Genomic DNA, 45,507 nt, shown 5'->3' on the forward strand with positions numbered 1-45,507 from the left:
TGTAGGCTTCTACTTGTGATTTTAAGTCCCCTGATTCGTTAAAATTATCCCAACTTATGTGGTCTAAAAATACAACGTTTTAAATTTAACAATTATTTCTCCTCTTAACATTGCTTTACACATTTAGGTTTTGCCTCGCCCACCTACTTAATAGCTCTAGAAAATTGTTTAAAAACACCGGATCCGACTAATAGGGATACACATTGGAGTGCCAGAAACGGGGTCTGTAACAATTTGGGAATCTAGCCCAAAGACTTCTTGCACAGTAGTTTTACTCATTACTTCCTCCGGCGTACCATAACTATAAACCCGACCTTGCTTTACTGCCACCACACAATCTGCATAACGACAAGCTTGGTTTAAATCATGTAGCACCATCACTAAAGTTCTGCCATGATTTTGGTTTAATTCCCACAGCAAGTCTAAAACTTCAATTTGATGTGCCAAATCTAAAAAAGTTGTCGGTTCATCTAATAGTAATATATCCGTATTCTGCGCCAAGGCCATTGCAATCCAAGCCCGTTGTCGCTGTCCCCCAGAAAGGGTATCTAACTCACGTTCAGCAAATTCCTTCATTCTAGTGGTTTCTAAAGCTATTTCTACAAACCGTTCATCTTCTTTAGTCCACTGTTGCATCCAATTTTGATAAGGAAATCGTCCACAAGCTACTAAGTCCCTGACGGTTAAACCTTCTGGTGCAACTGGCCCTTGAGCCAAAATGCCTAATTGTTTAGCAACATCTTTTGTGGATAACTTAAATAAATCAGCCGCATCTAAATAAACTGTGCCTTCGTGGGGTTTCAATAACCTGGCTAACCCCCGCAAGAGTGTAGATTTACCGCAGCCATTAGCACCAACCAAGGCAGTAATTTTTCCTTGGGGTATAGTTAAATTTAAATTTTTTACTATAGTTACACCGTCATAACCTAAAGTTAAGTTATTGGCTGATAGTTGATGTTCAACCTGAGTATCTAATTTCATTTTTTTCGAGTCTTTACTAATAGATAAATAAAGTAAGGAGCGCCAATTACCGCAGTCACAATCCCACAAGGAAGCTCCACGGGTGCGAAAACAATTCTGCCCAACAAATCAGCCACGACTACAAGCATGGCTCCACATATCGCAGATACGGGAATTAACCCTTGATGATTGCTACCTACTAACTGACGGGCAATGTGAGGCGCAATTAATCCCACAAACCCAATGGTTCCAGCTGTGGCGACTGCTGCACCAGAAAGCGCAGCACTAATCAATATTAAAAAACTGCGTTGTGACTCAACGCGACTACCTAAACCTTTTGCTAATTCATCACCTAAAGCTAAAGCATTTAATGGTGGGGCGCTGGCTAAAGCTAAGGGGATAAATACTATCAACCAAGGTAATAAAGCTAGTAGCTGTTCCCAACTGCGACCATAAACACTCCCAGCTAGCCAAACTAAAGCTTGACTAACATTATGAATATTACCAAATGTCACTAAGAGATTAGTAAAAGCCCCAGTGACAGCAGAAATTCCCACACCAATTAAAATCAGGCGAATCGGATGAGTACCACTATCCCACGCTAGTAGGTAAATGACTATAGAAGCAGTTAAAGCACCACCAAAGGCGGCTATAGGCAAACTTCCCGCAGGTAAATCGGGAAATAGCACAATCAAAGCCACAGCCGCTAAACCAGCACCTGCATTAACTCCAATAATACCTGGGGCGGCTAAAGGATTTCTGGTGATGCCTTGCATAATCGTTCCCGAAGTTGCTAAGGCCATCCCCACCAGTGCAGCTGTTAAAGTTCTAGGTAATCTCAGGGTTTTAATTACAAAAGCATATTCAAGATTTCCCGTATCTATGCCCAAAACTGTTTGAATTACCGCTAGGGGTGGTGTGGGATATTCACCAATGGAAGTGCTAATTACCATTGTGACTACAGTAATGATGACTAGAATGAGTAAAACAATGGGAACACGTTTTTGCAGGCGGAAAGAAATCGGAAATTTTTTGGAACGAAAAACTAAGCTGTTATTCCTCATTTTTTGATTTTATATTTGGCTAAATAAATGAAGAATGGCGCACCCACTAAGGCGGTCATAATCCCCACGGGAATTTCTTGGGGTCGAATTACCAATCTGGCAAAGATATCTGAAATTAATAGCAGGATGGCACCGAAAAGAGCGCTGTAAGGCAAAATCAATCGGTAATCTATTCCAACGAAGAAGCGGACTATATGGGGAACAATTAAACCAATGAATCCAATCCCACCAGCCACCGCTACTGCACTACCTTGAAGCAGAAAAACACTAATGGCGGCGGCAATTTTTATCCATAGAGTTTGTTGCCCTAATCCTTGGGCGATATCTTCTCCTAAACTCAGAATGGTGATTTGTCTTCCTAGCAGAAATGCCAAGGTTAAGCCAATACAAATATAAGGCAATACTTGACCTATGAGACTGGCATCAGCACCGGCTAAGGAACCTGCTAACCAAAAGCGAATTTCTTCTAATGTGCGTTGACTGACGATTAAAATGGCGGTAATCAGTGAAGCCAGTAAGGCGCTAATCGCTGCGCCGGCGATAGTCAGATTTAGAGGTGTGATCCCACTGCGACCCAGGGAAGCTAGGAAATAAACGCTGATAGCAGTAATTCCCGCACCTGCAAAGGCATACCAAATATAAACACTGGGTGCAGATGTCCCAAAAATAAAGATGGCGATGACCACAGCCAAGGATGCACCAGCATTAATTCCCAAAATGCCTGGGTCGGCTAATGGGTTGCGGGTTATACCTTGCATCAGTGCGCCAGATACGGAAATTGCTGCACCGACTATGACAGCGAGGAGCGATCGCGGTAGTCTAACTGTACGAATAATTAAATGATCTTTAGAGCCATCAAAGTCAGTCAAGGCTGTATAAACAGTATCTACAGAAATATCTGCTGCGCCAAGAGTAACGCTGAAAATTAAGCATATTAGGAGAATTAGCAATCCTAAAACTAAACCCGCAACGGGTACAGTTAAAGACTGTAAAAATCCTCTGTTTAAAGAAAAAGTCGATTTACTCATATATTTGATACTTATTATCAGGAAAGTCTAAAATGGTTGATAATATTTGTCAAGTATATGTAAAATTAAATAATATAAATCTCAGTTACTGCTGACAGGACTCAATTGCAAAATGCAATAAGTCTGTTTTTCAAAGAAAAGTATGGCAAATATAATTTCCCGAACGGACTATAAACGAACTTGGGAACAGATTAACTAAAACACCCAATATCCAACGAAAATATCTCATTAGAATTAATTCCCAAAATGGAAGGTAATGCTATTTTTCTCATACTAGGAGGACACAAAGAATTAAATCTGCAACAATTCACTAATCATCCCTAAAGTGTAAAAATATACGCATAAACCTTTAAATAAAAATATCTGTCCAATCGAACACTCTCGTCACCGTAGTCCATTTAACTTTTTGGTTAACTTGATGGCTGGTTTAGCCGCTTACACCTATTTGCCCAAAAAACCTTCCATTGATATTTACCCAAAAGATTTGCCTGCTCTACCTCCTGCCATTTTTTAGTTCCGTCGAACTCACGTTCAGTTAATAATTTATTTGGGCTAATTCATTTCTCACATTCTCCAGCATCACTTGATACATAGGATCTTGTAAACTATTTCCAAAATCTCCATTTAAGTACTGCTGTAAAAGTTTTTCAGCCGCTTTGTAATCTGCCATTGCACTGGCTTTATTATCTAAATCACGGTACATATTACCTCTGAAAAAGTATTGATCAGCATTGGGGCTACTATCACCAATTAATTGATTTAAATCGGAAATTGCTTTCTGTTTTTCCCCTAACTTTTCATAAGCCCTAGCCCGGTTCCAATATGCACCATGACTAAAACCAAACCTACCTGTATTTTGCCTAATTACTTCGCTATAGTCCGCTAGTGTCGCCTCGAAGTCTATGCTATTTAATCGCAATGACTTTTCTTCTGCTGTGTAGGATTGCAAAACCCACAGCTTTTGATGATTGCGGCGAAAACATTCGACTCGCTGACGCTTAGTGTTAATTATGACGTACTCTTGTAGAGTTTCCAGTAGCTGATAATCGGCGAATTTATCCCCCCGGTCAAAGGCTTCCGTGGAATCGGATAAAACTTCTACAATTAAAGTAGGAAATCTTTTATACGCTGGGGTTTCTTGGTCTCTTTGGTCGCAAGTTACCATCACGTCGGGATAGTAGAAACGATTTAGGGATTCAATTCTGGCTTTCATGTCAGCAATGTAAACGCGACAACCTGAACCGCGTACATGATTACGGAGAAGTGCAAACAGGTTTCCCGCAATTGTAACGTGGGAATCCAGCGCCCCCGCCATTGCGTAGATATAGCCATCAATATATTCGTGTTTGATGTCATTTTGCTCCTCCATCTCTAAGTATTCTTCAGGAGTGATGTAAATTTCCGGGTTAGCAACCATATTTAGAACCTCAAGGTATAGACTTTATTACTGGGGTTTCATCCCCAAGCCAGAAGTAAAAGGTTTTCATCCTATCTAACATATATAGCAACCGCCAAGGAGGTAGGGAAAATCCTGAATCCTTCCCCCTTGCTCCCTGCACCCTTGCCTCTTTTGGTCATGCATGAACTATTTGAGACTGTATTAAACGGTGATAAAAAAATTAGTTTACGTCAGTTTATTTTGGAATTAAGCGCTACCGATAAACGTTACTTTTTAAGAAACGAGATTTTACATAATTTTTCCGACTTCTGTCATCAATACCAAAAGCCTACTTACTTTTATTATTCTTCTTCTATTGGTAGACTAATTCATAACACCCATGAAATAATTTTAGAAGAAAATGGCACTTGGTTTGTGGTTCGTCCCAGGATTGCTAGTCAAGAAGTATGGCGACTGAAACCCGATTTTTCTGGATTTGAGTGGATGACAACCCAAGCATGGTTAGATATCAGCGATCGCCTCATTAACCGCTATCAACCGCACATTCTGGAAATCGATTTCCAACCCTTTGCGGAAGAATCCACCAGAATCAGTGACCCCAGAAACATTGGTCAAGGTCTAGCCTTTCTCAACCGTTATCTGTGTGATCAACTATGTCACGACACCCATCATTGGCTAGAGTTGATATTTCAAGCATTATATCGACTAACTTATGATCAAAAACCTTTACTAATTAGCGATCGCATTCCCTCCGGTCTTCACCTAGTCAAACAAATTAAACAAGCCCTACAATTCCTGAATCAGCTACCCCCAGAAGAACCCTATGCTAACTTTCGTTCTCACCTCCAAGAACTCGGTTTGGAACCAGGGTGGGGTAACACAGCTAGACGCATATCCGAAACCCTAGAACTTTTAAAACAACTGATTGACAATCCCCAACCAGCCATTTTAGAAGCCTTTGTCGCCCGTGTCCCCGCCATTTTTCGCGTCGTTCTCGTCTCCATACACGGTTGGGTTGGTCAACAGGATGTTTTAGGTAGAGATGAAACACTCGGACAAGTGATTTATGTCCTAGAACAAGCCCGCACCCTAGAAAATAAACTCCAAGCAGAAATTAAACTTGCTGGACTGGACTTAATCGGGATTCAACCCCATGTAATTATTCTCACCAGACTCATTTCTAACTGCGAAGGTACAGAATGTGATTTGCGACTAGAAAAAGTCCACCACACTGAAAATGCTTGGATATTACGGGTTCCCTTTGGGGAATTTAATCCTGATATTACCAACAATTGGATTTCTAAATATGAGATTTGGCCTTATTTAGAAACCTTTGCCATTGATGCCAAAAAAGAACTATTAACTCAATTTCAAGGTTGTCCAAATCTAATTGTGGGCAATTATAGTGACGGTAACTTAGTCGCCTCCCTGCTTTCCCGTAGCCTGAAAGTTACCCAGTGTAATATTGCTCATTCTTTAGAAAAACCTAAACATTTATTTAGTAATTTATATTGGCAAGACTTAGAACATCATTACCACTTTTCAGCACAATTTACTGCCGATTTAATCAGCATGAACGCTGCTGATTTCATTATCACCTCATCTTATCAAGAAATAGTGGGTACACCAGAAACAATGGGTCAATATGAGTCCTACAAATGTTTTACCATGCCCCAGCTATATCATGTGATCGATGGCATTGATTTATTTAGTCCTAAATTCAACATGGTTCCGCCGGGAGTCAATGAGAAAATATTTTTTCCTTACCGCGAAAAAGACAGGCGATATCCTGAATTGACCACCAAAGTACACGATTTGCTGTTTACTCAGAAACATCCCCACATTTTAGGACATTTAGATCATCCTGATAAACGACCAATCCTCACCGTTGCGCCCATCACCTCAGTTAAAAATCTCACGGGTTTGGCAGAATGTTTTGGTAAAAGTCCGGCTTTACAAGAGCATTGTAACCTAATTTTTATCACCAGTAGACTCTATGCAAATCAAACGAATAACTTAGGAGAAACCGAGGAAATTCAAAGACTCCACGACATAATTAATCAGTATCATCTTCACGGCAAAATACGCTGTATAGGGATGCGCCTTCCTAGTGTTGAAGTGGGAGAAGCCTACCGAATAATTGCCGATTATCAGGGAATTTATGTTCACTTTGCCCGCTTTGAATCCTTTGGTCGCAGCATTCTGGAAGCGATGGTTTCCGGCTTACCAACCTTTGTCACTAAATTTGGAGGCGCATTAGAAATTATTGAAGAGCGAGAAGATATATTTCATATTAATCCTACAGAATTAGAAGAAACAGCGCAGAAAATTTTGGCTTTCATTGAGCAATGTGAGCATCAACCAGAAAGGTGGATAGAACTTTCCCAGGCGATGAGCCAGCGCATTCATAATAAATACAATTGGAATTTAAATACAAGTCAATTACTATTACTTGCGAAAATATTTAGTTTTTGGAATTTCGCTGCTCCCGAAAATAATACCGCCAAAAATAGATATTTACAAACTTTATTTCACCTAGTTTTTAAACCCAGAGCCGAAAAGATTTTAGAACAGCATTTGCGAGATTCGGCTATGCTCCAAAAATAAGTAATTTTCATTGATAATTCGGGATTTAGCGCAGGAATTGACAATGAATAAGAAAAGCCATCATCACCATTATATCTATACAGATTGGATATTAATAGAGACTCATTTTGAGCCGGAGCAGTTGCATTCTAGAGAAACAATTTTCACCATTGGGAATGGATACCTGGGAACAAGAGGTAGTTTTGAGGAAGGCTATATTTGGGGATTACCAGCTACTTTCATTCACGGTGTCTATGATCATGTTCCTGTAGTTTATACAGAACTGGCTAATTGCCCAGACTGGCTACCATTAGTATTGACTATTAATGGCGACAGGTTCCGTTTGGATCAGGGGGAGATATTGCAGTATGATCGGCAACTGGATTTACGCCAGGGTCTTCTCTCTCGTTCTGTGCGTTGGCGCAGTCCCAGTGGCAAAACTATAGATATCAACTTTGAACGCTTTGCCAGTTTAGCTGATCAGCACGTATTAGGACAGCGCTGTGAGGTAACGCCTATAGACTTTGATGGATTGATCGAAATTGAGGCTAGTATTAACGGCTACCCAGAAAATCAGGGTTTTAACCATTGGGAAGCCATCGACCAGGGTAAAACTGAACAAGGAATCTGGCTAAATAGCCGAACTCGTGGTTCCCGAATTGATATTGGTATGGCTGCAAAAATAGTCATATCCGGGGGAACGGAAGCGGCTTTGCACGCACACACAGCCCCTGGCTACCCTACCTTAAGTGCAACTTTTTTCGCTACATCACAGCAGACGGTGATCCTAGAGAAAATCGTTACAGTTTTTACCTCACGGGATGTTTCCCAACCAGTTTTAGCAGCTCAAGAAAAATTGGCGCAGCTACCAGACTATATAACTTTGCTACAAGCCAGCACCGAAGCATGGAATCAAGTTTGGCATGACAGTGATGTGGTGATTTCGGGGGATAGTAAAGCGGCTTTTGCCGTTCGTTACAATCTCTTTCAACTGCTAATTGCTGCACCGAAGCATGATGAAAAAGTCAGTATTCCCGCTAAAACTCTTTCGGGGTTTGGCTACCGTGGTCATATTTTTTGGGATACAGAAATTTTCATTCTGCCCTTTTTAACTTTTACCCAACCAGCTCTAGCGCGTAATTTACTGAGTTATCGTTACCACACTTTAGATGGAGCGCGACGCAAGGCATCCCATTATGGCTATAAAGGGGCGATGTATGCTTGGGAAAGTGCTGTTACAGGGGATGAAGTTACACCACGTTGGTCACTTCCTAGCGATTTTTACGGTGAAGATATCAGAATTTGGTGTCGTGATCACGAAATTCACATTAGTTCTGATATTTCTTATGCTGTGTGGTATTACTGGCAAGCAACTGGTGATGATCAATGGATGCAACAGTACGGTGCTGAGATTATTTTAGATACAGCCATCTTTTGGAATAGTCGAGTTGAGTTTAATCCGGAAAAAGACCGTTATGAAATTCGGGGGGTAATTGGAGCCGATGAGTATCACGAGTTTGTTCACAATAATACCTTCACTAACCGGATAGTGCAGTGGCATTTAGAAAAAGCTCTGATAGTGAATGATTGGCTGCATCAATCTTTCCCAGAACAAGCTCAGGAATTAGAGCAGAAGTTACAACTTACGGCTGAAATTAAAACTCAATGGTCAGATATCGTCGCTAAACTTTGGATTCCTTATGACGCTGAAACGGGATTAATTGAACAGTTTGAGGGGTTTTTCCAATTAAAAGATATTAACTGGAATGACTATGAATCACGCACCCAGTCGATGCAAGGGATTTTGGGGATTGAAGAAACTAATAAGTTGCAGGTACTGAAGCAGCCAGATGTATTGATGCTGTTGTATATGATGCGGGAATTAGGAGATTTTCCCTACAATCAAAAATCATTACAAGCAAATTGGGATTATTACGCGCCCCGCACTGATATTACTTATGGTTCCTCACTTGGCCCGGCAATTCATGCGATTTTAGCTTCAGATTTAGGCAAATCGGCGGAGGCTTATGAACTGTTTATGCAAGCTGCAATGGTGGATCTTGAAGATCTCCGAGGTAACGCGGCGGACGGTATTCACGGGGCGAATGCTGGGGGAATTTGGCAAGCTGTGGTGTTTGGTTTTGGTGGAATTAAACTCACGGAAAGTAGCCCTGTGGCTCATCCCCATTTACCCAAGGGGTGGACAGGATTGAAGTTTAAATTACACTGGCGCGGAAAATGGCATGAGTTTGATTTACGTCCCAAACAAGTCCCCCAGGAGGAAAGCAACAACGGATTTATCTTATTTGCTCCTTCGTCTTCCCACACTTCTAAGATTCAAGGGGTAATTTTTGATTTAGATGGTGTGTTAACTGATACAGCAGAATATCACTATCAAGCTTGGCAGAAATTAGCCGATGAGGAGGGTATGGAGTTTAATCGGCAAGATAATGAGGCGTTGCGGGGGATATCCCGTCGGGCTTCTCTGATGCTGATTATTAAGAATAGACAATATTCTGAAGCCCAAATTCAGGAAATGTTGGAGCGTAAAAATGGTTACTATGTGGAGCTAATTAAAAATATTACACCCCAGGATGTGTTACCGGGTGCGATCGCTTTATTGGATGAGTTGCGAGAACAGGGTATAAAAATCGCCATCGGTTCAGCCAGCAAAAATGCTCAGGTGGTTGTAGAACGTTTGGGAATTGCTGATCATGTGGATGCCATCGCAGATGGTTATAGTGTACAACAACCGAAGCCAGCCCCTGACCTGTTTCTCTATGCAGCCGAGCAAATAGGAGTCCCACCGGAGCAATGTCTAGTTTTTGAAGATGCGGCGGCGGGTGTGGAAGCTGCTTTGGCTGCTGGGATGTGGGTTGTAGGTTTAGGCCCCTCGGAACGGGTGGGTGCAGCTCATGTTGTTTTACCTAGTCTGGCCGGTGTGAGGTGGGCGGAGTTGCAGCAGCAACTGTTGGAAGGAAATAACGAACCGCCAAGTCGCCCGCGCGCAGCGATGCCCGGAAGGGCTGTAGGTCGCCAAGAGAAGAAGGAAAAGGCGGGTAAGGATTGATAAGTTTTTAAAGGAGACGATGTGATGTCTAAATCAGGAAGAACACGGGAAAGACTGCAATCAATGAGAAATATTCCTCAGCAACTCATTAACTATATCTCAGAAGCAGTTAGTAGAATTTTTAGTCCCAGAGATGACGACTATCCAGCCACAGGAGTTCAACCCTTTGAAGGAGATCCCCCTGATAAAAAAAACGACTAAAACCTCCGCGTACCTCTGCGTTTAAACCAAAGCCTTCAGCAAAGCCTGAAGTTTCAGCTGTACCTCAGCAAATTCTTTTTCTGGATCGGAACCGGCGACGATACCAGCACCAGCATACAACCTCGCGCGATCGCCATCTATTAAAGCTGAACGAATCCCCACAATAAACTCACAGTTACCCTTAGCATCTATCCAACCCAAAGGTGCAGCATATAATCCCCTCTCAAACCTTTCATAACGCCGAATTTCTGCACAGGCAAAATCTCTGGTAGCACCGGCCACGGCTGGGGTAGGATGCAGTTGGGAGACTATCTTTAAAGGGTGGACATTAGGGGGAACAATAGCTGTAATTGGTGTCCATAAATGCTGGATGTTCGATAATTGTCTTAGCCGTGGGGCTAATTTCTGGGGTAACAAACCTAGCTGGGTGAGGCGTTGAGTGATAAAATCAATGACTAGAGAATGTTCATGTCTTTCTTTGATACTATTTAATAAGCGATTGGCATTGGCCGCATCTTCAGCAGGTGTTTTACCTCTGGGTGCAGAACCAGCTAAAGCATCAGAAATTAACTCTTGATTATGAATAGTAATTAATCTCTCTGGACTAGCACCAATAAAGTTCTGTCCCTTACCGTTGCTGGTAGAAAAAATATAACAATTAGGATGTGTTCGCCGGAGATTATTTAATGATTTAAATAAATTAAAATAGTTACTAGATTTGACATCTAAGGCATTTGCCAGCACAATTTTAGTTAAATAGCTAGAGCGAATTTTCTCGACAGCAGATCCCACCGCTTGTTTAAAATCTTCAGCATTAGTTACAGACCGTTTGCGAAATTTATTTGGTAACTGCTCTACATTTGCCGATAAATCTTCTAAAGTCTGAATTTGGTTGATTTTATCCTGCAAATCCTGCAAGATATTTTCTACGTTTGTGCTGGCTTGGATAATGATATTGTTGACTAATATACAGTGTTTATTTTTAATACCTATTTGCCAACGAGGTAGAAAAACTGTAGCTGATGGAAATGGGTAATCTATTTGGGCATTTTGATCAAAAAAGCTGAAATAACAAAAAAAGTGTGCGCCTGCAAAATTTGAGTGATTGTCACCAAAGTTTATAATATTTTTTAGACAAGATTTGATATAATTTTCAGCCTGTTTAAAACGATCTTTGCCATCAATTTCTAATTTTGTCACGGTATCGATGGCGGCGATCGCTTCTTTTTTACCCTGATTCTCAAAGTAAAAATTTATTTCATTTGCTTGCGTAAGTTTATCTAGTACCAGTAAGGGATCTACCCAGTTAATCTCCAGCGAAATACTCACAATTTGCCGACAATTATTGTTGAAGCAATTTTCCTGAACGTTTAACAGAAAATTGTATAGGTCTTTGTGTTTGACAAAGAAGTTGCTGCGACATGGTGAAACTGTCATGGATCTAGCAAGAGTAAACTTTTTTTAAGTTAACTTCCTAAAGTGTAATTAAACGTGGTCGTATTTCTACAGGTAACATATTCAGTTGCCACTTTACCAGAGTATAGTTTGTTGTATTTATGGTATTCCTGGATGTTGAACATCCATCTCTGGCTTTGATTTGCAGCTAAAAAGTGAGTGTTACTAACGAAAGGTGAACCAGCCACAGGAAATTCCCTAAGTGTGGCACTTAACTAGTATTTAGTAAAGCCCAAAGTTCCCACTGTGGAATTAGGTGCAAGGGTGCTGGTGTGTCTCGAAAGTGTAAAATTTTATGTATGGGTAAGGTTACTGTAATCTCATTAATCACGGCTGATGACTACAAAGCAGGTTTTCAATCCTCAGATTAAATTATGGATGGCGGCAATTAAACCGCCAATGTACAGCGTTGCTATTATGCCTATTTGGGTAGGAACAGCAGTGGCTTTTGCAGAAACCCAGAGTTTTAATTTAGGAGTATTTGTTACTTTTATAGCAGCGGCAATTCTAATTTTAGCCTGGGAAAATATCAGTAATGATGTCTTTGATTCGGAGACGGGAATTGATCAAAATAAACATCATTCTTTAGTAAATTTAACTGGGAATAAGTTATTAATATTTTGGTTAGGAAACCTGTGTTTGGTTTCTGGGTTGTTGGGAATAGTGGCGATCGCAATTTGGCAAAAAGATTTTACTGTCATCGGCTTAATTCTGCTGTGCTGCGCTTTGGGCTACACATACCAAGGGCCACCCTTTCGCTTAGGATACCAGGGTTTGGGCGAAATTATTTGTTTTTTTGCCTTTGGCCCCTTGGCGATCGCCGCAGCATATTACAGCCAAAGTCAAAGCTGGTCAATGACTAGTTTAGCAGCCTCGGTGATTGTAGGTATTGCCACCAGTTTAGTTTTATATTGCTCCCATTTTCACCAAGTTGAGGATGACATCGCCGCCGGCAAGCGATCGCCTGTAGTGCGTTTGGGTACGGCAAAAGCAGCAAAACTCCTCTATTGGTTTACTGGTAGTATTTATCCCCTGATTTTGCTATTTGTTTTATTGGGTATGTTCCCCGTGTGGACTTTGTTGAGTTGGCTGAGTTTACCTTTTGCTTTCCAGTTATGTCGCCATGTGCAGCAAAATCATCACATACCAGAAAAGGTGAGTAATTGTAAGTTTATTGCGGTTAATTTACATTTTTTCTGTTGTTTTCTATTTGGTTTGGGGTTTATGTTGGGACGTTGATCAAGAATTTTTATCACGCAGAGGCGCATACTTCGACTTTGTTCAGTAAGAGAGTTTTAAAAGTTTTGGGTGAATTAATTCGCTACTACACAAACTTAGTCCGCGCAGGCGGACTAAGGTACAGAAACCTGAAACCCAAGCAGGTGGGTTTTGCCTGTATAGCCGCGATTTCTAATCGCCAGGGCTATTTATCAAGGATATGTTGAAAACTGTGTCTAACGGTTATCCCTTTGATTTTCGTTGCTATCGGCGGCGGTTTTTGCAGCCACTAGTTACTAGTCATGGGATTTGGCATACCCGTGAGGGTATCATTATTAGTCTGGGTGGCTGTGCTTGGGGAGAAATTGCCCCTATTAGTTGGTTTGGATCGGAAACTCTAGAACAGGCTTTAGATTTTTGTCGCCAATTACCCGCAGATATTACAGAGGAGATGATTTTCTCCATACCGGATAATTTACCCGCTTGTCAATTTGGCTTTGAGTCCGCGTTGACGGAAATGAAGAGTTGGGAGAACAAGCAAAATTCTTCCCCCCTGCCCCCTGCCCCCTGCCCCCCTGCCTCTTTACTACCATCTGGAGAGGCGGCGTTAAATCAGTGGAAAAAGCTGTGGAAGCTGGGATATCGCACGTTTAAATGGAAGATTGGGGTGGATGCAATTTCTCAGGAATTGAAAATTTTTGACTTATTGACGCGGAGTTTACCACCTGCTGCCAAATTGCGATTAGATGCTAATGGGGGACTCAGCTATGAGGAAGCGAAATTGTGGCTGGAGATTTGTGATAATATTCCGACAAATATTGAATTTCTTGAACAACCATTGCCTGTGTCCCAATTTTCAGAGATGTTGGAATTGAGTGCTGCTTTTCAGACTGCGATCGCCTTAGATGAATCTGTCGCCACACTCCAGCAACTTCAGCACTGCTATCAACAAGGTTGGCGAGGAATTTTTGTGATTAAACCAGGGATAGCCGGTTCACCCTCTCGTCTGCGACAATTTTGCCAAAAGCATCAAATTGATGCCGTATTTTCCTCAGTATTTGAAACAGAAATTGGCAGAAAAGCAGCACTCCAACTAGCAGCAGAATTATCTCAGCCAAATAGGGCTGTTGGTTTTGGCATCAACCATTTTTTAGAGGGTTAAAAACTTTTGGACAATCTTTTAACCCGCGCAGGCGGGTTTTACCTGTATAGCCGCGACTTTTAGTCGCCAGGGTTAGTAAATTTAAAAAAAACTAATTTAAATGTCCATAGAACCACCAATATTTTATCTAAACCAACTGGCTGACACAGATTTTCTCATCGGCGACAATAATCAACAATTTCAGCAATTAGCCTTAGAATTATATTTACAACTCAAGCAGCTATTAACTTCTGGAATTACTCCCAAAGTCATCCTAGCCGAACGTGAACCAGTGAGATTTCTTGCCGGATTTATTGCCGCTTGTGCAGCTAAATGTCCAGTTTTTTTATGTAATCCCGACTGGGGAAAACAAGAATGGCAACAAGTTTTGGAATTAGTAAAACCTGATATTATTTGGGGAAGAGGAGAAACAGAAATCAAAATTTCCCCTCATAGTTTCTCTCACCATTCCCCATTCATCATGATTCCTACAGGTGGTTCATCGGGAAAGATTAAATTTGCCATCCATACATGGGAAACCCTCATCGCCTCTGTACAAGGATTTACAGAATATTTTCAGTTAACCGAAGTCAATTCCTTTTGTGTTTTACCACTATATCATGTTAGTGGTTTAATGCAATTTATGCGTTCCTTCACCACTGGAGGTAAATTAGCGATGCCTTCGGCTAGCGTAGCTATCGCACCATTGAAAACCTTAACCTCTACCCCAGAATATCAGATTAACTCCACAAATTTTTTTATATCTTTAGTCCCCACCCAATTACAAAACCTCCTAGAAAACCCCCAACTAACACAGTGGTTATCCCAATTCCAAACAGTGCTTTTAGGAGGTGCGCCAGCCTGGGAAGAACTATTAGCAAAAGCCAGATTTCATTGCATTAGATTAGCCCCAACCTATGGAATGACAGAAACAGCCTCTCAAATTGCCACCCTCAAACCCGATGACTTCTTAAATGGTAAAATTAACAGTGGTCAAATTCTCCCTCATGCACAGATAACAATTCGCAATCCCCAAGGTGAAATTTTAAATAGCAATCAAACCGGAAATATCACCATTCAGGCGAAATCATTAACTCTCGGCTACTATCCGCAAACCTGGGAAAATCAAAATTATTTGCAAGTTGACGACCTGGGATATATAGATTCACAAGGTTATTTATATATTGTCGGACGTAGCAGCGATAAAATAATCACAGGGGGAGAAAACATTTACCCAGCCGAAATTGAAGGAGCAATTAGATCAACTCAAATGGTAACTGATGTTTGTATCATCGGCTTACCAGATAAACACTGGGGACAAGCAGTAACAGCTATTTACATTCCCAAAAATTACCAAATTTCCAGCTTCAAACTGAAAATAGAACTCCAGAAAAAACTCAGCAAATTCAAAATTCCCAAACACTGGATTCCTGTAACCAACCTACCCCGAAATCCCCAAGGAAAAATCAATCACCAACAGCTACAAAAAATCGCCACAGAACATCTACAAAATCTCCCGTGACTTTATTCTCTCCTCCCCCTCTGCATCGTGGCGTTTAGTTTCCAACCACTTAATCATCTCCGCAGATAAATCCTGCTTACTTCTACTAATTGGATTAATACAAACGTGTCTAGTAACCGCCTTAGCCACCAGCACATTTTCCACTACAATTTCATAATGAACTTCAAACTTATTAACAGCTAACTTGTGAGGAACTAAACTAACAATTAACTTATCCCCAGAGAACATCGGGCGAAAAAAATCAACATTCCCATGAACAACAGGAACAGCTATAGATGGATTAGTAAAAAAATCTTTGAGATGAATACCCGATGCTTCTAAAGATGCTTCATAAGCTTCATGACAAATAGACAAAACATTAGCAAAATAAACTACTCCAGCCGCATCTGTATCTCGAAGGTTAATAGTGCGGTGATAAATAAAAGACATGATTTATTAGTTCGTAATTAGCACAGCCCACTTGATAATAATAAACCACAGCCTAACATCAAATAAATTCCAAATTACGAATTACGAATTATTTCAAAGGTTGGTAAATATCCTCAGAACTAGGGTTAAGGTAGGGACGCTGCAAATCAATCAAATGCTGAGAAAAATGTTGATCAATCACCCCCATGCGTTCCTCCATTGCATTTTTCCCCTTTTCCCAAGCCTCCAACAAAGCATTAGCAACAATTTGACAACGGTTCATCCCAAAACTTTCCTGGGTGGCGAATTTTTGGGTTGGTTCTTCAGCTAAACCCAAACCTGGGGCTAAAAACTTCGTAAACAAAGGTATTTCAGCTTGGAAATGAGATTGATACTCTGTATAAACAGCCTGAAGAATTTTGTGCAGCGCTGGATAGTCCTGACGTTCAAAATAAAGTATACCTGAGTCATAGCGTCCATATCCAGCAGGATTATAGAGAACCTGAAAAGTAAAAGGAATATTAGCGCCATTGAGTTGTTTGGTCAATCCATCCATGCAGGCGATCGCACCCTTTGAGGTAAAATTAAAATAGATTCTCCCTATACCCAAATCCGCATCTGGAATACCTTGGTTTTCCTGTCCCACATTACTAACTGCTAAATAACAGCCCTTTTGCAGCCGATTTTTAGGCATCCAAATTGCTACTAATTCCCCCACTTTGGGAGATTTTTTACTAGGTTTGAGATGACAGTCAGGCTCAATATATAATGTTAAACCACCTTTAGTTACTGCCATACTACCATCCGGTTCCAGCGTCAATACTTGCCAACTGGGGTCAAAATAACCTTTCCCATGATTGTTAATTTGTAGTTGTTCGTAAAAGTCCCAATCAACATCTAAACTGGAAGTGGTTTCTAAATTTTGATGTCGCAAGCAATTAGCCGTTGTGATATTCACAGCTAAAGTTCTTTGGAGTGAACCGTTGTAATATATACCGTATAGAAAATTTCGCAGTAAAAGATTCAGATATTTATGCTGTAAATCAGCAGGATTTTTTTGAAATCTCTCTGCAACTTGAGGCGGTAAACTAAAAGGTTGATAATGAGGATGATAAATACAGAAGTTGGACTTGACTTCGATATTACTAGCAATATCCAATAGAGAAGTTAGCAAAGGATTTTGGACAGATTTTAGCATTAATAATTAACTCAGTAAAATTTCACAAAAACTTTCATTAACAACCCCGTAGGCGAGTTTTTTGGTAATAAATGGGAACCAATCCTGCTGCTTTTTGAGGTTTAGTAAACTCATGGATTTTCGCCCAAGGTTTCACAATCTCCGACTCAGACAACCCGAAAATATTCACTAAAGATTCTTCTGGGATGGTAAGGAGATTTTTAGCAAACTGAAGCATACAAATCTCTCTATCGCCAAAATATTTCCCATAATTAATACTTGCTTGAATTTGATTAATCAGCGCCAATCCTGTAAACTTGACGACTTGCACCACAAAATCGCTGCGGTACTCCAAAATCATCGGGAAAGCATTCAAATAAGCCCGAATTAATGCCTGTAATGAAGGTTGTAGCATCTCTAAGGGTGTCATGGCTAAATGTAGCGATTCTTCAAACTCAATGGTAGGATCTACCACCAAACTAGAAAGCCAAATTCTTAAATAGCTGGCGATGAGAGTACCCAAATCAAAAGCCGGATCTCCCCAACCGCAGGCTTCCCAATCAATCATTCTCACTAAGCAATTATCTAGGTGATGCCAACGAGAATGAATTAAGATATTATTTAAGCTCAAGTCGTTATGAGTTAAGCAGCAAGGTTGCCATTCATAACCCAAATTTGCGATCGCAGATACTAAACTCTCATAACGTTGATAGAGACGGTAAAACTTTAAAGCCTCAGTAGGCACTTTACCAAATATTTCTGGAGTAATTGAATCTAATCCTTGGGCTGGATTGTAAAAACTATAGCGAAACTGTCCTTGAGGCGCAGTCGCCATAAAATTCCGATATTCTCGGTGTTGGAAGGTAGCATGATGTAGTTCTGCTAACGTCGTACCAATAGCAGTAGCAATTTCAGGCGGGAAAATATCATTTTGGTTATAAAATTTACCCAGTTCGGAATATTCACTCAAGTAATTACGCACAATGATGGAATTGTCTTCATCAAAATGTAATACCAGTGGCGAGAGAGTTGCAATATTTCCTATAACTGGAAACTGCTGTAGCAATTCGTGAAATAGCCATTCATTAAAAAACTCATGGGAATTATCATCATCTAAATTAAGTTTTTGCTTAACCAGCAGTTTTTGATTATCTGCTAAAACCACCAATAGATTTAAGTTATCGTGGCTACTTTTTAGCAACTCATATTTATTTGATGCTCTATCTTCTGAGCAACATATACCTGTTTCTTGCAGATACTGAATAACGTTGTGAGAAGACAGTGGTAATAACATATATGATGTCCTACTTCGTAAGATTGCTGATAGAATTACTATTAATTGAGATTAATTCAGCTTTAGCAGTTTGGGTAAACAGTAACAATTACTCCCAACTATTAATATCTCATTTGTCCGATTAAAACCTGCCATAATGGCAAGAACACTGGAATTTTTACTGGAAATTGCGTTACTAAACCCTATAAAAGCTTTAACACTATCTGCTGATCGACAACAAAAAAACTACCTGGGGATGGATATTGTCAGATATAAACATTCATCTCATTTTAATTACAGTTGAGTATTCACTAATTAGTATTCTCAACAGCTATAGTTAAATCACTGTAATCCTCAACACCAGAAAAATTATATACAGCATTATTTTCATTTATCATCACCAACGCCAAAAAACCGGAAATTTTCCGACTCTAGGCGTTATTTTTTTCTTAAAAAATAATAATATATGTTCAATCAATAACTTTTCTAGCAACCGCAGGCAGGGGGGTGTGGGAAGTGTGGGAAAAGATTGTTACTATCTAATACCCAATACCCAGTCCCCAATACCCAGTCCCCAATCCCCAGCTATTTTTGTGACAAGGAGCAATTTGTATAGTATAAATGTATTATAAAAAATATCTGACCTCAAACCTGTATCAGCATCATCTGATCCATTCATGCACCATGAACACCAATACCAACATCCCCAAAATTACCATTAATCCCCCAGGCATAAACTTACGTGTTTTAGCAAATCTTAATGCAAAGAAAATCACTAAAATTCCAGTCACCAAAACTGCTACAATCAAAGCCCAGGTTTGACCTTGGATCTGAAAGTAAGCGGCAACAAGCAGCAATAAACCACTAATAACACCACTAAAAAGGGAAATTTGACTCTGAGCCTGAATGTAGCCGATGATCCCACCAATAATCGCTAAAATACCATAAGCTAGTGCAGCAATTATACTTAAATTCATAGTTAAAACCTATGTAGAGTTTGATTTTGCTGCTAGGGTTAGCAGACATTCCACCATACCCCTTTAGCTACACCACCTGATGGATAATCCACAAATGCCAAAAGCCAGTAGTTCATCTTATAGCCATAGCCAGGTGCAATTCCTGCAATGTCAAGCAGCATCACTTTTACTCTACCAATCGGTTCTGGAAAGCGAAGTGGGGATCGCATTTCTTGACCTGTTGCAAGCTATACGCTACACTGATGCCGATGCACGGAGTTGTCTGAAAGCCTATGGTAATTATTTTTATGCCTTAACTGCTAGATATCAAAATTGGGAGGATTACCTAATTACTCACATTATTAATGCCGATAATCCTTTTAGTAGAGTGGCTCAACAGCAAAATTTTGAGGATTTACCCCGTGCTTTAGTAGCGGCAGTGGAGCATGATTTACAAGTGTTGCAAAATCTTTATGAATGTAGCAGCGCTGCTTTGAGTGAGTGGGTAAAAACTGTGGCTCATTTGCCAATTTCACCTATTGTCTGGTACAGAGAGCCAAATACCACCATAGAAAGCAAATTAATCCTGTCCCTAAAAAATTTAGATAATTGGGCTGATGCTGTAGAAGAGTTAGCAGCTTATTATCGGCAGTTCGGCACAGGCTTATTTGCAGAATATCACGCTTTGCGCTGGCAAGAAAATAAATTTATTGGCATTAAGTATCCTGACACCATCAAGCTGAATACTCTGGTGGGTTATGAGGAGCAACAAGCAACTTTAGTCAAAAATACAGAGTTTTTATTATCAGGACAGGTCGCACTGCACATACTACTTTATGGTAGTCGAGGATCGGGAAAATCTTCTTTGGTGAAAGCTTTGTTAAATGAGTATAGCCACCGCCATCTCCGCTTGCTGGAAGTCGCCAAATCTGACTTGCAGAATTTACCGAAAATTGTGGAAATGTTGCGGGGAGTACCCCAGAAATTTATTATCTTTGTGGATGACCTGTCCTTTGAAGAAGATGATGATGGTTTTAAAGCTCTGAAAGTAGTTTTAGAAGGAAATTTAACTGCACGTCCCCAAAATGTAGTTGTCTATGCTACCTCCAATCGTCGCCACTTGATTCGGGAGTATTTTGGCGATCGCCCAACCCCCAAAGACAACGATGAGATCCATGCTTGGGATACAATGCAGGAAAAGCTGTCATTTAGCGATCGCTTTGGTCTAACGCTCACCTTTGAACCAGCCGATCAAAAAACTTATGTAAAAATTGTGCAACATTTAGCAAACCAAGCCAAAATTAATATTACTCCAGAAGATTTAGAATATCAAGCATTACAATGGGCAACCCGCCACAATGGTCGTTCTGGAAGAACAGCTAGACAGTTTATCGACTTTTTAAAAGCAGATTTAGCACTATCCCACCCAACTAATACCTCAAAATTAATTAGCTGCCAAGGACAATCTTAATTACAGCTATTATGCCCAAAATTTAAAAATACTTAAAAATAGCAATTTAGTAATATCAAAATAATAGTGAACAGTGGTAATGGCATTAACAACTATCTATTCTGACAACTCAAATACGCTAAAAAGAACCAATATGCAATCAGCAATGATCAGCAATCGATATATTCTAGGCATAGTTGCCTTTAGTGTGAGTTTTGGTATTAGCCTCGTCCCCAACTGGGATTTGAATCAAGCCTTAATTACTGGTATAATTACCATACTTGCCACCTATGCAGCAGCCTTATTTATTGATAAGCGTCGTAGCAATCATGAGATGCTAATTTTAACTTCCCACCGTAAGCGAATTAAAGAAATGGAGGGACTAAAACTCCGGATTGTTAAAGAAATTAACCAAACAGAAGAGCTATGTAAGCTATTATATGCCGAATCTAAAAAACTGGAAAAACAAATATTAAATTCTCGTAATCAACGGGATGGAATACATCGAGATTTGGGAATATTTGCGGCACAAAAAAAGCAATTAGAAATCGAAAGTATTAACCTCAATTTCAATATAGAAAATCTCACACACAATCAAGCAGAACTAGATAATGCTTGTTCTCAACTCACAACAGAAAAACGTCGCCTGGAGTTGAACTGTAATACATCTCGTGCTGAAATGATGCAGTTGAAAAATCGTATTAGCGAACTTCAGCACGAAAAACAAGAACTGGAGAGTAATGTCAGTCTGCTAGGTAGACTCAAACCCCAACTAGAGGAAAAAATGTATGAACTACGACTTGAAACTCAAGAACTAGAAACGCAGCAAAATCAGCAACAAGAATTATTAGTATCTACAAAAACTGAAAGGGATAATTTAGCAGATAATGTCAATTACCTTCAAAGTAAAATCGCAGAAAAGCAATCAGAATTACAGCAGATAGTAGGTCAAATTTCCTTATTGCAAGAAGAAAGGGACTTATTACAAAGCCAAGTTTGGGAATTACTCCAACAAACAGAAACATTAAATCCAGAAGCGTCACCGGAGAACTTGAATCAAGATGGAAATGATCTGTTTTCCTTTGCTGAATTAATCGCTCCTTTAGATAAGAATGGGTCAGATGAGATATTACCTGAAGAATGGCATGATTTTTTAGAAATCCTACCCAAACATGAAATCCAGGTTTTAAAAGCCATAGTAGAACAAGATAATCCCCAGGGAATGATTAAACAGATTGCTGAAGCCAATATTACTATGCCAAATCTTTTAATAGATAATATCAATGAACACGCAAATGATACCATTGGAGAATTAATTATTGAACCCAGTGGGGAAATTCCTCACGTATATGAAGAGCATCTACTCCATATCAGAAAAATACTTACTATATATGAAAATCTGATCCTTAGACAAGCCTCCTCAAATTAACAAGTGTATATCCTCTACCAGAAGTGTTGATAATTCCGTGAAGTGAACTACATGGTTAAGCCCAAAATCTCTAAAAAAATTTCCACTGCTTTAATCAACTCTCTTGGCGCAGGAGTAGTACCGAGAACAGGAGTTGAACAAATTGCAGTGGGAAGAGAAAAAGAATTTCAAAGCCTATTTCAAAATCTTAATGACATCGCAGAAGGTGTATCAGCATTTCGGTTTATAATTGGCAACTATGGCTCAGGTAAAAGTTTTATATTACAATTAATTCGTAACCGCGCTATGGAGCAAGGTTTTGTGGTATCTGATGCTGATTTATCTTCTTCACGGCGATTAGCAGGAAGCCACAATGAAGGTTTAGCAACTTACCGAGAATTAATGAGTCACTTGGCGACAAAAACTCGTCCTGATGGTGGTGCTTTAGTTTCAATTTTGGAAGGATGGATTAATAAAATTCAACAAGAAGTTGTTAAAGAAACTAATTTGCGTCCCAATGATGATGGTTTTGATGACCAAGTTGAAGCCAAGATTAGGGAAGTAGTGCAGTATATTGAAGATTTAGTACATGGTTTTGACTTTGGAAGTGTAATTATTGCTTATTGGCGTGGCTATCGCTTAGATGATGATAATTTAAAAAATGCCGCTATGCGTTGGCTGCGGGGAGAATTTAATACTAAAACTGAAGCGAAAGCAGCGTTAGGAGTCCGGGTAATCATTGATGATGATAGTTGGTATGATTACATCAAATTATTTGCTAAATTTGTGGCAGAGATTGGTTATAAAGGACTATTAGTTTTAATTGATGAAGCTGTAAATTTATACCAAATATCAACTACAGTCACCCGCGAACGGAACTATAACAGACTGCTGACGATGTTTAATGACACTATGCAATGCAAAGCGGAACATCTGGGGATTTTTATTGGTGGAACAACCAGATTTTTAGAAGATCCGAATCGCGGACTATTTGCAGACAAAGCTTGGCGCAGACGTACAAAGGAAAGCCGTTTTGCTACACAGTCAGGGGTTCAAGAACAGTTAGGGCCAGTTATTCGGCTTAACCCGTTGAGTGAAACAGAAATTTTGACACTTTTGCAACGTTTAACTGAAATTCATGCTCTTAATTTTGGTTATCAACAAGTTTTGAAGAATCCTGAGTTAAAGGAATTTGTACAAGAAATTGTCTCTCGTTTAGGTGCAGAGGCTTTACTTACTCCTGGGGAAATTGTCCGGGATTTTATTAGTTTGTTAAATATCTTGCATCAAAATCCGGAGATGAATTTTACTGAATTAATTCATGGTTCTAAATTTCAGCCTACTGCTTTGGGTAAAGATGCAGATGAGGATGATGGTGCAGCAGAATTTAGTTTATGATTCACAAATATTAAACGCAGATGGACGCAGATAAACGCAGATAATTTTGTACTTTATTAGAGTAGAAGCAATTATTAAGAGTTAAACGAAAATGGCAACTTTAACTATTCGTTTACCAGATGACAAGCACAACAGATTAAAAGAACTTGCTCAAGCCAAAGGTATAAGTATCAATAAGCTGATTGAAGAACTTTCTACTATCGCTCTAGCCGAATTTGATGCCAATACAAGGTTTAAAGCAATGGCCGCAATGGGTAACTCAGAAGAAGGCTTAAGAATATTAGCCAAACTTGATGAGCAATTGTAGGGTAGCAAAAATGCCCCAGATTATACAGTAAGTCCAGGGCATTTTCAGATTAATTATCGCATTGTCACAAATTCTTCAGCAGAACTGGGATGAATGCCGATTGTGGCATCAAAGTTAGCTTTAGTAGCTCCCATTTTAACTGCGATCGCCACCCCTTGGATAATCTCAGCAGCGTTTGTTCCTACCATGTGCGCTCCCAAAACTTTGTCATTGGTTTGATCAACGACTAATTTCATCATGGTTTTTTCGTCTTTACCAGCTAAGGTATAGTACATGGGGCGAAAGCGACTGCGATAAACTTTGATAGCATCACCATATTTGGCTCTGGCTTCGGCTTCAGTTAAACCCACAGTTGCAGCTTCTGGTGTGGTAAAAATAGCTGTTGGTACATTTTCGTAACTCATCCGGCGACACTTTTTGCCAAATACTGTATCTGCAAAGGCGCGACCTTCGTTAATGGCCACGGGAGTTAAATTAATATTATCTGTACAATCTCCCACTGCATAGATATTTTCTTCCGCAGTTTGACTGTATTGATCAACTATAACTGCACCATTCTCGTCTAACTGGACTTTGGTATTTTCCAAACCTAATTTTCCGGTATTGGGTTTACGCCCTGTGGCTGCTAAACTGACAGCATCAACAATTACTGTCTCCTCAGCATCACTATCACCACGAACTGTCACCTTCAGACCTGTATCAGTCTGCTCAATATTAGTAATTTCGCTGTTGTTAATAATTTTGATCCCGTGGTTCCCCATTGCTTGCTGAATTTCAGTTTGCAAATCTTCATCGAAACCGCGTAAAATTTTATCGCTGCGAATGATTTGAGTAACTTCGCTTCCTAGTCCGTTGAGGATACAGGCAAACTCTGTGCCAATATAACCTCCGCCCAAAATCACTAGGCGCTGGGGTTGTTCTTTGAGGTGGAAGATATCATCAGAGGTAATTGCATATTCAATTCCGGGAATATCTGGCTTGACAGGATGCCCACCTACAGCTACTAATATTTTATCTGCGGTGAGTTGGCGATCGCCTACTTTAATGGTGTGAGCATCAATAAATGTCGCGTATCCCTGCACAAGTTCAACTTTCGACTTATCCAGCATCCCTTGATAGATACCATTCAGGCGAGTCACTTCATTGTTGACCACCGTAATCATTTTTTCCCAATCTAGAGAGCTTTTAACTGCACTCCAACCGTATCCTTGGGAATCTGCGAATAATTCAGGAAAATGGGAAGCATAGACCATTAACTTTTTCGGGACACAGCCACGATTTACGCAGGTTCCGCCGAGTCGGTCAAACTCAGCCAGCCCTACTTTGGCTCCATATTCCGCAGCGCGTCTGGCTGTGGCAATACCACCAGATCCTGCACCAATTACAAATAAGTCGAAATCGTAACTCATGTGTTGCGTCCCTCAAGTTTTCAATTTTCAATATAGGGACTGGGAATAGGGAAAAGTTTTTTTAATTCCCCATATTTAACTCCCAATACCCAGTCCTTAAAAATATTACACAGCAGCAGGAGTTTACGCTTGTTTGAGGTAATTCAGCATGGTGTCTGCGTCGGAAACTTCAAATGGATCGGTAGGACAGTTATCTTCATAACCAGGCTCAATGAAAATCTTTTCAATTTTGCCGTCATTCACGACCATTGAGTAACGCCAAGAGCGCAGACCAAAGCCCAGGTTAGATTTATCAACTAACATCCCCATTTTACGGGTAAATTCCCCATTACCATCGGGGAGTAAAGATACCTTATTAGCTCCTTGTTGTTTGCCCCACTGGAACATGACAAAGGCATCATTCACAGATATACAAATTACATCATCAATTCCCAAGCCTTTGAATTGATCATACAGTTCTTCGTAGCGGGGAAGGTGAGAAGTGGAGCAAGTGGGGGTAAAAGCTCCAGGCAATGAAAATACTACTACACGCTTGCCACCGAAAATATCTTTTGTAGTGCGATCTTCCCAACGGAAGGGGTTAGCACCACCAATGGACTCGTCACGCACACGGGTTTTGAATAAGACGTTGGGGACTTTTTCGATAACAGCCATATTAATTTTCGATTTGTTGAGCTTTAACTATCTCAGAATAATTCTGATTTAAGAGAATTTCAATAGTTATAAATACTTATTTATTTGATTAGTTCACATATAATACAAATTTATGAATGGGGGAGATTATAATGGGGGAATCGTTAAAATGCAAAATGTAGCGGCAAATATGCAACAAGAGGCACACACAATTATTCAAACCTTAAAATCTAAGGGTTTGAGGGTGACTCCTCAGAGGTTCGCAGTTTATGCAAATTTGTTATCTCGGTCTGATCACCCTACAGTTGAGACGATTCTGGCGGATCTCAACAGAGATTTTCCTGTGTCATCTCAGGCGACTATATATAGTTCTCTACAAGCCCTCAGAGAAGTAGGACTGGTACAGGAGGTTTTATTAGAAGAGGGGGTTTGCCGTTATGATGCGAATGTTGACCCCCATCACCACTTTTGCTGTCACCGATGTGGTGCGATTGAAGATATTCCTTGGGAAACGTTTGAGTGTGTAGATATGAAAAATCTCCGTCCGGGGATACAGGGAGCCAGTTATGAAGTGACTGTGAGGGGTTGGTGCGATCGCTGTGAAATAACTAGTTAAATGATTGATGGGCATATTTTAGGTGACTGTGCGATCGCAGTTCAAAATAACTCCAGAATGATCTACACACTCTGGAGAAATCTTAGTGTTTAAACAGCAATTAAAGAAACTTCCTGGCGCAATTTTTCCACCACTTGATGCATATTCCCCGTATTCAGACGATAACTTAGAGGATGACCAATCAACCGCGCCGTGCTTTCATACAAAGTCGTAATTTCAATCAAGCCATTTTCCTGTAAAGTCCGCCCAGTAGAAACTATATCCACAATTGCTTCCGACATTCCCGTAATCGGACCTAATTCCACCGACCCATACAAAGGTATAATTTCTATAGGTATATCTAGACTATGAAAATATTCACGAGCGCAATTGACATACTTAGAAGCCACTCGACCATGAGCAGGCAAATCTAACGGTGATTTATAGGCACTAGATGCTTTTACAGCTACTGACATTCGGCAATAACCAAACCCTAAATCAACTAAATGTGCAACTTGCGGCTTTTTCTCCCGCAGCACATCATAACCAATAATCCCCAACTGTGCCTGACCATATTCTACATATACAGGCACATCTTGTCCCCGCACCAACAGTCCTTTTGCTTGTCCGCTAGCATCAGTAATTTGTAGTTGACGCATTTTTGAATCTAAAAAAGCGCTAAAATCCAACCCCACAGATTGCAACAAGCGGATGCTATTTTGGAGTAGTTCCCCTTTCGGTAATGCAACAGTTAACATTTTCTTTTGGTAGTTCATTTCTTTGAGAATATCCTGATTGCTTACCATCAGCAGCATGAGAATTTTATTAGTTGATGACGAAGTAGAACTAACTGACCCCCTCAGTCGTGTTTTAAAGCGCGAGGGTTACACTGTAGATATGGCTTATGATGGCGCAACTGGTAGCGAGTTTGCCGCAGTGGGTACCTATGATTTACTAATTTTAGATTGGATGTTACCGGGAAAAACAGGTTTAGAAATTTGCCAGGAATTGCGCCGCCAAGGTAAAGCCACACCCGTACTATTTCTCACAGCCAAAGATACCTTAGATGACCGCGTAGAGGGTTTAGATGCGGGTGCAGATGACTATTTAGTTAAACCCTTTGAACTGCGGGAGTTATTAGCACGAGTTCGGGCTTTACTGCGTCGTTTGAACTCCCCAAGTCAAGAAACTACAACGGTCAGGCTGATAGTGGGGGATTTAGAACTTGATAGCGAAAACCAAGTAGCCTATCGTCAAGGAAGAATTATAGAGTTATCTCAAAAAGAAAGTCAGCTGCTGCAATACTTCATGCAAAATACGGGAAATTTGCTGACTCATGCTCAGATTCTCCAAAATCTCTGGCTGCAAGATCACGAACAACCTAATAGTAATGTCATAGCAGCATTAATTCGCCTGTTGCGGCGGAAAATTGAGGTGGGCAAAGAAATTCCACTAATTCATACTGTTTACGGTAAAGGCTACCGTTTTGGAGCTTCTTCCCTGGAATGAACCCATCTAAAAGCGTCCTCCGCGAGAAAAATACTTTCGCAGATTGTTAACCGCCGCGCAACCAAATTATGATGATGTTTTAGTGGGTGATAAATTTTCCAATGCACTATCTGCCACTTTTATAGTTGCTTGTGCTGCTGCTTGTTTGCGTTCGCTGTAACGGTCTGTAAGATAATCAACTTGTTCGCGCAATAGAAGCGTAAATTTATAGAGTTCTTCCATGACATCAACCACGCGATCGCGGTAAGGTGAATCCTTCATTGTGCCATCTTCGTTAAACTCTTGATAAGCTTTTGCAACGGAAGACTGATTGGGAATTGTAAACATTCGCATCCAACGTCCCAAAATTCGCAGCGTATTCAGAGTATTAAAAGACTGAGAACCACCACTGACTTGCATAATGGCTAATGTTCTTCCCTGAGTTGGTCTAACTGCGCCTAAACTTAGAGGAATCCAGTCAAGTTGGTTTTTCATAATACCAGTAATATTCCCGTGCATCTCCGGAGAAGACCAGACTTGACCCTCAGACCACATACTCAATTCTCGTAATTCCTGTACTTTGGGGTGAGTATCCTGTACAGTGCCATAAATTGGTAATTCACGAGGATCAAAAAATTTCGCCTCTGCACCAAATTCTGTAATAATTCTGGCTGCTTCTTCTGCTAACAAGCGACTATAAGAACGCTCTCGCAAAGAACCATATAAAAATAATATTCTTGGTGGATGATTGAAAGTTGTCATGAAAATAGTAATTACAAACTACGAATACAACGGGGATCTGGCAATGTAGCCTTTTGCGGTTCCCTGGGGAACCAAGCAGCCGTGCGCTTACAAACTTCCACCAGCATCAACATAACTGGGACTTCGATTAAAACTCCTACCACTGTAGCAAGTGCAGCCCCAGAATTTAAGCCAAATAACATCACAGCCGTTGCGATCGCCACTTCAAAGTGATTGCTAGCTCCAATTAATGCTGCTGGTGCGGCATCTTCATAAGCTATATTCAGCTTTAATGCAGCCACATAACTAATAAAAAAAATGAAGTTAGTTTGAATAAATAATGGGACAGCAATTAATAAAATGTGTAAGGGATTATTAACAATAACTTCACCCTTAAAGGCAAATAACAACACCAAGGTAACGAGCAAGGCAGTAATGGAAATTGGAGTCAGATACTTGATAAACCGCCTTTCAAACCATTCTCTACCTTTGTGTTTCAAAATCCAATAGCGGCTATACATTCCTGCCAATAAAGGCAAGCCGACATAAATTATCACCGATAAAACTATGGTTTGCCAAGGTACTATTAAATCATTGGCGGCTAATAACCATCTGCCCAAAGGTGCATACAAAAACAGCATCAGGAGAGAATTAACTGCCACCATGACTAAGGTAATTCCCTGATTAGCATACGAAAGATATCCCCACATCAAAACCATTGCAGTACAAGGCGCGATTCCTAATAAAATTGTCCCAGCAATGTAGGAATTTGCTATTTCTACTTCGTTCCCACGAATTAATTCTGTACCTGTAATGAATGGACGAAATAACCAACCCAAGAAAAACTGTGAAAATGCCACCATTGTGAATGGTTTAATTAACCAGTTAACCACCAAGGTGAGAATTACAGGTTTGGGGGCGCGCACAGCGTTAACAGCTTGGGTAAAGTCAATTTTTACCATGATCGGGTACATCATGAAAAACAGACAGACTGCAATGGGAATTGATACTTGATAAATACTCATTGCATCCAGCGCTACCGCTACCCCAGGAAATAATCTCCCTAATGCAATTCCTGCAAAGATGCACAAGAACACCCAAACGGTGAGGTATTTCTCAAAAAAACTGAGATTACTCCCGGCTTGTACTGGGGTTTGGTTGTTGTGTTGATTTGGAGTCATTTCTCTAAATTGCTCTTTGCAGGGATTGGCGATATAGGGGCGTTGCTGAATCAATCTTTATTGCACGCAGAGGCGCAGAGTCGCAGAGAGGAGGAGGGGAGGAGGATCTATATATATATTATGTTGGTGTGGAAGGGTAACAGCTTTTTTCTTAATCTCCTCCTTCGGATTTCCAAGCGATAGCTTTGCCTGGTTGCGGGTCAGGTAGTTTCATAGTAACAAGTGCGGCTGCTAAGACTAAGAACATGGATGTCCACAGACAACCCACTAAGTCGAAATATTGAAAGACTAATCCTGATAAGACTGTGCCGGCTAATCGTCCACCGGAGTTGGCCATGTAGTAGAAGCCGACGTTCAGCGCTACTTTATCGTCATCTGTGAAGGCTAATACTAAGTAGGAATGTACGGCGGAATTGAAGGCAAAGACTACACCAAATACTAGCAATCCGCCAACGATCGCAATATTACCGGGTACACCCAATTGTAGAGCTAGAGCGATCGCACCAGGAACAGCTGTGAGGGTAAATGTCCAAAACTGGATAGTTTTTGATCTGGGTGGTTGACCAGAACCAAAGCGCTGGATTAATACTGGTGCTAAGAACTGAATAACGCCGTAGCCAATCACCCAACAAGCCAAGAATCCACCGACTTGATAAAATGACCAGCCTAAAGTACTGCGTAAGAACACAGGTAGCCCAACCACAAACCAAACATCCCGCGAACCAAAGAGAAAAAATCGCGCCGCCGAGAGAATATTAATTTCTCTGCTTTTAGAAAAGAGTTGGCTAAACTTAACTTTTGTCTTGATTTTGCCCATACCTTTAGGCAACATTAACCCAGTGAATAAAATCAAGAATAGTCCCCCAGCCATGATTAACAGGGAATTGGTAAAACCAACAGAAGTTAAGAGGACACTACCAACAAAGAAGCCAACACCTTTGAGAGCATTTTTAGAACCCGTTAAAACTGCCACCCACTTAAACAAAGATGACTGAGCTTCTTGGGGGACTACTAACCGAATGGCGCTCTTAGAACTCATTTTAGTTAAGTCTTTAGCAACCCCAGAAAAAGCCTGAGCCACCATCACATAACCCACAGCCATCCATTCAGCCCAATCTGGATTCAGCCATGACAGCATCACCATCGAGACGACCTGTAACCCGATACCAGCGTAAAGAGTTACTTTTAATCCGAATTGAGAACCAATCCAACCACCTAAAAAGTTAGTAACAACGCCAAATATTTCATAGAACAGAAACAGAGAAGCGATTTGTAATGGTGTATAGCCAATACTGTCAAAATACAGCAGTACCAGCATTCGCAAAGCACCATCAGTAATAGTAAAACCCCAATAGGCCAGGGTGACAAGAGTGTAATTCTTGAGATTAGCGCGAGAAGCTGTAGAAGTCATAGTTTAGAATGCTGAGTGCTAATACCATTTCCTTGTGACGAACCGCGCCAAACTGTTTCCTTCTTTCTTCTTCTTTCTTTGTGTACTTTGCGTCCTAGCGCCCTGGGGGCATACGCTGCGCGAATGCGGTTCGTTCTCAATTCACTAAAGACTCAATGCAACCTTACGAGCCAGTTCAACCATGCGATTGGCGTAACCCCATTCATTGTCATACCAAGCCAGGATTTTGACTTGAGTTTCATTCACCACCATTGTGGAGAGAGCATCAATAATTGAAGAACGAGGATCATCCTTGTAATCAATAGAGACTAAAGGACGCTCTTCATAACCCAAAATATCTTTAAGTGGTTCCTGTTCAGAAGCAGCTTTCAACAAACTATTAACTTCTTCTACTGTGGTCGATCGCATCACTTCAAATACACAATCTGTTAAAGAAGCATTCAGTAATGGTACTCTCACAGCTAAACCGTTGAGCTTACCGTTGAGTTCAGGATAAATCAAGCCAATTGCTGTAGCTGAACCTGTCGTGGTAGGAATCAAAGATAAGCTTGTAGCCCGCGCCCGACGTAAATCTTTATGGGGTGCATCGACAATGGTTTGAGTATTGGTATTGTCATGAATGGTGGTAATAATGCCATGTTTAATTCCCAAACCTTCATGAATAACCTTGACTACGGGGGCTAAACAGTTAGTAGTACAGGAAGCAGAAGTTAGTAAATGATGCTTTTCTGGTTCATATAAATGGTCATTCACCCCCATGACTATATTTAGGGCTTCTTCTTTTACAGGCGCAGCGACAATTACTTTCTGCACACCTCTTTTAAAATAGGGGTCGAGAGTTGCAGGTGTTTTGAATTTACCAGAACATTCCAGCACTAAATCAACACCCAACTCATCCCAAGGAACTTCACCGGGTTTAGCATACTCACTAAAGCTGAGGGGTTTACCGTCAATTAATACTTGTTCCCCTTGGGCTTCTACTTCTGGTGTCCAACGTCCGTGTACAGAATCAAACTTCAGTAAGTGTGCAGCTGTTACAGCCCCACCTTTAATCTCATTGATATGCACAAACTCTAATTCTGACCAACCCCATGCAGCTCGCAGGGCTAGCCGTCCAATTCTACCGAATCCGTTGATTCCTACACGTAGTTTCATCTTAAGGGGTGATATGAAGTTGATACTTATATCATTTCAAAAAAACTTGATATGTCAATCGGTATCAGGTGACTGTACAGAAAAACTCATCAATAAAAATTGATGTATCAGGACGGCTTATAATTGGTAATAGCAGCCAAGGTTAGCTGACGCGAACAACCCAACCTGATATCTTGCACCAAGCCCTGGCGATTAGAAATCGCCGCTATTATCGCTAACTGCGAGGAAATCTGATCATCATGTATAACTGTACTTGCTAAATTTGAGGGGCGATCGCTTAAAATTTAGGAGCTGGTGATTTCTATATTTCTAATAAAATGTCTCAGTCAAGTTTTCAGCGTGCCAATACTCTTAAATCGGCTTTTTTGGCTTGTAATGTTGAGCCGCTTGAACCAGCAGAAATGGAAAGGTATTATGTCGATATGTCGGGGGTGCGGAAAACTTCGGCTATTGATAATGTTAGTACAATTTTGGATTTTCAAGATGCAGGTGATTTTACAACAATTTTATTTACAGGTCATCGCGGTTGTGGTAAGAGTACGGAGTTAAAAAAAATTCAAAGTCTTTGGGAAAACAATTATCGGGTTATTTATTTAGAAGCCAATGAAGAGACAGATATTAATGATGCCCGGTATACAGATTTATATTTAATTGTAATTAAACAAGTTGAATTTGAATTACGAAAATTAGGTTTGAGTTTTAATGAAAAGCTATTAAAAAGTTTTGAATCCTGGTTTAAAGAAATTACTCAAGAAAACGAGCAAAGTGTTGAAAAATCAGTCAACCTCGAAGCAGAAGCAACTCTCAGCCCTACAGCGCCATTTCTCGCCAAACTAATGGTTAAATTGTTGGCTCAAATTAAAGGCTCCGACAAGCAAAAGACAACTATTAGGCAAACTCTAGAAAAAGATTTATCTCGCCTCAAATCTGATACTAATCTGTTATTAAGCGATGCTTACACAAAACTGCGCCAAAAATTTCCTGAATGTAAAGGTTTATTAATTATCTTCGATAATTTGGATCGGGTTCCTCCTGTAGTAGCAGAACATTTGTTCTTTGATTATGCGGCTCAGATGCAGGAATTAAATTGTACAATTATTTATACAGTGCCGATTTCAGTTCTTTGTTCGCCAAAAAATTACCTCAATCAATTTGATGTTGATCCTCATATTGTGCCGATGATTAATATTTATGAATTTGAGCGGCATCAATGTGATTTAAAATATAATCAGATGGGCTTAGATGTAATAGCAAGTGTAATTGAAAAGCGAGTTGATATTGATGCAATTTTCGAGAGCCGTAAGGAATTATTAGACTTAGCAAAAGCAAGTGGTGGACACGTGCGTCAGTTAATGCAAATGATGCGCTCTGCGTGTCAAACGGCGAGTACCCGAAAACATAAAAAAATTATCTCCGAAGATATAGATTATGCAGTTAAACAACAACAATTTAGTTTTGAGCGGTTTATTCCTGAAGAACATTACGCTCATTTGGCGCAGGTTTGTTTAACTAAAAATGTTAGTAAAGATGAAATTGGACAATTAATGTTATTTAATACTTCTGTGTTGGAATATAACGGTGATAAACGATGGAATTATCCAAATCCGGTGGTGAAGCGAAATGAGTTCTTCCAACAAGCTCTCCAATCAGCACAGCAACAGTGAACTTCCAGCCGAAATAGGTAAATTCATTGCCTATAATCAAGATGAGTTTGCTGAATTGGTGACATTTGTCGATTTTGCAGAAAAATTTACGTTAGGTTTTATTGAAATTAACTTTCCTCCCGATATAGACTTGTTAATTGCTGGGTTACGACAGAATGATCAATGTCAAGAAATCCAATTTGTGGTTTTAGATTTTCCTGATCAGAATTTGCGCTTTCTGCGGGATGAATTGGTGCAGCAGTTAGCCAAAATTACCACAGAAAAAGATAAAAAACTTGTTTTATTAATTCGGTATTTAGAAAAATCCATTGGTGTCTTTGGCGATTATCCACCAGTTTTACAGGATTTAAACTTTGTCCGTGATTCCTATCGTCAAAGCGTACCCCATCCACTTTTATTTATTTTACCAGATTATGCGATTTCGCGGTTGGCAAAATTTGCGCCTGATTTTTGGGCTTGGAAGTCTGGTTTATTTCGCTTTAAAACAACAGAATTGACTAGACATAGAGCAATTGCCAATACCCTAAATGCGGACACAAATATAGAACGCTTACCAACACCAGAACAACAAGAACGTATCGATTTATTACATAGCTTGTTGATGGAATATAACCCAACTGGAGAAATACCCAGCCTAGAACATCTTCGCAATTGCTGTAATATTTTAAATGAATTGGGCAAAGCATATTTAAGCCAGCGCAAACCAATCCAAGCCAGAGAATATTTAGAAAAAGCTTGGGAAATTACCAAAAAATTTCCTGATTATTCCTTAGAAATTGAAGTTATTAATCAGTTAGGTAAAAGCTATCAGCAGCAACGACAGTTTGAATCTGCAAATAGCTATCATCAACAAGCTTTAGATATTGCCAAAAAGCAGGAAGATCGTCCTGCTGTCGCCAATTCCTGGTTTTATTTAGGTAATGTCTCTCTGGATATGCGACAGTTTCACCAAGCACGGGATTATTATCAACAAGTCCTGGAAATATATCTCGAATTTGGCGATCTCTATTCTTGTGCTGGGACTTACCACAACTTGGGAATCGTTGCCGAACAGTTGCGGAAATACAACCAAGCACGAGATTATTATCAACAAGCCCTGGATATCAAAATCGAATTTGGCGATCTCTATTCTTGTGCTAGGACTTACCACCAGTTAGGAATAGTTGCCCAATATTTGCGGGAATACGACCAAGCACGGGATTATTATCAACAAGCCCTGGAAATATATCTCGAATTTGGCGCTCGCTATGAGTGTGCTGGGACTTACCACCAGTTAGGAAGAGTTACCGAAGAGTTACGGAAATACAACCAAGCACGAGATTATTATCAACAAGCACTGGATATCAAAATCGAGTTTGGCGCTCGCTATGAGTGTGCTAGGACTTACCACCAGTTAGGAATAGTTGCCCAATATTTACGGAAATACAACCAAGCACGAGATTATTATCAACAAGCACTGGATATCAAAATCGAATTTGGCGCTCGCTATGAGTGTGCTGGGACTTACCACCAGTTAGGAAGAGTTGCCCAATATTTGCGTGAATATGACCAAGCACGAGATTATTATCAACAAGCCCTGGATATCTTTACCGAATTTGGCGCTAGCGAAGCTCTTCCTTCGGAAGCTCGCTATGAGTGTGCTAGCACTTACGGACAATTAGGATTGCTGGCACAAGCAGAGGAGAATTACACAGAAGCTAAGGCTAATTTGCAGACAGCATTCGAGATATATGTTGAATATCAGGATGAATATATGGCTAAGGTGACTCGGGAGATTTTAGAGAGTTTACCGGAGTAGTTGCGGAATGTGCGATCAATCGCGTTTTGAGTTTTGTGGAGGTGCGATCGCTCTCACGTTATCCTTAAATCTTTCTCTCAAGCATTGACTTTTGATCAGCATTTTGTACAAGCGGGTTTTCAAGGTTTAATGAGATAAGTTGGAAACTATGACTTATATAGGAATCCGGTTTGATTGCTGAAATTACTCGTAGAGTTAGGGAACAGGGAACAGGGAAAGAAGAATAATGTGTACGGACTTTTTTCAAAAATCAAATAGGAGTCCTATATATATAATTAAATTATAAATACGAAGCTTAAGCGACGTTAGTCTTTCGTCTATTTAATGTTCAAGATAATGTTTGTAAAATTGCTTCAATTTGAGGTTTAAGGTTTGGCAATTCCCGTTTAATCACCAACCAAACAACATCTAAATCGATTTCAAAATAGTTATGAGTTAAAATGTTTCGCATCCCAATCATTTGTGACCAAGGAACATCTGGATTCGCCTCACGAATATCGGCAGACAATACACGTGATGCTTCTCCAATAATTTGTAGGTGTTGAATAAACCAAGTTTGAATTAGTTCGTTTTCTGCAAAAGCTTTCCGACCTTGAACTGCATATTTATTTATCCGTTCTATAGCTTCTAAAATATCACGTAACTTTTCACTATTATCCCTCACAACGGAATTGCCTCATTTAATACTCGCTCTCGAATGCGCGATCGCAATCCCTTTTCTGTGACGATATCGACTTCACAACCCAGTATTTCTTGTAACTCCATCAATAATCCACCCAAATCAAAAAGGCTACGTCCTGTCTCCATTTCAACTAAAAAATCAACATCGCTGTTAACATCAGCTTCACCACGGGCTACTGAGCCAAAAATTCTGATATTATATGCTCCATATTTTGTTGCTATTTGCAAAATTTCTTCCCGTTTGGCTGCCAAAATTTCATAGATATTCATAACTTAATACAAATATGTAGGTCAATTATCAATGCGATGTCTAACGACAAGCCGCGTTGCGTCTACGCATTTTGTAATTTTTTGGAGTTGCGATCGCTCTAGTATTTCTTGCTTCTCAACTTTCATCTTTATAAATATTTTTACGATGTCCGAGTTCCACAACACTCACCACTAGAAGATCGTCGAAAATGTCGTAGATAACGTGATAGTCACCGACTCTAATTCTATAAGCATTTTCTTTACCTTTTAGCTTTTTAACCCCATTTGGACGTGGTTCTGTAGCTAAATCATCAATCTTAATTTTTATACGTTCTTGAAGTTCTGACGGAATTTTTTTAAGTTGCTTCAATGCACCCCTTAATATTTCAACTTTATAACTCACGCAACTTCCTTGTTTATTCCTGTTTCTAGTTCTTTTTTAGCTTCTTCCCATAACACTGAATTATCAAATTTAGCTTCTTTTTTTGCTTTTTCATATACTTTTAAATCTTCTTCTTCCTCTTGTTCTTCGATTGTTTGAAGTAGTGCATAAATCTCATCTAAAGTACAGTCATAAGTCTGATTTAATAGTATGTTAATCTCTTTAATTAATTGTTCACGTTCATTTTCAGTTTTCATTTCTAGACCTCTTTTATTGCAAATATGTGGACAATTCGACCAGACAGAGAGAAATTCACCAGCTGCTGAAAACCTTTGGTTATACGGTTAATTCTCCCTACCCAGCCTATTTACTTCTGTTCACTATTCGCTTCCATATCACAACAACGGGCGGGAGCTATTTGGCTTATGCGGCGATAATCAGCTAGATATTGTTCTAAAACAGCGAATTGAGACACATGGAGACTGTAATAAATCCAGCGTCCTTCTTGACGGGCGTTCACTAAGCGGGCTTCTTTGAGATTTTTGAGGTGAAAAGATAGTTTTGACTGACTCACCCCCAAAGCATCGCACAAGTCACACACACATTGTTCTTGCTTTCGTAACAGTTCCAGTACACCAATCCTAATGGGATCAGAAAGAGCATGAAAGCCAGCAGCAATTAAATGAGAATTGGTAGCAGAGGAGGTGGGCATCAGTGACATTTTTTCAGGATTTCTATCTTTATTGTGAACCAGAGGCTACGGTTTCGGGTTGATAGCGAATACCAGCTTGTTTAAATCTATGCAGAACTTCACCCAAGCGATCGCAATCTGCAATTAAACTTATCCGCACATAGCCCTCACCTGCAACCCCAAAGGCATTCCCAGGGGTGACAACAACGCCTGTTTGCTGCAATACATCTAAGGCAAAATCAGTAGAACCGATACCCACGGGACATTTCACCCACAGATACATTGTGGCGTTGGTTTTGGGAATATCCCAACCTAATTTTCCTAAACCTTCTATGAGAAAATCGCGGCGGGTACGGTAGCGTTGTTGAACTTCATGCAAATACACATCTGGTAGTTGCAATGCGGTTTCGGCTGCGGTTTGCAAGGCTGCAAAAATGCCATAATCCAAGTTGGTTTTGAGGGTGCGTAAGCCTTGAATTACATGGCGGTTCCCCACGACAAACCCCACACGCCAACCAGCCATATTATAGGTTTTTGATAAGGTGTGAAATTCTACACCAATTTCTTTCGCACCGGGAATTTCTAACAAGCTGGTGGGTTGATAACCATCAAAGGCTAATTCGGCGTAACATAAATCATGGACTAGGAGAATTTCATATTTACGCGCAAAAGCCACGATTTCTTCAAAAAATTCCCGGGGGGCGGTGGCGGCGGTGGGATTACTGGGATAGTTGAAATAGAGAATTTTGGCTTGTTCCGCAACTGCATCGGGAATAGCTGCTAAATCTATTAACCAGTTATTTTCCGGTTTGAGAATCAGGCTATGAATTTTCCCCCCAGCAATTAATGGCCCGCGAAAATGGGCGGGATAGGCGGGAGAAGGAACCAGAACGACATCACCAGGATTAATATAGGCGATCGCCAAATGAGTTAATCCTTCTTTAGAACCCAGTAAAGGTAAAGCCTCACTATCGGGATCAAGGACTACACCATAACGGCGATTGTACCAATTAGTGATGGCACGGCGAAAACTAGCAGTCCCTTCAAAGGGCGGATAACCGTGATTGGCGGGATTTTGCAACGCCGCGATCGCTGCCTCTACTACAGGCTGTGGTGTCGCCCCATCAGGGTTTCCCATGCCCAAATCAATTAAATCTAGTCCTTGTTCTCGCGCCTTGGCCTTCAATTCGTCTAGACGGGCAAATACATAAGGCGGTAGCTGTTGTATACGTTCTGCGGGGGTAATCCAATTCAAGCTCATTCCGAAACCTCTTCACTTATTCCCCTAGTGGAAACACGATTTGTTGCTTCTCTACTGTCTGTTGGTGCAGTGGTAGAAATCATCGCCGCCATTAACTGTTCTAGGGCAACTTTAAATGGTAGTCGATGGATGTCAGAATTAGGATCTAAAGCAATTTCCGCAGCTGTTTGTAACTCGCTTAATGTAATGTTGCCCAATCCTAAATCACTTAAATTTTGTGGTAGTCCAATCTCTGCGTAGAACTTTAATAATTGTTGCCGGGCTGATGCCGCTAGTTGATTGCTTTGTAACATTTCTTCTAAACGCAGTTGCACCAAAATACCGTAGGCGACTTTTTCACCGTGGATACTGCTGTGTCCGGAAATGTGAGTTAAGCCATTATGTACAGCATGGGCGGCTACGGTGCGACACTGCGCCCCTCCCAATCCCCCAATTACCCCAGCCAGTAATACGGTAGCATCTACAACTTCTCGCCAAGCTTCACTACCTGGTTCTTTCAGGGCGGTAGCTGACTTTTGCAATAAGATATCTCGTAAAACTCGCGCTTGTTGGACTGCGGAGATAATTAATGTTTGTTGCGAATTACCACTGCTAACTGATGCTTCATACCATTTGGCGATCGCATCCCCAATTCCTGCGACTAAGGTATGTTTTGGTGCAGTTTCAATTAAATCATAGTCAAGGATTAATAAGTCAGGACAGCGAGACAACGCCACATCATAGAGAAACGCCCCGGACTCAGAATAGACATTTGAAAGGGCAGTCCAAGCCGCACAGGTAGCTGCTGAGGTGGGAATTGTCACCACTGGTAACTGCAATTGGTCAGCGACTAATTTTGCTGTATCCAAAGCCTTACCGCCACCGATACCAATAATCACATCAGCTTGATGTTCTTGGGCTGTGTTCCTTAAAGCCTCTAAACTAGCTTCGCAGCAATCTACACCATAGTCAGCCTGGGCTGTCTGGCAATTTAATTTAGCTAAAATTGGTTGTAAATTTTTTTGGGCGTTCGCCTGGGTGGATTTACCTGCAATCATCAACGGACGGTTTCCCAAACGGCTAATTTCTGCTGCTGCTGCTGACAACACGCCAGAACCACGAATTATTTTAGCTGGAGCTACCGTTAGTGTAAATAACGAGCTAGAGGTTTGAGTAGACACAGTTGTAGTAGAGAATTGATTGGGCATATAAATCTAGTTTGCCAAAACCTTGATAATTGTGATTGAACCTCGCATGACTATAAGTCACGAGTGTGCGCCTTGCAGTCATCAAATTTTAAACTTATGTCTAGGAATTTTTGTTTCCATTGGCTTTGATTTATGCCCATGTCTCTCCAACTCTGAACTCCCAGAATTAAGGATTAATAAGTATTATTTTAATCTAAAATTCGTAACTATTGTATAGTGCAATACAACAAATATGTGTAATTTTATTAACACAAACGAGGAGATCAAAAGTATAGTTAATGTCTCCCCGTTGATTCTGGAAAAAACCTCATCTGAGGTCATTGATGACTAGGAAGCCGCAGAATTAGGTAGTTGATCGAATTTTTCCAAATAAACTTCAATGTCCATATCCGTATCTTCACGACTAGCTAATGTGCGCTTGATTTGACCCAAGTAAAGCGGGACAGAAACACCTGGTTCGGGATGAATAATGGTACGGGCGCGAATAGTCAGTTGATTATCGCCTCTTGTGCCTAAACGACCGAAAGAATAGAGATTACTAGCTGCTTGTAGTAAAGTGGCTTCTAATTGGTCGGGGGAAACCGTCGGTGATGTCGCAATTACGGTTTGTGTAGAAGCATTATCATAAACTAGAGTATATTTGACTGCTCCTGGAATGGCAGTGCGACTCAAGGGAACCAAGGAGAGAGAAAATAAACCCGCAGTCAGCACCAGCATAAAGCCAGTTGTACCTACCAGCCGAAAGCGGATACCCCATTTGAGTATAAAAGCCAGGGCTGCGATCGCAGCGAATACTAGTGTGGCAATACCCGACCATTGGGCATACTGAAGAAAGTCAGCTGTTGTAAGCATACAGATGGGTTATTTAGGTGTATTTTCTTAAATGACGGACACACCCATTTTAGCGAGTTGAACCAAATAATATCAGTAAAAATCCCTTAACAAATCTATATAGCGGTTAAGTTCAGCTAAAAGTAATTGCTGGCGATCGCTCACCTGATTCAATTCAAGCATAATTAACTCCCTGCTTTAGATCAATTTTCTGCTATCAGGTAAATGGGAATGCTGACTCCGAAATTTATCTGATAATCTTTTGATGGCTTCTCCCATGATGGCGATCGCGTACATCACTGCTGCGATAGTTTTTGGACTTACGCAAGAACTCTTTGAAACCCTCTTACCTTCGTGTCCTTTGTGTCCTTTGTGGTTCGTTTTTTCATAATTTTGCGTAAGTCCTGATCAACTTTCCCAATTCGGTGTTTATCTGTGGTCAATCAAGTCTTCACCGTACCGATTAAAGCGAGAACTACTATATACAACGCCCCAAACAGCAGCAAAGAACAACCAGGAAATTGTATTTAGGCGGAAGTCAAATAAACTTACATCTACTGTATTGAATATCGCCCATTGTAAAATCACAACAAGATAACTGAAAAATATCAATTTATCTTTTTTGTATAAATAGTTTGGCTTCCGCAACAATTGCACACCTCCAAACGATATCCAGGCCAGACAGCCGAAAAATAAAAGTGCGCTGGGTAAACCAGTTTCAGCCGATAGCATTAAAAATAAGTTGTGGGGATGACCTAAATCAATCTGCATTTGGGCTTTGTAGAGGTCGCCGAAGCTGCGTAAACCCCAACCTGTCCAGGGTCGCTGCTGAGTTAAAGACCAAGCAAATTCCCATTGGGTGGTTCGCATTAAAGCTACTGGTCTATCTGGATACATTTGATCGTTTAACCGCGCCCAAAAGTAAGCCGGAACAATGCGGCGAAATGTTTCTGCAATGGGTGATGGGGCAAAAGCTGCTAACAGAACGCTAGAGATTACACTGGCAACAGCAGCAATAATAATATACCAGCTTTGGTAAAGGGCATAAGCTAAACAGGCCACGACGGCGATCGCCCATCCATTACGTGAGTCAGTTAAAATTAAAGCAGCAAAGCTCGTAATTACTGATACCGTTAACAAAATTGTGGGAATTTTCGACTTTGATCGCCATTTTTCCAAGCACAAGGCTATTCCCAGGGTGAAGGCGATCGCCAAATAAGCCGCAAACAGATTGGCGTGCATGAAAATAGCAGCCATGCGTCCCGGTGGTTCTCCTCCTGAGGCGAGTCCTAAATCTAATACCATCCACAAAACCTGTAACTCAAAACTCCAACCCCAAAACATTTGCCCAAAGCCCAGAATTACCACTGGTACTGAACCAATGACGAAAATTAGGGCGATTTGCCGCAATTGGGCTGTTGTCTGAATTAGGGTGCTGAGTCCAGCAAACAGTACAAAAAATGGTAACAAATTAAACAAGCCTAAAAAAGCCTGTGTTTTATCATCGGCAAGGCTACAACTAATGATTAATAATATACTTAACAAAGCCAATCCCCGGTTTATGGGACTGTGGCTAACACGGTTATATTCTAGTTGGCAAGTTCTTAATGCTGCCAAAAGTATACTCACGCCCCCCAAAAACGGACTCAAGGGAAAAATCAAAAGTGCAATTTGGGTAACATTCCAAGGGGTTTGTAAGGCAGAATGGGGATGATAAAAAGCTAACTTCAAGCTGGCTCCCAATATTCCGCACGAGTGAGACGAATTTGTGCTAAAGCAAATATGGTAGGGATAATCCGACCATAGTTAGTGGAAATTGCTCGCCATCCTAAATCTGCAAAAAACCAAGTCCACATCACCGGCCCAATAAAGCTAAACACACTACGAACAGCCCCATAACGAGCCGCATTCATCGTCATACCCCGTCGCGCCATTTGTAGAGCTACATAGCCTTTAAATTGGTTAGCAGCAGCTTGAGAACCAGCAATTGCCGTCTGTTGAGCTACTTGATATTTAGCAAAATGAATGGCAAATTGTCGGGCTATTTGTTGTAACACCAAGGGCTGAAGAATGGAAGTAACAGCTAAAGCGCTACCACCTTTAACCAGTAATCCCAAAGGATCACGCTGCAATAACAATGGTAGTGGTTGTTTTAAGTCTGACTGGGACAGTTGACGTTGCACCTGCTGATTTAATTTTTGTTTCTCATCTTCGGGTAATTTTTTCCACACCTGTCCTAATAGATGTAAAAATAACTCAGCTTCTAAATCAACGGTTGTCAGTTCATTAGAATAAGGAATTTTCAGATACTTACAGACTTGAATTAATGCTTGGCGGTAAGTTACCTGAGTTGTACGTCCCCGTAATACCGTCATCCCATCTGCTGCTAAAAACCGAAATCGATTTTCTAATGTATCTAACCAAGCTTGATGATTTTGGCTTTGAACCTCTATCGGTTCAGGTGTATGAACATAATCTAGGGGATTAAATTTGCGACTAAACAGAATTGCGGTTAAGTCTTGCAATTCCTCTTCTGTTGCTAGTTCCAGCGCCGCCCTCAGCTCATCCAATTTCTTTTCCTCCCTTCGTGCAGCCTTTATGTAGTTTATTCTACTATTAGCGGTCATTAGTCATTGGAAAGTTACCAACTTCTCCCCACTCCCCTATCCCTAATAACACGAACAAATTATGACTGATATTGTAATAGTTGGCGCTGGAATGGCGGGTTTAATCTGCGCCCAACAATTAACTCAAGCTGGATATTCGGTGTTAGTTGTGGAAAAATCCCGTGGTTTGGGGGGAAGATTGGCTACACGCCGATTATATGGAACTTGGGCGGATCATGGGGCGTGTTATTTAAAGCCTCAAGGTGAATTATTCGGAAATTTGGTACAGTTATTGTGCGATCGCCAGATTTTAGAAGTCTGGAAAAATCCCCATCAACCAGACTCAGCACCCCGTTATATTGCACCACAGGGAATGAATGCGATCGCTAAATTTCTCTCCGCAGGTTTACAAATCCAACTCAATCAACGGGTGACAGCTATTCACCCCACACCTGAAAATAGTTGGTGTCTGACTCTGGAGAGTAACGCACAATTCACAGCGAAAGCCTTAATTTTAGCCATTCCCGCCCCCCAAGCATTGACACTGTTAGCACCATTGGGGGAAGCTATATTAGGTAGAGAATTTATCGATAATTTGAGTTCTGTAGAATTTCATCCTTCTATTAGTGCGATCGCCGGATATCCCGCCACATCCCAACCCTTACCAGATTGGACAGACCGAAAATTTACAGATCATCCTGTTCTAGGATGGATTGGCTTAGATAGCAGCAAACGTCCCCACCCTCAGCAACCTGTATTTGTCTTGCAAAGTAGCGCTAAATTTGCCCAACAGCACTTAGAAACCCCAGATTTAGAACCAGTAGCAAAAGATATCTTGCAACAAGCAGCCCGAAGTTTAGCGCTTCCTTGGCTAGAAACACCAGATTGGATGCAAGTACATCGCTGGCGTTACGCCTTTCCCAGTAGTCCCTGGACAAATCCAGTATTATCCGCCAGTTCTACCATACCTTTAGTCTGTTGTGGTGATTGGTGTGGTGGCTATCTCGCCGAAGACGCAATGATTTCTGGACTGGCTGCATCTGAGGAAATTAATCATTCCCTGCGCCAACTACCTGTACCTAATATGAATGTTCTCAAATTATTTAGCGAATAATTTCATCTATCGCTGGGGTTATTTAGCTCATCGTTAATGCTTAGGAATATTTTTTAAGCATAAATAAACTTTATTAAAGGGGTCAACTTACTTGTTAAATAGTAAACTTTATAAAGTCTCTAGCCAATTTAGCTCATTGTCTGTCAGAGGATTCTTGTACAGTTCGTTAACCTGCCAAAGTCCACTTTGTCTAATTTTTTCTTTGGGTGAATATAGACCTAACCAATTGTTAGAAGGACAACAAAATTGACATAATGAGATACAAGAAATTATTTTTGACTCGATTGATAATCGCTTTTCTTTATCATCTATTTCAACACAAACAAAAGAAAATGATTCTTGAATATAGCTTGATACCCAGAAATGTTGAATCTCGTTACAAAACTTTACATATTCAGGTATAGTAGTT

42 protein-coding genes and 2 pseudogenes are annotated in these 45,507 nt (G+C 40.5%); 16 read left to right on the plus strand and 28 right to left on the minus strand.

Annotation, left to right across the window (positions count from 1 at the left end; translation table 11 throughout):
- Positions 1–168 precede the first annotated feature (168 nt).
- Genes ACM0OP_RS11140 through ACM0OP_RS11150 form a run of 3 tightly spaced genes read right to left on the minus strand, consistent with a single transcriptional unit; the run spans position 169 to position 3,052 of the window.
- Positions 169–981 carry an ABC transporter ATP-binding protein gene (locus ACM0OP_RS11140; RefSeq protein ID WP_414528472.1) on the minus strand — a complete coding sequence of 271 codons (813 nt, stop codon included), beginning with the start codon at positions 979–981 and terminating at the stop codon, positions 169–171.
- Positions 978–2,024 carry a FecCD family ABC transporter permease gene (locus ACM0OP_RS11145; protein ID WP_414528473.1) on the minus strand — a complete coding sequence of 349 codons (1,047 nt, stop codon included), beginning with the start codon at positions 2,022–2,024 and terminating at the stop codon, positions 978–980. Before ACM0OP_RS11145 ends, ACM0OP_RS11140 begins: the two co-directional genes overlap by 4 nt.
- Positions 2,021–3,052, minus strand: a complete 1,032-nt coding sequence (locus ACM0OP_RS11150; protein ID WP_414528474.1) for a FecCD family ABC transporter permease — start codon at positions 3,050–3,052, stop codon at positions 2,021–2,023. The genes ACM0OP_RS11145 and ACM0OP_RS11150 overlap by 4 nt, the downstream gene beginning before the upstream one ends.
- A 355-nt stretch (positions 3,053–3,407) precedes the next feature.
- Here ACM0OP_RS11150 and ACM0OP_RS11155 point away from each other — a divergent pair.
- Positions 3,408–3,566: pseudogene (locus ACM0OP_RS11155) on the plus strand (IS982 family transposase); the annotation flags it as partial.
- 21 nt (positions 3,567–3,587) lie between these two features.
- Here ACM0OP_RS11155 and ACM0OP_RS11160 read toward each other — a convergent pair.
- Positions 3,588–3,917, minus strand: a complete 330-nt coding sequence (locus ACM0OP_RS11160) for a hypothetical protein (protein ID WP_414528510.1) — start codon at positions 3,915–3,917, stop codon at positions 3,588–3,590.
- Positions 3,915–4,469, minus strand: a pseudogene (locus tag ACM0OP_RS11165) (Uma2 family endonuclease); the annotation flags it as partial. The pseudogene ACM0OP_RS11165 and the gene ACM0OP_RS11160, both read right to left, overlap by 3 nt.
- A 159-nt stretch (positions 4,470–4,628) precedes the next feature.
- Between ACM0OP_RS11165 and ACM0OP_RS11170 the strand changes: the two are divergent.
- The 3 genes from ACM0OP_RS11170 to ACM0OP_RS11180 are packed head-to-tail and all read left to right on the plus strand — an operon-like array spanning position 4,629 to position 10,308.
- A complete protein-coding gene (locus ACM0OP_RS11170; protein WP_414528475.1) occupies positions 4,629–7,058 on the plus strand; it encodes a sucrose synthase in 2,430 nt (809 codons plus the stop codon).
- 43 nt (positions 7,059–7,101) lie between these two features.
- Positions 7,102–10,107 (plus strand): beta-phosphoglucomutase, encoded by a 3,006-nt coding sequence (gene pgmB, locus ACM0OP_RS11175; RefSeq protein WP_414528476.1) that lies wholly within the window; start codon positions 7,102–7,104, stop codon positions 10,105–10,107.
- A gap of 24 nt (positions 10,108–10,131) precedes the next feature.
- Complete coding sequence (locus ACM0OP_RS11180) at positions 10,132–10,308, plus strand: hypothetical protein (protein WP_414528477.1); 177 nt, start codon at positions 10,132–10,134, stop codon at positions 10,306–10,308.
- A 21-nt stretch (positions 10,309–10,329) separates the two neighbouring features.
- Here ACM0OP_RS11180 and ACM0OP_RS11185 read toward each other — a convergent pair whose 3' ends face one another.
- Entirely contained in the window at positions 10,330–11,745 is a 1,416-nt protein-coding gene (locus ACM0OP_RS11185; protein ID WP_414528478.1) for an isochorismate synthase, read from the minus strand.
- 354 nt (positions 11,746–12,099) lie between these two features.
- Between ACM0OP_RS11185 and menA the strand changes: the two genes are divergently transcribed.
- The 3 genes from menA (at position 12,100) to ACM0OP_RS11200 (ending at position 15,644) form a co-directional block, all read left to right on the plus strand.
- Positions 12,100–13,002 (plus strand): 2-carboxy-1,4-naphthoquinone phytyltransferase, encoded by a 903-nt coding sequence (menA, locus tag ACM0OP_RS11190; RefSeq protein ID WP_414528479.1) that lies wholly within the window; start codon positions 12,100–12,102, stop codon positions 13,000–13,002.
- A 199-nt stretch (positions 13,003–13,201) separates the two neighbouring features.
- Positions 13,202–14,143 (plus strand): o-succinylbenzoate synthase, encoded by a 942-nt coding sequence (locus ACM0OP_RS11195; protein WP_414528480.1) that lies wholly within the window; start codon positions 13,202–13,204, stop codon positions 14,141–14,143.
- Positions 14,144–14,243: 100 nt separating this feature from the next.
- Entirely contained in the window at positions 14,244–15,644 is a 1,401-nt protein-coding gene (locus ACM0OP_RS11200; RefSeq protein ID WP_414528481.1) for a 2-succinylbenzoate--CoA ligase, read from the plus strand.
- Here the strand turns inward: ACM0OP_RS11200 and ACM0OP_RS11205 are convergent.
- The 4 genes from ACM0OP_RS11205 to ACM0OP_RS11220 form a co-directional block, all read right to left on the minus strand.
- On the minus strand, positions 15,627–16,073 hold the full coding sequence (locus ACM0OP_RS11205) for an acyl-CoA thioesterase (protein WP_414528482.1): 447 nt from the start codon (positions 16,071–16,073) through the stop codon (positions 15,627–15,629). The two genes, ACM0OP_RS11200 and ACM0OP_RS11205, sit on opposite strands and share 18 nt — an antisense overlap.
- An 88-nt stretch (positions 16,074–16,161) precedes the next feature.
- Complete coding sequence (locus ACM0OP_RS11210) at positions 16,162–17,250, minus strand: T3SS effector HopA1 family protein (protein ID WP_414528483.1); 1,089 nt, start codon at positions 17,248–17,250, stop codon at positions 16,162–16,164.
- Between the two features lie 37 nt (positions 17,251–17,287).
- Positions 17,288–18,523 (minus strand): phosphotransferase, encoded by a 1,236-nt coding sequence (locus ACM0OP_RS11215; protein WP_414528484.1) that lies wholly within the window; start codon positions 18,521–18,523, stop codon positions 17,288–17,290.
- A gap of 641 nt (positions 18,524–19,164) precedes the next feature.
- Positions 19,165–19,479 carry a TMEM14 family protein gene (locus ACM0OP_RS11220; protein ID WP_414528485.1) on the minus strand — a complete coding sequence of 105 codons (315 nt, stop codon included), beginning with the start codon at positions 19,477–19,479 and terminating at the stop codon, positions 19,165–19,167.
- Positions 19,480–19,558: 79 nt separating this feature from the next.
- Here ACM0OP_RS11220 and ACM0OP_RS11225 point away from each other — a divergent pair, with 79 nt between their 5' ends.
- The 4 genes from ACM0OP_RS11225 to ACM0OP_RS11240 all read left to right on the plus strand — a co-directional run bounded on the left by ACM0OP_RS11225 (position 19,559) and on the right by ACM0OP_RS11240 (position 24,021).
- Positions 19,559–20,929 (plus strand): ATP-binding protein, encoded by a 1,371-nt coding sequence (locus tag ACM0OP_RS11225; RefSeq protein WP_414528486.1) that lies wholly within the window; start codon positions 19,559–19,561, stop codon positions 20,927–20,929.
- A 133-nt stretch (positions 20,930–21,062) separates the two neighbouring features.
- A complete protein-coding gene (locus ACM0OP_RS11230; RefSeq protein WP_414528487.1) occupies positions 21,063–22,337 on the plus strand; it encodes a tellurite resistance TerB C-terminal domain-containing protein in 1,275 nt (424 codons plus the stop codon).
- Between the two features lie 51 nt (positions 22,338–22,388).
- On the plus strand, positions 22,389–23,714 hold the full coding sequence (locus ACM0OP_RS11235) for an ATP-binding protein (RefSeq protein WP_414528488.1): 1,326 nt from the start codon (positions 22,389–22,391) through the stop codon (positions 23,712–23,714).
- A 91-nt stretch (positions 23,715–23,805) separates the two neighbouring features.
- Complete coding sequence (locus ACM0OP_RS11240) at positions 23,806–24,021, plus strand: toxin-antitoxin system HicB family antitoxin (protein WP_414528489.1); 216 nt, start codon at positions 23,806–23,808, stop codon at positions 24,019–24,021.
- 53 nt (positions 24,022–24,074) lie between these two features.
- On the opposite strand, the gene gor is transcribed toward ACM0OP_RS11240, so the two are convergent.
- Both gor and ACM0OP_RS11250 read right to left on the minus strand, forming a co-directional pair.
- A complete protein-coding gene (gene gor, locus ACM0OP_RS11245; protein ID WP_414528490.1) occupies positions 24,075–25,430 on the minus strand; it encodes a glutathione-disulfide reductase in 1,356 nt (451 codons plus the stop codon).
- Between the two features lie 123 nt (positions 25,431–25,553).
- Entirely contained in the window at positions 25,554–26,084 is a 531-nt protein-coding gene (locus ACM0OP_RS11250) for a peroxiredoxin (RefSeq protein WP_414528491.1), read from the minus strand.
- 169 nt (positions 26,085–26,253) lie between these two features.
- Between ACM0OP_RS11250 and ACM0OP_RS11255 the strand changes: the two genes are divergently transcribed.
- The gene (locus tag ACM0OP_RS11255) at positions 26,254–26,679 is read left to right on the plus strand and encodes a Fur family transcriptional regulator (protein WP_414528511.1); all 426 of its coding nucleotides are present in this window, start codon (positions 26,254–26,256) and stop codon (positions 26,677–26,679) included.
- Between the two features lie 89 nt (positions 26,680–26,768).
- On the opposite strand, the gene hisG is transcribed toward ACM0OP_RS11255, so the two are convergent.
- Positions 26,769–27,416, minus strand: coding sequence for an ATP phosphoribosyltransferase (hisG, locus tag ACM0OP_RS11260; RefSeq protein WP_414528512.1), 648 nt, complete (start codon positions 27,414–27,416; stop codon positions 26,769–26,771).
- 55 nt (positions 27,417–27,471) lie between these two features.
- On the opposite strand from hisG, the gene rppA reads away from it, so the two are divergent.
- Positions 27,472–28,167 carry a two-component system response regulator RppA gene (gene rppA / locus ACM0OP_RS11265; RefSeq protein ID WP_414528492.1) on the plus strand — a complete coding sequence of 232 codons (696 nt, stop codon included), beginning with the start codon at positions 27,472–27,474 and terminating at the stop codon, positions 28,165–28,167.
- A 66-nt stretch (positions 28,168–28,233) separates the two neighbouring features.
- Here the strand turns inward: rppA and arsH are convergent, their stop codons facing one another.
- The 4 genes from arsH to ACM0OP_RS11285 all read right to left on the minus strand — a co-directional run bounded on the left by arsH (position 28,234) and on the right by ACM0OP_RS11285 (position 32,634).
- Entirely contained in the window at positions 28,234–28,908 is a 675-nt protein-coding gene (gene arsH / locus ACM0OP_RS11270) for an arsenical resistance protein ArsH (RefSeq protein WP_414528493.1), read from the minus strand.
- Positions 28,909–28,919: 11 nt separating this feature from the next.
- Positions 28,920–30,068 carry an ACR3 family arsenite efflux transporter gene (arsB, locus tag ACM0OP_RS11275; protein ID WP_414528494.1) on the minus strand — a complete coding sequence of 383 codons (1,149 nt, stop codon included), beginning with the start codon at positions 30,066–30,068 and terminating at the stop codon, positions 28,920–28,922.
- A 151-nt stretch (positions 30,069–30,219) separates the two neighbouring features.
- The gene (gene arsJ, locus ACM0OP_RS11280) at positions 30,220–31,479 is read right to left on the minus strand and encodes an organoarsenical effux MFS transporter ArsJ (RefSeq protein ID WP_414528495.1); all 1,260 of its coding nucleotides are present in this window, start codon (positions 31,477–31,479) and stop codon (positions 30,220–30,222) included.
- Positions 31,480–31,623: 144 nt separating this feature from the next.
- Positions 31,624–32,634: an ArsJ-associated glyceraldehyde-3-phosphate dehydrogenase gene (locus ACM0OP_RS11285; protein WP_414528496.1), complete on the minus strand. Its 1,011-nt coding sequence runs from the start codon at positions 32,632–32,634 to the stop codon at positions 31,624–31,626.
- A gap of 317 nt (positions 32,635–32,951) precedes the next feature.
- On the opposite strand from ACM0OP_RS11285, the gene ACM0OP_RS11290 reads away from it, so the two are divergent.
- Positions 32,952–34,298 (plus strand): P-loop NTPase fold protein, encoded by a 1,347-nt coding sequence (locus tag ACM0OP_RS11290; RefSeq protein ID WP_414528497.1) that lies wholly within the window; start codon positions 32,952–32,954, stop codon positions 34,296–34,298.
- Positions 34,255–36,096 (plus strand): tetratricopeptide repeat protein, encoded by a 1,842-nt coding sequence (locus ACM0OP_RS11295; protein ID WP_414528498.1) that lies wholly within the window; start codon positions 34,255–34,257, stop codon positions 36,094–36,096. The genes ACM0OP_RS11290 and ACM0OP_RS11295 overlap by 44 nt, the downstream gene beginning before the upstream one ends.
- Before the next feature lie 328 nt (positions 36,097–36,424).
- Here ACM0OP_RS11295 and ACM0OP_RS11300 read toward each other — a convergent pair whose 3' ends face one another.
- The 10 genes from ACM0OP_RS11300 to ACM0OP_RS11345 form a co-directional block, all read right to left on the minus strand.
- On the minus strand, positions 36,425–36,760 hold the full coding sequence (locus tag ACM0OP_RS11300) for a HepT-like ribonuclease domain-containing protein (RefSeq protein WP_414528499.1): 336 nt from the start codon (positions 36,758–36,760) through the stop codon (positions 36,425–36,427).
- Complete coding sequence (locus tag ACM0OP_RS11305; protein ID WP_414528500.1) at positions 36,757–37,047, minus strand: nucleotidyltransferase family protein; 291 nt, start codon at positions 37,045–37,047, stop codon at positions 36,757–36,759. Before ACM0OP_RS11305 ends, ACM0OP_RS11300 begins: the two co-directional genes overlap by 4 nt.
- A 115-nt stretch (positions 37,048–37,162) precedes the next feature.
- A complete protein-coding gene (locus tag ACM0OP_RS11310; RefSeq protein ID WP_414528501.1) occupies positions 37,163–37,429 on the minus strand; it encodes a type II toxin-antitoxin system RelE family toxin in 267 nt (88 codons plus the stop codon).
- On the minus strand, positions 37,426–37,665 hold the full coding sequence (locus ACM0OP_RS11315) for a hypothetical protein (protein WP_414528502.1): 240 nt from the start codon (positions 37,663–37,665) through the stop codon (positions 37,426–37,428). Before ACM0OP_RS11315 ends, ACM0OP_RS11310 begins: the two co-directional genes overlap by 4 nt.
- Before the next feature lie 110 nt (positions 37,666–37,775).
- The gene (locus tag ACM0OP_RS11320; protein ID WP_414528513.1) at positions 37,776–38,120 is read right to left on the minus strand and encodes an ArsR/SmtB family transcription factor; all 345 of its coding nucleotides are present in this window, start codon (positions 38,118–38,120) and stop codon (positions 37,776–37,778) included.
- Positions 38,121–38,148: 28 nt separating this feature from the next.
- Positions 38,149–39,360: an aspartate aminotransferase gene (locus ACM0OP_RS11325; protein WP_414528503.1), complete on the minus strand. Its 1,212-nt coding sequence runs from the start codon at positions 39,358–39,360 to the stop codon at positions 38,149–38,151.
- The gene (locus ACM0OP_RS11330; protein WP_414528504.1) at positions 39,357–40,547 is read right to left on the minus strand and encodes an iron-containing alcohol dehydrogenase family protein; all 1,191 of its coding nucleotides are present in this window, start codon (positions 40,545–40,547) and stop codon (positions 39,357–39,359) included. The genes ACM0OP_RS11325 and ACM0OP_RS11330 overlap by 4 nt, the downstream gene beginning before the upstream one ends.
- A gap of 327 nt (positions 40,548–40,874) precedes the next feature.
- On the minus strand, positions 40,875–41,399 hold the full coding sequence (locus tag ACM0OP_RS11335; RefSeq protein ID WP_414528505.1) for a Ycf51 family protein: 525 nt from the start codon (positions 41,397–41,399) through the stop codon (positions 40,875–40,877).
- 408 nt (positions 41,400–41,807) lie between these two features.
- Positions 41,808–43,109, minus strand: a complete 1,302-nt coding sequence (locus ACM0OP_RS11340; protein ID WP_414528506.1) for an O-antigen ligase family protein — start codon at positions 43,107–43,109, stop codon at positions 41,808–41,810.
- Positions 43,106–43,948 carry a YaaW family protein gene (locus ACM0OP_RS11345; protein ID WP_414528507.1) on the minus strand — a complete coding sequence of 281 codons (843 nt, stop codon included), beginning with the start codon at positions 43,946–43,948 and terminating at the stop codon, positions 43,106–43,108. The genes ACM0OP_RS11340 and ACM0OP_RS11345 overlap by 4 nt, the downstream gene beginning before the upstream one ends.
- A 118-nt stretch (positions 43,949–44,066) precedes the next feature.
- Between ACM0OP_RS11345 and ACM0OP_RS11350 the strand changes: the two genes are divergently transcribed.
- Positions 44,067–45,098, plus strand: coding sequence for an NAD(P)/FAD-dependent oxidoreductase (locus tag ACM0OP_RS11350; RefSeq protein ID WP_414528508.1), 1,032 nt, complete (start codon positions 44,067–44,069; stop codon positions 45,096–45,098).
- Between the two features lie 108 nt (positions 45,099–45,206).
- Here ACM0OP_RS11350 and ACM0OP_RS11355 read toward each other — a convergent pair.
- Positions 45,207–45,507 (minus strand): hypothetical protein (locus tag ACM0OP_RS11355; protein ID WP_414528509.1); only part of this gene is annotated, 301 nt, incomplete at its 5' end.

Origin of the sequence: Nodularia chucula CCY0103 (assembly GCF_963923915.1) — a bacterium.
GTDB lineage: Bacteria > Cyanobacteriota > Cyanobacteriia > Cyanobacteriales > Nostocaceae > Nodularia > Nodularia chucula.

Excerpts from the sequence above, each read along its gene's own strand:
- ACM0OP_RS11150 (WP_414528474.1), bottom strand. The coding sequence starts at position 3,052 with ATGAGTAAATCGACTTTTTCTTTAAACAGAGGATTTTTACAGTCTTTA.
- ACM0OP_RS11220 (WP_414528485.1), bottom strand. The coding sequence starts at position 19,479 with ATGAATTTAAGTATAATTGCTGCACTAGCTTATGGTATTTTAGCGATT.
- ACM0OP_RS11320 (WP_414528513.1), bottom strand. The coding sequence starts at position 38,120 with ATGCCCACCTCCTCTGCTACCAATTCTCATTTAATTGCTGCTGGCTTT.
- ACM0OP_RS11225 (WP_414528486.1), top strand. The coding sequence starts at position 19,559 with ATGGATAATCCACAAATGCCAAAAGCCAGTAGTTCATCTTATAGCCAT.
- ACM0OP_RS11200 (WP_414528481.1), top strand. The coding sequence starts at position 14,244 with ATGTCCATAGAACCACCAATATTTTATCTAAACCAACTGGCTGACACA.
- ACM0OP_RS11350 (WP_414528508.1), top strand. The coding sequence starts at position 44,067 with ATGACTGATATTGTAATAGTTGGCGCTGGAATGGCGGGTTTAATCTGC.
- ACM0OP_RS11295 (WP_414528498.1), top strand. The coding sequence starts at position 34,255 with ATGAGTTCTTCCAACAAGCTCTCCAATCAGCACAGCAACAGTGAACTT.
- rppA (WP_414528492.1), top strand. The coding sequence starts at position 27,472 with ATGAGAATTTTATTAGTTGATGACGAAGTAGAACTAACTGACCCCCTC.
- ACM0OP_RS11255 (WP_414528511.1), top strand. The coding sequence starts at position 26,254 with ATGCAACAAGAGGCACACACAATTATTCAAACCTTAAAATCTAAGGGT.
- ACM0OP_RS11250 (WP_414528491.1), bottom strand. The coding sequence starts at position 26,084 with ATGGCTGTTATCGAAAAAGTCCCCAACGTCTTATTCAAAACCCGTGTG.
- ACM0OP_RS11305 (WP_414528500.1), bottom strand. The coding sequence starts at position 37,047 with ATGAATATCTATGAAATTTTGGCAGCCAAACGGGAAGAAATTTTGCAA.
- ACM0OP_RS11330 (WP_414528504.1), bottom strand. The coding sequence starts at position 40,547 with ATGCCCAATCAATTCTCTACTACAACTGTGTCTACTCAAACCTCTAGC.
- ACM0OP_RS11180 (WP_414528477.1), top strand. The coding sequence starts at position 10,132 with ATGTCTAAATCAGGAAGAACACGGGAAAGACTGCAATCAATGAGAAAT.
- ACM0OP_RS11290 (WP_414528497.1), top strand. The coding sequence starts at position 32,952 with ATGTCTCAGTCAAGTTTTCAGCGTGCCAATACTCTTAAATCGGCTTTT.
- pgmB (WP_414528476.1), top strand. The coding sequence starts at position 7,102 with ATGAATAAGAAAAGCCATCATCACCATTATATCTATACAGATTGGATA.
- ACM0OP_RS11315 (WP_414528502.1), bottom strand. The coding sequence starts at position 37,665 with ATGAAAACTGAAAATGAACGTGAACAATTAATTAAAGAGATTAACATA.
- ACM0OP_RS11335 (WP_414528505.1), bottom strand. The coding sequence starts at position 41,399 with ATGCTTACAACAGCTGACTTTCTTCAGTATGCCCAATGGTCGGGTATT.
- arsH (WP_414528493.1), bottom strand. The coding sequence starts at position 28,908 with ATGACAACTTTCAATCATCCACCAAGAATATTATTTTTATATGGTTCT.
- ACM0OP_RS11230 (WP_414528487.1), top strand. The coding sequence starts at position 21,063 with ATGCAATCAGCAATGATCAGCAATCGATATATTCTAGGCATAGTTGCC.
- ACM0OP_RS11170 (WP_414528475.1), top strand. The coding sequence starts at position 4,629 with ATGCATGAACTATTTGAGACTGTATTAAACGGTGATAAAAAAATTAGT.
- arsB (WP_414528494.1), bottom strand. The coding sequence starts at position 30,068 with ATGACTCCAAATCAACACAACAACCAAACCCCAGTACAAGCCGGGAGT.
- gor (WP_414528490.1), bottom strand. The coding sequence starts at position 25,430 with ATGAGTTACGATTTCGACTTATTTGTAATTGGTGCAGGATCTGGTGGT.
- hisG (WP_414528512.1), bottom strand. The coding sequence starts at position 27,416 with ATGTTAACTGTTGCATTACCGAAAGGGGAACTACTCCAAAATAGCATC.
- ACM0OP_RS11235 (WP_414528488.1), top strand. The coding sequence starts at position 22,389 with ATGGTTAAGCCCAAAATCTCTAAAAAAATTTCCACTGCTTTAATCAAC.
- ACM0OP_RS11140 (WP_414528472.1), bottom strand. The coding sequence starts at position 981 with ATGAAATTAGATACTCAGGTTGAACATCAACTATCAGCCAATAACTTA.
- ACM0OP_RS11325 (WP_414528503.1), bottom strand. The coding sequence starts at position 39,360 with ATGAGCTTGAATTGGATTACCCCCGCAGAACGTATACAACAGCTACCG.
- ACM0OP_RS11185 (WP_414528478.1), bottom strand. The coding sequence starts at position 11,745 with ATGACAGTTTCACCATGTCGCAGCAACTTCTTTGTCAAACACAAAGAC.
- ACM0OP_RS11240 (WP_414528489.1), top strand. The coding sequence starts at position 23,806 with ATGGCAACTTTAACTATTCGTTTACCAGATGACAAGCACAACAGATTA.
- ACM0OP_RS11205 (WP_414528482.1), bottom strand. The coding sequence starts at position 16,073 with ATGTCTTTTATTTATCACCGCACTATTAACCTTCGAGATACAGATGCG.
- ACM0OP_RS11215 (WP_414528484.1), bottom strand. The coding sequence starts at position 18,523 with ATGTTATTACCACTGTCTTCTCACAACGTTATTCAGTATCTGCAAGAA.
- ACM0OP_RS11285 (WP_414528496.1), bottom strand. The coding sequence starts at position 32,634 with ATGAAACTACGTGTAGGAATCAACGGATTCGGTAGAATTGGACGGCTA.
- menA (WP_414528479.1), top strand. The coding sequence starts at position 12,100 with ATGACTACAAAGCAGGTTTTCAATCCTCAGATTAAATTATGGATGGCG.
- ACM0OP_RS11210 (WP_414528483.1), bottom strand. The coding sequence starts at position 17,250 with ATGCTAAAATCTGTCCAAAATCCTTTGCTAACTTCTCTATTGGATATT.
- ACM0OP_RS11145 (WP_414528473.1), bottom strand. The coding sequence starts at position 2,024 with ATGAGGAATAACAGCTTAGTTTTTCGTTCCAAAAAATTTCCGATTTCT.
- arsJ (WP_414528495.1), bottom strand. The coding sequence starts at position 31,479 with ATGACTTCTACAGCTTCTCGCGCTAATCTCAAGAATTACACTCTTGTC.
- ACM0OP_RS11195 (WP_414528480.1), top strand. The coding sequence starts at position 13,202 with ATGTTGAAAACTGTGTCTAACGGTTATCCCTTTGATTTTCGTTGCTAT.